The sequence below is a fragment of the Bartonella queenslandensis genome (assembly GCF_018155095.1).
In the GTDB taxonomy this organism is placed as follows: Bacteria; Pseudomonadota; Alphaproteobacteria; order Rhizobiales; family Rhizobiaceae; genus Bartonella; species Bartonella queenslandensis_B.
In genome coordinates this window covers 230,686-288,356 of record NZ_NAAI01000002.1, presented here as the reverse complement: position 1 = coordinate 288,356, position 57,671 = coordinate 230,686, and the positions used below count along the sequence as shown (strand labels likewise).

Below are 57,671 nucleotides of genomic sequence, written 5' to 3'. Positions count from 1 at the left end.
CTCACGCTGGCCATTAGATGAAAAAGCCGCGCCCTTGATCGGAATGGGACGCCGTGGGACAAAAGCATAAGAAAATTAATTTTCCTCACCTTTCAAAGAACAAAGATTTTCACTCAATCCGGTCTGTAATCATCCAAATGGTTATTGGATCAATTTTCCACCTACAAACGATTTTATTTGCTTCTCATTTCACACGATTCACTTAACTCAAAGTGCGATAGGCAAACTTAAATATTCATCATATATTTTAAAAACACTTCATGTTTCAAGGAAACTTGCCTTATATCACCACACCTCAAATGACAATTTTTATGGCACCATAAAACGCACCCTACCCCACAAAGTATAATATCAAACTATTCTTTGACACCATAACCTTTGACCATTTATTTTGTTTCACAACCATTGTAGTAATTCTTCAAAACTAATTTTCTTGCTAAATTTTTTCTAATGTCGTGCACCTTTAGTGACTGCGTTTCAAACTATAGCCGAAAAGATAGTCAAGCCTCCACATAGCTGAGCAATTTTAAGTCTATTTTTTATGATACATTTTTCTGCTAAAAAATAAGCAAAATACAACTTAATTGGAGTCTACTCCTACAAATTATTTTGAAACAAAAAACAAATAACTCCCGCTCTTTACTCCATTTTAAAAATCATTATTGATGATATTACAAAGGTGCTTATAAAAAATTGGACATGATGAATGCATAACAATCTATGAAAAAGGTAAATACATGGCTTATTGGCTTTTTAAATCTGAACCTCATAAATGGTCATGGGAGATGCAAAAGAAAAAAGGAGCGGATGGCGAACAATGGGATGGTGTCCGCAATTATCAAGCCCGTAATAATATGCGTGCCATGAAATATGGCGATAAAGGCTTTTTTTATCACTCAAATAAAGGTTTAGAAATTGTAGGCATTGTCGAAATATGTGCTGAAGCACACCCTGATTCTACAAGCTCTGATCCACGCTGGGAATGTGTGGATATCCGTGCACTTTGTGACATGCCAACACCTGTTTCATTAAAACAAATTAAAGCCAATCCCAAACTAGCAAATATGGTTCTGGTCAATGCCAGCCGCTTATCAGTACAACCGGTAACAGAAGATGAATGGAAAGAAGTGTGTTTAATGGGCAACCTTAAGAAGGAAATGCTTTGATCTTAAAACAATAATTTTTATTTATCTAATCATATGAAACAATACTTCATAGAACAAAAGAGCGAGCACAATGCATTCCTTTACGTGTTCTCATGCTAATATACTCTTCCTTGTTATATTTTTTATTCTACACTCTGTCTCAATACAGCCCGCTAAAATGGTACAAACACTCTGTTCATGATGCATCTTTTCAGCATGGCTCAAGGGCAGACTGACTCAACGATTATAATGAATAAAACGACGAGTACGACACCGACCATTTCGTATACAAATGCGACGAAAAAACAATAAAAATGACCGTGAAATTCTCCTAAACAGTGCTATGTGTGAGAATATTGCACAGTTCTTTTCACGCTTAAAAACGCATCATACTGATTTAAAAAGAGTATTCATTGTTTTGCATGTTGGAGATGAAAGTCCCTCATACCGCAGGATTTTTCTCATTCCAAACCCGTTCCATGTTGGATCGATCAAAATTATGTCTTTTGTACGTTAAAAACAGAAAAGCCTGCGTAGATTAAAAACATATCTTTTATAAAGAGTCTCAAATACCAAGAGTCTCAACATTGAAAAGCCCCAAGCATATGATGGTGCCGGCTTGTTTCTTTCTAATATAAGCGTAAAGATGGTCGTTCCCAATGGCAAAATACGGCTTAGCGTATAAAAAACAACGCTTCCAATCAATGTATAATATTCTGTATACAAGGATACATCTTCTTTTTGGCAAGTGACCATAAAATCATAAAAGTTCATTTTTTAGAGACTCTCTTTTTTAACTTTCCTCTTTTAATTTTTCTTGCATCAAATCTCATTTTTCATGAAACTACTCTTTACTAATCAGTGCATTAACATGCCTATAAGGAAAAACATGAACTATACTCTTTTAATTGTTGAAGATGATGATCTACGCCCCATTTTGGTAGAACAATTGCAAATGCATCAAGAGTTTGAAATTTTCCAAGCAAAAACAGCTGAAGGGGGAATAAAAATAGTTCAAGAAGAAAATATTGATCTCGCTATTTTGGGACTTGCACTTCCTGATCTTAATGGTCGTAAAGCCGTTAAACAATTACGCACCAAAGGATTTCGTGCCCCTATTATCATGATAACGAATGATGATACAGACTGCGAGACCATTTTAGATCTTGAAACAGGCGCCAATGATTATGTGAAAAAACCCTTTCGCTTTGCGGTGTTATTAGCGCGAATTCGAGCACAATTGCGCCAATATGAACAAAATGAAGATGCGACCTTTCATATTGGCCCCTATACTTTTAAACTAAGACAAAAACTCCTTCTTGATCAATGCAACAATAAAATCTATCTCACAGAAAAAGAAACCGCGATTCTCAAATGCCTCTATTATGCTAACGATAAAATTGTCAGCCGTGAAACATTGTTAGAACAAGTTTGGGGTTATAATGAAAACGTTATCACCCATATTTTAGAAACCCATATCTATCGTTTACGACAAAAAATCGAAAATGATCCCTCCAATGCACAAATTCTCATGACAGATCAGAATGGTTATCGTTTAAATCTCTAATTTGATATTAACCGTTGCAAAAATAATTTTAATATCTTCAATCTTTCTTTGCATTAAAACAAAAACGAGACTGAAAAAAACGCTTACATGCAATTTGAGTGCTACCGTATAGAACTTCCCTTATCAGCGCTCTTATAACAAAAGACAGTTTTCTCTTATGAAAATATTCCAATACGAGAACGCGCAACAGAAATGCTTTCCAACCTCACAATATACTTGGCAATTTCTGCTTTATATGTTTTTTCTCTCTTTAAAATTTTAAATATATTTCGCATACAAATAATCGTAATATCTTTTAGCAATATTTTTTATCATAACCATTTTCTTTAGCATATTGATATTTATGATTATTTTTTTAATATACCGCCTCACACACTGCTTTACCTCATATTTACTCGCCTAAATTGAGAGATATTTTTTCTCCAATCATTGACTTACCTCCTCTTAAGAAACAGGATAATGAGTTATATGATATGTTTATCCGAACGATAAAGAAAGCCATTGAGCACTACCATCTTTATGCTGAATAAAAAGGATAAGCGAGCACCATCACATACTCAGGCGAGCTCTAAAATGTTACGACAATCCTACAACTCTTGGGATAAGTCCATAAGAAGTATATGTTCTTTCTGATCCAATTTTTACCTCCATGGCCCCCACTTGGGACATACAAGCAAATGATTTTGTTTGATTCAATATAAGAGAATCTTACGATATTCAGAAAGCTAATTCAAGTTGAATAATAAATAATTATTATAAATCAATATATTACACAATAAACCCCCATTAAAAAACATGGTGTATTTTCAAAAATACCTCTCTCATAATTGAAAAATTATTTAATATTATAAACAAAACTTTTATCTTATCCAAAGTGCGTTAAAGTCCTACACACCATAGAGATAAAGCGGCTATTTTTATAAAACCTTTTGATTTTTCATATCATAAGGCGATAGAAAACCATTGAAAAAATATTCTTTCCTTTAAAGAAACATTTCATCTTTCTGCCAAATCTATTTCACGTTATTTGTTCATAAACCATAATGCAAAAATCCTATCGGACACTCGCCATTTTGACACTTAACAAAATGCTCAGCATTTTTCTCACCTAGAATATTTGCTACGATTCATTAAAGATGATTTGCTATCTTGATACTTAAGATTTTATATTCACTGATTTATTCCACGTATAATGTGCAAACAAATATTTTTTTATTGTTAATATGAAAGTTTGAAAGAAGCTTCATAAATTTGCGATTCTTATGCTAATGGCAAAATAATTAATGATTTTTATAAATTAAAATATTTCTTGTCTGTGGGGATAAAGCAGGAATAAAAACACGTCGCGACTGACGACGCTGTACGAGCAACCCCTGATAAACACGTTTTTGTGCCTGACAGATTAAGAGTCCACCAAAATAAGGAAAAAGATGGCGTGCAAATGGCTCATAAAAAAATGAGAACAATCGCGAAACATGACCTGTATAGGGCATATAATGGACAATTTCTTGGATTGCTTCAGAAACAAAATTTGTTTTTTCAAACAAACGCGTAATCTGTTGCCGAGTATAGGGTTCGCCATAACCAAAAGGTGTCGTCGTATTGCGTGCCCAAAAACCAGAGCGATTAGGAACAATGACAATCAAACGACCATTGGGTGCTAAAACACGCCATATTTCATTCAACGTTTCAAATGAATTCTCTGTATATTCTAATGCATGGACCAATAAAATACAATCAACTGATGCATCAGAAAGCGGTAAGTCTTCTTCAAAAACAAGCGCTGTAGCAACCTGCTCAACACAAGGCCAAGGCGAAGCTCCTTGCCTAGCTGGCATAAAAGCAAAACATTGTTGGGTACGTTTACGTAATGCAGAAAGATAAGGAAGTGTATACCCCAACCCCATAACCCGTTTATCCGTAAGATTAGGCCACCATAAATTCAATTGGTCACACAGCACCTTTTGTACACGCAGTCCAAGTGCAGAAGCATAAAAATCTTTCAGTGTGACAATATCCAATTCAACATACCATGTAGAAACAAATTTCAAATATTATAAGATCTTCATATACTAAACCTATATGGACTTCTACTCTTTATCCGCAATAGCGAACATTTCAATATTTCACATTCTAAACTTAAATGATCAAAAAAAGCAGAACAAAAGGATGATGATTGCATGATAAGCACTTCAATCATTTTCTTTTGAGATGAATTCCATAGAGGTTTCTCCTATGCTGCTTCTGACATTAATTAAGAAAAAAGCCAACAATTGGTTAATTAAAATGAAGCAACCTTTCAAGATAGTTTTTTTCCACTTCTGGAATATGTTCCCTACCAAGGCGTTTGCGAATTTCATCCAAAATTTGCCGCGTACGCATTTGATCACTTTCTTGTGGAAGGGCTTCACCTTCTTGTCCTTCATCTGTTTTTGAAGAAAGTGGACGCCCTAACGGATCTTTCGGACTAGAATCAGCATTTTGATCATTCCCTGTTTCTTTGAGTGTTTCACGCATTTTTTTCAAAACACTTTGGGCACCTTGCCGCAAAGATTCTAAAGCATCAGACTGATTTTGTATAGATTCCTGATGATTTCCATGATCAAGAGCATCTTCTGCGGAATTCATTTTTTCTTCCGCCTTTTTCAAGGCATCACCTGTTTCAAATCCTTGTTCTAATAATTCTTTTTCTAATGTTGATAATTCAGACTGCAATTCAGCCTGACGTTTTTTTAAAGATTTTTTTTGTTTTTCCGGTATATGTTCCCCACGTTTTTGTCCCATCTCTAACTGATGTGTTTCATTGAGAATTTCTTGCTGACGACGCATTAAATCTCCAAGTTGGTCCATCTTTTCTTTCATGTGTGTAGATTGACTTTTTTCTCCCTCATTTTGATTGCCTTTTTGTACCTGCAAATGGTCAAGCGTTTGTTCAATTTCCGCCAAGAGTTGTTCCGCTGCTAAAGAAGAGCCAGTTTTAGCCATTTCCTCAATGAGATTCAGTTTTTCTTGTAATGTATCTTCAGAAAGATTAGGGCTTTTTGAGCTTTTAGAATTTTTAGAAACTTGACTATCTGGTGCTTTTTCAGCCAAAGCTTGAATATACGCCTCCATGGCTTGACGTAAATCTGCCATAAGCCGTTCAATTTCTTCTGCTGGAGCACCATACCGTAGTGCATCCCGTAAAGCAGCTTGTGCTTGTTTTAAATTTTTCTGCACGGATTCAAGCTGATTGCCTTCAATCCCTAAAGCAATCTGCCATAAATAATCCACCACATCGTACAAGTCCTCTTCTGTTTGTGCCAAAGAAAGCCTTGTCCACGCACTTTGTAGAACGAGAAAATGCGCTGCATTTTGAAGCCCCTTTTCTGGACGCACCAGCAAAGCAGAAAGCATATCCAATACATGCTCTTTCGCAGACACATCAAGAGCAAGTAAACGACGTAATTCACTCACAGAACGTGCAACAGGATTTGAAAAAACACGCTGTGGTAATATCATAACAAAAGTTTTGCTACGCCCTTTCTGCCCCGCACCATCTTCTGCTACCAAAGTAATTTTAACCTGCGAACCCGCCCATGGATGCGCTGATACATCATGTACTGTCCGCATTTTACCCTTTCCACCCCGTGGAAGCAGAAGCTCTATTTCCGGAGCCTTATAAAGAGAAGGAGCATTTTTATTCTGAGGAAAAAAAGGCTCTATTTCAACAAAAGCCTTTGTCACACCATAATCATCATCCAATTCATACCGTAGCTCTAACGACCCTGTTAAAATCCGCCCTGGTTTCTCTAGCCAACGAATTGTTGGAAAAGCATCTTTAATCATCTGCAAATGCCACTGCTGTTTTTTACGACGTGATGATACAAACAAATCCATTGAATGCTTCAAATGTGTTTCAAAATGAATAATTGGGGCATTCAAGGCTGTTTTTTCATTTTTCTCTGAAAACGAAATTTCTTGTCCCTCATCTACAGACTTTGCTTTTACCCTAATACCAGCGCCATTGACAACACGTACAACCACATCACTCCCTTCAGGAATTTCCAGTTGTGTCTTCTCATCTTTTGTCAAATAAATAGGTGCAACACCGGTATAAGCAGGGGGTGTTACCCAAGCATCAATCCGCATGAATTTTTCATGAACAACAGGACGAAAATCAAAAGCATCAGCTAAACGCCCCCCTCGTGAACCAAAAGAAAAACTAAAAGCACACACAAAAAGGAGAACACATAAAGCCCTCAAAGCCAAAGGATCATAAGCCGCACTATTAAGCGAGATAAATCCAATTTTTAAATGGACTAATTGTTCTGCCATTCGGCGTTGATGTTCACGCCAAATAACAGCACTAAAATCTTCCTCATTTTCAGAACATACATGATCTGTTTGAATATTCAAAGGCTGGTGTTTAAGATCATTAACCTGTTCAAGACGGTGATCCACTTCCCGCATTGTGGGAAACCGAAAACCAATAAGAAAAAATAAACTCGCTCCAGCACAAACCAGCATCCCCCCAAGTAAAAGCCAATGGGACCAATATCCTAAAATACCAAAAAGTCCCAACCAACTAAACGAACAAAAGAGGCTGAGAACAACGAAAAACGGCCACAATCGTACCCATATCCGTTCAAATGAAAGAATCCCCCACATCAAAATGCGCACACACAAAAGCTTCATTGCAAAGCTCTTGATGTTTTTATTTTTTATAAACAAGCATTTTTCCCCTTTTACCGTGATGTATTAAGATCATAAAAGCCATACAAGACAATTCCCAGAAAATAAATTGTTTCATCAAAGTTTAGTAAAAATAAGACCAAACACATTTAAGAATGCTCAATCCAATCAGGAATATGATCACATTTCATCAATTGCGCATAATCAAGACGCGGACGAATAACCGCATAACGCGTATCTTGAACGAGAACTTCAGGGATCAAAAGTCGACTATTATAAGTACTTGCCATCACAGCACCATAAGCTCCAGCTTGCGTAATTGCCAAAAGATCACCAGGTGCCAAAATTGGCAAGCAACGATCTAATGCTAAATAATCACCAGTCTCACAAACGGAACCCACAATATCTGCACAAATAAGGGAAGCGTCTTTTGCTGCTTGTTTCACAAGGACGACATTCTGCCAAGCATCATAAAGCGTTGGACGCATCAGATCATTCATCGCCGCATCCACAATAACAAAATTCCGCCCCTGCCCCTTTTTTAAATAGAGGACAGAGGTTACCAACACACCAGCTTGACCTACAATGCTCCGCCCCGGCTCCACAACAATATTCATCCCTAAAGGAGCAATATGCTTCTTTACCAGTGCGGCATAATCAAAAGGGGAGGGTACAGTATGTTGTTCACAACCATAGGCAATACCAAGCCCGCCGCCAATATCTATATGCGTTATTGCATAACCATCACGCCACAATTGACGCACCAAATCTGCGATAATAATAAACGCCTCCTCAAACGGCTTTAAATCACAAATTTGACTGCCAATATGCATATCGATACCGCAAACCTGCAATCCAGGTAAAGAGATCGCCTTTTTGTAAGCTTCTCTTGCCAACAACAATGGAATACCAAACTTATTCTCAGATTTTCCTGTTGTAATTTTCTTATGAGTCTTTGCATCAACATCTGGATTAATGCGTAATGAAACACGTGCTGTTTTTGACAACGCAACAGCACGTTGTGACAACTGTTCAAGTTCCGGCTCTGATTCAACATTGAAACAATAAATATTCTGAGAAAGAGCAAAATCTATCTCTCTCACAGTTTTACCAACACCAGAATAAACAATACGATGCGCTGGAATACCAACCGCCAAGGCACGCCGTAATTCGCCTTCTGAAACCACATCAGCTCCTGCCCCATTTGCTGATAAAAGCCGTAAAACCGCTTGATTAGAATTCGCTTTAACCGCATAAGCAATCAGACTGGGCATTCCTTGAAATGCCTTTTGATAATCCTTAAAACGTGTGACTAATGCATGAGCTGAATAACAATAAAAAGGAGTCCCCACCTCCTGCGCAAGAATAGCAAGTGAACAACCCTCAGCATGAAGCATACCGTGATGATAGGAGAAAAAACTCACACTTTCCTCCTACTTTATCAAACGATCAAGAATAAAAGGTTGATCATCCTTACTTTTAGCAACAGATGTGTCCAACATAGATTTTTCCACACTTGTAAGAGGCGCCTCCAATGACCCTTTACGCCCACACCCAACGATACCCAAGCTCCCCAAAAGGACAATCATCAACCCCTTTACTATAATTTTCATCTGTCCTCTTTCTTCATCTTGATCTCTTTTTTACCTTTAAAATATAATCACTTAAACACTCACAAGATGCTTTTTCCAATACGCAATTTGCCGAAGAACTTCTGAAGAGGCTGTTCCTCCAAAGCTTTTACGACTTTCAACAGATTTTTCAACGGTCAAAACATCAAAAAGTGTTGCATTGATATCAGGATAAATTGCTTGAAGTTCATCTAATGATAAATCCTGAAGGCGACACTGTTTTTTTTCTGCCAATGCTACAGCACGCCCCGTTATGTGATGCGCTTCACGAAAAGGAATCCCTAATTCGCGTACAAGCCAATCAGCAAAATCGGTTGCTGTTGTATACTCTAAATTTGCCGCTTGTTTCATGACTTTTTTATTCACTTTCAAATCAGCAATCATTCCTGTCATTGCTGCTAATGATAATTCCAAACTCAAAGCCCCATCAAACACATACCCTTTATCTTCTTGCATATCCTTTGCATAAGCAAGCGGTAATCCTTTCATCACCGTTAACAATCCCATAAGCGCCCCATTCAATCGGCCTGCTTTCGCCCGTATTAACTCTGCCGCATCAGGATTTCTCTTTTGTGGCATAATAGACACCCCCGTTGAAAAAGCATCGGATAAATAAATAAAATGAAACTGCTCACTTGACCACAGAATGATTTCTTCTGCTAAACGCGAAAGATGCATGGCACAAAGAGCACCAGCACTTAAAAACTCCAATGCAAAATCACGATCAGAAACACTATCAATTGAATTGCGTGTAGGTTCCCGAAAACCTAGCTCTCGTGCTGTCATAAAGCGATCAATCGGAAAACTTGTTCCTGCCAAAGCCGCAGCCCCTAGAGGTGATTCATTCATTCGTTTAAAAGCATCATGCATCCGCGATAAATCTCGACCAAATATTTCAACATAAGCCATCATATAATGGCCCAATGTTATGGGTTGAGCTAATTGTAAATGTGTAAAGCTTGGCATATAGGTCTTGACATGTTGTTCTGCAAGAACAAGCAGTTGCTTTATCAATTCTTTTAAAGCTTGTGCTATTTTCTGCAATGCCTCACGTACCCACAACCGAAAATCAATAGCCACCTGATCATTGCGTGAACGCGCCGTATGCAAACGCCCAGCAACAGAACCAATCAACGCACTCAATCGCGCTTCAATATTCATATGAATATTTTCAAGCTTTCGTGAAAAAACAAATTTATCCTCTTCAATTTCTTGTAAAATAATTTTTAAACCATAAGAAATTTTTTCATAATCAGACTGTAAAATAATTTTGGTTTGCGCTAACATCGCAGCATGAGAGAGCAAACTTTTAATATCTTGGCGATAGAGTTTCTGATCAACATCAATTGAGGCGTTAATTTCTTCCATAACTGCAGCAGGTCCTTCGATAAACCGCCCTCCCCACATTTGGTTTTTTACCTTCTCATTTGTCATAGTCTAAAAATACCCATAAAAAGGATAAAAGTCATGATTCATCAAAGTCTTAATAGCTCAAAGAAGAAAAACAAAAAGTGGAAAGTTTTCATAACATTCTTTTTTGTTGCCATTATCGTAGTTGGTATCAGTTTATACGCAATAAAAAATCATCATGACAAGAGTGCCCCTTTTTCTACCAACTTTATTTCAAAAGAAAATACTAAAAAAATACAAGACAAAAAAATGATGGCCCTTCAAAAAGCCGCGACAGGTTTTTTTGCTCACATGCGATTTATTGATACACCCTTAGATATGAATATTCTCTCTTTTAAGGATATTAAAGGAAAAGACCATAAACTCGCTGAATTTAACGGAAAACTGACACTCATCAATCTATGGGCTATCTGGTGCGTTCCCTGCCGCACAGAAATGCCCGAACTAGCGCAATTAAAACGTGAATTGGGTGGAGAAAACTTCGATGTCATAGCGATTAATATTGATAAAACCGCTTCTCCTGAAAAAATTCAGCAATTTTTGCAAGATATTCACGCTGATAATTTAGTCTACTATCGCGATGAAACCATGAATATCTTCAACGACATGAGAAAACAAGGACTTGCTTTAGGATTACCGGTCACACTTCTCATTGATAAAAATGGTTATCTCATTGCTTCCTATAATGGTGCAGCGCCATGGGCCAATGACGATGCCAAAACACTTATAAAAGCTGTCATAAAAGAAGCACAATAACCTAATATCCGCCCCTTTTTAAACGTTGGATTGTTAAATCCAATGCTGACAAAAAAGCAGAGCGATCTTTACCACAAAAAGGGCGTGGTCCTCCTGTGACGTGCCCTTGCTCTCGCAAGTTTTCCATCAAATTGCGCATGACTAAAGCTTGACCTATTGAATTGGCATCAAAAATACGCCCCGTTGGCGAAAGACAAAACCCCCCAGACCGTACAACTCGTACTGCTAAAAGAATATCACTGGTAATAACGATACTGGCCTCATGCACATGTTCTACAATCCAATCATCAGCACTATCAAGCCCACCAGAAACAACGATTCTTTCAATGAGTTCTTCGTGGGGAAGAGAAAGAAAACGGTTCGCGACAATAAATGTCTTAAGCTGATAACGATTCATCACACGATAAATTTCATCTTTAACAGGACAGGCATCCGCATCAACCAACAAAGTAATGGCTGGTCTTATTCCTTGCCCTATCTTGTGGCTTTCATACGATCTACAGTTTTTTTCATTCATCTAGGAGCGTGCTCATAATTGCGATAAAACATTATTGCAGCGTTTATTTCACCCCCCAAAATAAAAATTGCGCTTAATATGTAAAGAAAAATAATGGCGACCATAATAGATGCTAACCCCGCATAAGTTGAAATATAGTCAAACATCGTTAAATATTGCGCAAAAGCAAGAGAAGCCATAAACCATACAAACATTGTCACCACGATTCCTGGTAAAATATCTATAAATTTCCGCTGCCCTGCTGGAAGCCATTTATGAACAATCAAAAGACTGATAAACAAAATAACGACCGCAATTGTATAACGCCATAAACGAATGACTCCAATATGTTCAGTCATAAAAAAAGGATGATTTTGCATAATTTTGATCAGCAAAGGCGCTAAAATCAATAAAAAGCTCATCACCACAAGACCAAAAGCGCCAAGGATCACAAAAAACAAACTTTGAAAACGACAAAACAACAAACTCCGTCGATCAGTAACACGGTAAGCTTTATTCAAGGCCGTACGCAAAGCTTCTATTCCATTAGAAGCAAAATAAGCCGTTCCAATGACAGAAAGCGTCAACACACCTCCTTGATGAAAGGTTAAAACATTGACAATTTCCTGAGATAAAGGCTCCGCAATGACATCGGGCAATAACTGTACCAACGCTTTAATTTTTTGCGGTGTATAGGTAAAAGCCCCGAGAAAACGAGCAAAAGATGTCCCAAAAATAAAAAAAGGGAAAAATGCTAAAAGCCCCGATAGCGCAACATGGCTTGCAAAAGCACTCCCATTATCACGCCAATAATGACTTATTGCATCACCAAAAATACGATAGCTATACCAAAAGATATTTTTCAACAAACCTCAATACTTTCTGGTAATATCCTTTTTTCAGTTATCTCACGCTTAAAAAAACCATCAAGACTTTAAAAACGAACATTTTTCAATATAAAGGGCAGTAATCCATGTGGTCAAGTCTCCCCCTCTCCAAAAACTGAAAAGCCAACAAATTTCACCAATCAAGTGTATTCTGTTGAAACGTTCCATTTTACATGAGAGCCCCACTCTATTAAAGAGTGCAAAAGAATAAAATATGAAGCAAAGATATTTTTATGAATGTTTTTTCACGTTTTAATGCTTGAATTAAAATAGAATAGATGGAAATGAGCTCCTACCTTTCCTTCTTTTATATTGTTCTCAAATAAAGTTGTTTTATCGCTTCAAAAGATCAATCAAACAGAGAAAATATTCCCACCCCAAACTAGCACAAAAAAGCTAAAAAAAGTGAACACACTGAATCATCTTAATATTTTTCTCAAACATGTTTCTGCATGTGCTTTGAATATTAATTTACAATCGACAACAATTGTAGAAACTTTATGAAAAAATCACATCATAAAATGAAAAATATACCAGCTACTGATTGGAAAATACCTTCCTGTTTTTATAAAACACTTTGCGAGACAACACTCATAATACACCTATCTTTGTATTGATTTACAGGAACTCATCCCCCCCTCTCCTTGAAAAACCCTTCGCAAATCTCTCAGGTTATATGCATGAAAATCAATTTGATGAGAATATAATTCTCGGCTTGATAACGTGAAGAGTAATACTATAGAAGAGTATTATAGGTCTTTACCATTAGCAATACGAAAGATTATTGAACAAAGTCTTTATCTTTCAAAAAAATGCTTTCATTCTTTTTACAGTCGTGATCCATTTAATAAAAATTGCATATCCATTGATAGTGAAATAAGTTAAACTTGAGCTATGTCTCTTTTCGCTCTCATTTATGCGCAATTTGCTAACCAAACCAACAAACGCCTCTCATAAAGGTACAAAAGCTATCTTAGAGCACAGAATATGAGAGATAAAATTAAGCAGCACCATTTATCGTCGTACAAATGACTGAGAACATCGCCGTATCTTTATCACAAGGCACGATTTAAAAGAACAGATATCTGAAAAGGCATGATAAGAATAAGCAAAATAACAGCGCAAAATTCAAAAGTCTCTTATTTTACATCCCCTCTTTAGAAACGTTATGACGCCCAAAATCAGGGGCATCAATTTCCTGTCCCACCGCAATGATATTACGACGCACAGCACGCGTACGGGTAAAAAAATTAAACAATGTTTCACCATCACCCAAACGAATTGCCTGTTCTAAAAAAGCAAGCCCTTCGCTAAAACGACCCAACATCTCTAAAATAGCCTCTTTATTATGCAAACAAATATCGCGCCACATAACAGGATCAGAAGATGCCAAACGTGTAAAATCACGAAAACCAGAAGCGGAATAAGCAATCACTTCCGAATTTGTTACTTTTTCTAAGTCACTTGCTGTTCCAACAGTATTATAGGCAATCAAATGCGGTAAATGCGAAACAATTGCCAAAACAAGATCATGATGCTTAGGCTCCATTTTTTCGACACGTGCACCACAAGCTTCCCAAAACGCTGTCAATCGTGCTACAGCCGCCGCATCACTCTCCGCAAAAGGCGTTAAAATACACCAGCGATTGATAAACAAATCAGCAAAACCAGCATCGGGCCCTGAATATTCTGTTCCAGCAATAGGATGCCCCGGAATAAAATGAACCGTTTTGGGCAATAAAGGCGCCATTTCTTTAATAACCAATTCTTTTGTAGAGCCAACATCACTCACAATCGCCCCCTGCTTTAAATGATCATGAATGTTTTTTGCCACCTCTGCACTCGCCCCAACAGGAACAGAGATAATAACGAGATCTGCGTCTACAACAGCCTCTGCATTATCCGTTGTATAAAAATCTCCAAGTTCCAATTCACGCGCTCTTTCCAGTGTTTCTTGACGACGCGTTGCAATAGAAATCTGAGCTGAAAGTTTTTTCTTCTTTATCACTCTTGCTAAAGAAGATCCAATCAGACCGATCCCGATGAGCGCTATTCTTTCAAATTGAATATGGGACATCTCTTACCTTTAAAGATTTTTTGCAAATGGCAACAAAGACAATTGTAAAAATCATCATTTTCCTGTTTGTTTGTTCAAGAGTTATGCGCAAAATATTAAAAAACGACTACTAGAGAATAAAGAATAACGCAGTTTATCAATCCTCACTCACGCAAACAAATAACAGATCATTTTTACCTAAAAAATGAAAAAAATACGTAACAAAAAATGCAACATCAAACTTCTAAATTCTCACTTCATGGCTTAACCGCATACAACGCATTGATCCGTAAAGATAATGACATTATTTTACATATTAATAAGATCTCCTAATACCGAAGAATTATTTTAAGTCTTCTTATGTTGTTCTGTCTTTTGCATCTCACAAGAGAGATAGCATATAGATAAAAACACTTAGAAAGAAGAAACAAAAAACCTCACCCTATCTAATTGCCAAGCATTATCGCAACATCAGAAACGAGCAAAGTATGTAATGAGTGCCAGTTTACATTTTTGTTAAGCATTAAAGCGGGAGTGCTCAATGAATTGTATTTACGAAAAGCTTTACCATTGTACCATTTAAGCACCGTTACGAAATAGGTACAGCCGTCATTGAAAAATGTTTTTAAGAAAGCGCATCATTTTTTAAAACAAATGCATTCTGTCACGTTCTTTTTTGTACGAAGAGCACTATGCCTTTAAAACTCTGTGAGCAAGCTTAATACTCCCCCTGTATTCTCATAAAAAATACCGAATACGTAAAATTTTATTTGACCCTTTATATCGCTAATCACTCATGTGATTTACTTCACTAAAGATTCTATGAACAAGCCTTGCTCTAAATAGAAAACACATTTGAGAAATCACCTTAAAAGGTGATTTTTCTTCAGACTTTACCCGATAACGCAACAACTGTAATTTCTTAAAATACCTTTTTTGCTGCACTTAAACAAAAATCATTATATTTTTAAATATGTTAAGCTGCCATTTGGCGTCGTGCGATAATTGTGAGTCCTAACAAAGCTTGACGAATGATAGCTTCACCCAAAAGCGGATTTTTACGGCTTTCTAAAACAGCACTCTGAATTCTTTCCATAGCGTAAGAAATCTGTTCTAACTTCCAATATTTTAAAGCTTGTTCAACGGTCTTTTTCCGTTGAAAAAAAATGGGAGGACGCGCTTGAGAAACCACTGTAACAGGTGATTTTCCTTCAACCTCTACCTGATAACGCAAGAGCTGTAATTGCTGAAAATGCCTTTGTGCTACACTTAAAATAAAAAAAAGCGCCCCCTGTAATGCTGCATGTCGGTTAAAATGCGCTTCAAAGCCTGATATATCGCCCAATAAGAGAGCATCAATGACTTCATCTTGAGAAAGAGCACTTACATCGCTTACAACAGCTTTCACATCTTCAAGAGTAATATGAACATTTGAAGCATAAAGACAAAGCTTCTCCAATTCACCGCGTGATACAAGACGATCTACCCCTAAGCTTTCATGCAACCATCTCCGTGCATCCAAAGAAAGAGTCTTCTTAAACTGGCCTAAAACCTCATCAATCAAACTGTCAAGAGAACGAATATCATCGGCAAAACAAGGCAAAGCCATTGCATTTGCTGCCGTTTCAATAGCATTACGCAACCCCGTTCCTTTTTTTAAATCCCCTGCCTCAATGAGAATAAAACTTTTTTCTGGTGGTTTCTCAATTAAAAGCTTCAAAGCTGCAAGAAACCCTTTTTGGTTAGCAGCATTAGAAATCCATATCAAACGGTCTCCCCCAAAAAGCGAAAAAGTACGCGCTTCATTTTCCAAACATGCGGGATCTTTATCAATTTCAGCAGCTTCCAAACGAATTGTTGAAAATGGATCTTCTATTGCAACCTTTGTAAGCTTCGCAAAACGTTGAGCACGTTCACAAATAAGACCACGATCTGGCCCATAAATGAGAACAATAGGAAAAGCACGTGAGAAGCGCGTTAGAAACTGATCAACCTCATGTGCTTTTTTCTGAGCCACACTATTAATCCATTAACAGTTCATCATCATCAAGAACTTCCCCGCGCACTTTCTGAAACATACCAATTAAATCATTAACATCCAAGCCCTTACGCTCTTCATGACAGACATCCAAAATCACTTTTCCACCATGCAACATCAATGTGCGATCGCCATAATCAAGAGCCTGACGCATAGAATGGGTTACCATAATAGTCGTTAATTTTTTCTCTTCAACGATTTTTTCAGTCAACCGCATTACAAAATCAGCCATTCCAGGATCAAGTGCTGAAGTATGTTCATCAAGTAATAAAACATCCGCATGAGCTAACGTTGCCATAACAAGACAAACGGCTTGGCGTTGTCCACCGGACAAACTATCCATAGGATTGTGAATATATGCTTCAAGACCAATGCCTAATTGAGCAATTTTCTCCCGAAAAAATTGTCTTTTTTCATGGTTTAAAGCTGAACGCAAACTACGACGATTTCCCCGAAGAGCAGCAAGAGCCAAATTTTCTTCAATTGTTAAAGAACCACAACTTCCCTTTAACGAATCTTGAAAAACACATGCAACCTTTCCAGCACGTTCGCTGACTGATTGCCTAGAAACATTTTGTCCATTGATAACCACTTTTCCTGTCGAGGGAAGCGTTGCGCCTGCTAAAACACTGAGCAATGTTGATTTACCCGCACCATTTGAACCGATAACCGTAACAAAACTCCCCTGATTAATTTTGAGGTTAATATCAATTAAAGCCTGTTTTTCCAAAGGCGTTTGCGGTTTAAATGTAACCCCAACATGAAAAAACTCAATCACGTTTACGCCTCCTCCAATAGCGTGGCACAATAAGAGTTAACACAACTAACAATGAAGTAATCAACTGAAGATCTGTCGATGTATCAATACCAATGCCATTTGCTTCAAAGGCAAATTGCACCGCCACACGATAAAGTACAGACCCCACAATACAGCTAATTATAATCCAAAAAATATTGCGCGTACGAAAGAGAGTTTCACCGATAATCACAGCGGCCAACCCAAAAACAATTGTACCAATTCCACCAGTAATATCCGTTGCGATAGCAGTTTGAATATAAAGAGAACCACCAAGAGCAACACAGGCATTGGAAAGCCCCATACCAAAATAAATCAATGCTGATGTATGAACACCTTGGGCCGTCGCCATGTTTGGATTAGCACCCATTGCGCGCATAGCAAGACCAATTTCACTTTCCAAAAAGCGCCAAATAAAAAATGCCACAACCAGCAATACAGTACCAACGAAAAGAGGACGTACAAAAATATCAGACAAACCAAACAGATTATAAAAGGGTGTTAAGGCTGTATCAGCAAGCGCTAAATTAATATTAGACCCTCCCATAATCCCCATAATACGAAGGTTAACGGTATAAAGCGCTGACATTATTAAAATGGAAGCCAAAAGATTCAAAATGCCAAAACGCAAATTCAATAGAGCTGTTAGTAAACCAGCCGCCATACCTGCACAAAAAGCGCATGCCATAGCTGTCCATGGATTAAAACCTAAAAGAATCAAAACACCACAAACACAGGATCCAAGAAGAAACGAACCATCAACCGTTAAATCAGGAAAATCCAAAACGCGAAATGAGAGATAAACCCCTATAGCAACAAACGCGTAAATAAGGCCTAATTCTACAGCACCAGAAAACGCAAATATATTCATGTAAAGACAATCCCCATGAAAATTTAACGGTTTTTATTGTATCAACATCTTATCAACAAAAGTCATTGAATCACTTTTGTCGCACGATCAATAACCGCCTGCGGAATAACAATTCCCGCCTTTTCTGCTGCTTTCATATCAATTCGAATGTCATTATTAGCTGCCTGCACAATATCAATATCACCAGGTTTTTCACCCTTTAGAATACGCACGACCAATTTTCCAGCATCAACCCCTACATCATAGAAATTCACACCTTGCGTCATAAAAGGCCCACGTCCAATAGTATTAGCATCAACAGTAAATACAGGCATATTGGCTTCATCTGAAACCTTTATTGCACCTTCCAAAACAGAAAGAACTGTATTATCAGCAGGAATAAAAATAATATCAACCTTACCGATTAAAGCACGTGTTGCTGCCTGAACATCTGAAGGCTTTGGAGCCGACGAAGGAATAATTTCAATTCCAGCTTTTTTTGCTACATCCTTTAACGTTTTAAGTGTTGAAACAGAATTTGCTTCAGAAGCATTATAAAGATAACCAATTTTTTTCAAATCTGGTTTTACTTCTTGCAAAAGTCTGACACTTTCTGCAACATCTATACGATCAGAACTCCCTGTCATATTACCACCAGGTTTCGTCAGAGAAGAAACGATTTTAGCTCCGATAGGATCAGAAATTGCTGCAAAGACGATAGGAATTGTTTTTGTTGCCGCAAGCATCGTTTGTGCTGAAGGCGTGGTAATTGCTACAATCACATCGGGTTTATCACCAACAAATTTACGTGCAATTTGCGTTGCTGTTGAAATATTACCCTGCGCCGATAAAAAGGTAAGTTGAAAATTTTCACCTTGCTTATAACCATTTTCTGCAAGAACATCTTCCACACCTTTACGAACAGCATCCGCAGCAGGATGGACCATAATTTGCGTTATTGCAACTTTAACGTGTTTAACTTGATCATCTGATTTTGCAACACTGTTCATCATAAAAACGGCAGCAATGACAATCCCTAATATATTTATTCTCTTCAACATTATATTCCACCCCTCTCCATGCAAAAATTAAAAAAAGAATAATTTATCGCTGAAGAATTTTATAAAATCAATCTTTATTTTATCGAAACATAGACAAAATAAATCAAACTGAAATGATATTTTTTTGTTGCAATTCGTAGAAGCCTACGCCATACAGGCAGAGTATATATCGAATCGGTGAGCGGGTGTAGCTCAGGGGTAGAGCACAACCTTGCCAAGGTTGGGGTCGTGGGTTCGAATCCCATCGCCCGCTCCATTGAATTTTGTATTTATTTGTTCCTGCGTTGTAGGTTGTATGTAGCTTGTCATCGGGTTTTGCAAAATTTGACAGTAGGTTTTGCATCAATTTATTTTTTTCAAACGATTTTCAGAGACAGTTTTCTGAGCTTTAAAAGGTTTTTTTAAAATCCCCGAAGGGTTTTCAAAGTCTTCTCTCATTTTTACTGTAAAATTTCGATTTTGATAGTTTTTCACTCTTTTGGGCAATTTGAGGTTTCAAAATCTATTTTAACAAAACACGCTTTTAATGTTAAATTTTATCCATAAAAACAGCAAATTATCACGTATTCGTAACCAATCACACCTCTTCCCACTTAATGCAAAACCTCTTGTAAAATTACATTTTGTATATTTTACAGCAGCTTTTGTACCAATTTATTTTGTTTCAAACGATTTTAAATAGTTCTCAAAGACATTTCAAAGAATTTTCAAAATTTTTTTAATTCATAATTTCTTGTGAAACGTCTAGACTTAGATCACCAGATAACAATTTTTAGCTTAGACAATTTTTCTGGGAAGTTATCGTTGTCTATGAGATTATTAAAGCGTGTAAAATAAGCTTGAAGAATAAGATGAACACTTTCCATTGGGTTCATAGCATTTTTAACAACGATAACTTTAGCTTTGCCAGTAGCATTTTTCCAAAGGTATTGATCCCAAAAGGTATTGATCATTGTCTCTTGCCATTCTGATTCGAGGATAATTTTTCTAGTATTGACGGCAGATCTTTTGCAATTTTGTAGGTTATAGAAGCTCATGTAAAAGAATTTTGAATAACCTTTGAGCTAAAAAATCAATTTAAAATGATGAGCAATGACAAGAAAAACAAATGTTAAACAAATCAAAACTTAACTTATCGTGAGAGAATAATTTTTTTCAAAGATACATTTACCGAAATTTTGCCCCCAAATAAAGGTTATTGATTTTTCAAATGAAGTAGCTCTGCTAATTCAACATTTACTTCAGACACACCCAATACTATCTCGCTAAAAATTGACAAGATAACTGTAGACGAAGCAAAATCTATAATAATCAATTTCTTTTACGAGCTTTAGCTTGGTGGGTTAAACCTCATTCATCTCATTATAAAGTTAATGAAGTTCTCTTAAATCACTGGCTTAAAACATGTTGAAACAGAAGTAAGAATGGCGGCTTTAACGCAAGATATAGACTCACATGTTACTTCTATGCCTGATAATTTTAAAACCAAAGCAGTTGAATCACTTCAAGGTTTTATAGATTACGGAAATTTTATAGCGTCAGTCTTCGAACCTGTTGATGAAGAGACAGTCATATTTTATGAAACAATCGGTCGTTGTTATAAAAAAGACCATAACGTAGATATGCTTGTGGGTTATATAAATAACAATCCTGTAGCAATATGTTTTTGTATTAAAACGGATAGATTCGTTGGCGTGTATGATATTGTCACCAATCCATATTTTCAAAAAAGAGGGTTTGGAACATTCATGACAGAAATTGCTATTGAACATTTAAAATGTCATGTTATTGGTATGCAAGCATCACACGAGGCTATCAACATTTATAAAAAATTGGGTTTTATAAACTTTCGTGAATTCAAAATTTATTCCAATAAACACATGATCATTTAGCCACAAACTTTTTTGATACATCAATCAAAGAGGATTTATTATTTTCAGCAGAACTTAAATAGAGCCAACCAATCTATACAATCGAGGAAATTTGGCAAATCTTCCTTAATGCTGATAGTGAAAAACTTGAAAGAAACTATTTAAAATCACAATTTCGTTATAGTTTATTAGGCAATTTCTCTATTCGTCAATTGATAGAAAAAACTCCGCTTTATAAGATAACCAAAAGAGCTTAAAAGACCTTTCAAAGCGCATTTAAAAATCCCTTAGTTTCTTATTTAACCTCTAAAATTGCCTCTGAAACAAACAGGATACATTAATTGTAAAAATATATAAAAGAAACAAATTATAAAATTTTTTCTCTCATTCTTCTCAAGTACAAAATAACAGTGCGCTAACATTTATCAGTCATAAGTCCAAAATAGCAATATAATGACGAAACAAATTCATAGAATGAAGATTTTTATAATCAATTATTTGTATCAATCTTTCCACAACGCATAAAAATGGTGAAGCGGTCCTCGCCCTTTCCCTACTTTTAAATCATTTGAGGCAGTTAAAGCGCCATGTAAATAATCTTTTGCTTGCTTAACGGCACGATCCAAAGGTTGTGTAGGTAACAGAGCTGCGATGGCAGCAGAAATGGTACAGCCTGTCCCGTGATCATGAGTGGTTGGAAGACGAGAAGCTTCAAGCATAACAAGATTTTCACAATCACAATAAAGATCTGGACTAGAACAATGATAATTTTCTGTACTATTTCTGGTAAGCGTATTTAAATGTCCCCCCTTTAATAAAACGGCATGACACCCTAGCGCTAGGAGTCGTGGAGCATATTGATACATAGTCTCTAAAGACCATTGCACTTCACAACCCAATAACAGTGCAGCTTCAGGCAAATTTGGCGTGATCAAAGTTGACATCGGAACAAGAACATCACGCATAATTTCAATGGTATCAGGCTTTAAAAGAACATCACCACTTTTTGCAACCATAACCGGATCAAAAACAATGAAACGCGCTTTATGATAAGCGAGACGTTCTGCAATAGCCTGTGCAATCTGAGCATTTGCAACCATACCAATTTTAACGGCATCAACATGGATGTCCTCAAAAACAGAATCAATTTGATCTGCAACAAAAGAAGCATCTAATGCCTGAAAAGAACGTACACCCTGAGTGTTTTGTGCAACAACAGCTGTCACCACACTCATGCCATAAGTTTTCATAGCTGAAAAAACTTTCAAATCCGCTTGCATTCCAGCACCACCAGAAGGATCTGTTCCCGCAATAGATAAAATCCGTGGAATAAAAAGTTTATCTTTTTGTGATTCCATTAACCTCTTTCCTTCTTTATTTTAAATACTGGAAACTGAGTCACCCAAAAAATAGATACCTGAAAAAACATAAAGAAGATGTTTTCTCATCTGAATTATATTATATACAAAATCTTCTTATTATAGATATAAAATGGAAAATATAGTGCTTATCCTTCGTTCTATTCTTTTTACGTTCGCTTTTTATACAACAACTTTCATACAGATGATTCTTTACGCTCCGGTTTATTTTTTAATGCCCCGAAAAAAGGCATGGATCGTCCCTAAGACATGGGCGCGCGTTACACTCTTTTTGCAAAAATACATCGCGGGCACACGTTATGAAATTGAAGGATTAGAAAATCTCCCCAAAGGAGCCTATATTATTGCTCCAAAGCATCAATCTGCATGGGAAACCTTCAGTCTTGTTCCCTATTTTGATGATCCCACTCTCATTTTAAAACGTGAATTGATGTGGATTCCATTGTTTGGCTGGTATATGGCAAAAACACAAATTATCCCCATTAACCGCACAACGCCCATAAAAGCCTTAAAAATGGTTATACAAAAAGCAAAAGAGAAAGTAAAACAAGGACGCCAAATCTTAATTTTTCCGGAAGGAACACGCCGACAACCGGGTCAAGAACCAGATTATAAGTCAGGAATTGTCGCACTCTATAATGAATTGGGACTTCAAGTTGTCCCTATTGCACACAATGCAGGTTTATATTGGCCACGCAATAATTTCCGCCGCTATCCCGGAACAATTCGTGTTCGTATTCTTCCTCCAATAGAAGCTGGTTTAAGCAAACGTGACTTTCTGGATCAACTTGTCCAAAAAACTGAAGAAGCGTGCGATGAACTGCTTCTCTTAGCAGCTCAAGATCCTACCCCTCCTCCTATGCCACCACAAGCTGCTCAAAAGCTTCAAAAACTAAAATATCATGAAGCACAATCTTGATTAGTAAAAAACAGCACTTTGTATATTAAATGAAGCAGATGAAACAGAAATATAAGGGAAATATTTCAAATTTTCTCATTCAAAATTATAAAACACATGGATATTATAAAAAATGATCAATATATGAATTTTTTTGAGAAAAAATTCTTCCTCTCTTTAAAATCGTTTAAATAGCATACAGTATATTAGTGATATTTTATGTTAAACAATAACATCCAATAGAATAAAATTACTTTTTTCTTATATTGAATCAATTATCTGCCGTCACAAATGAAATTAATGTATAGGCAAAAATTGTTAAAGCAAAATATATAAACACCTCTCATAGCCCCTCTTAATATAAGGGTTATTTTAAAGAGGCATCTTGGCACCCCACCCCATTTCATAACATTGGCTACGAATGGGATAATGGTAAATCTGTTGAGCATTCCATCTTTACGCTTGTAAAGCAGCAAGCCTGAACCCTCACCCCCTTTACCAATGCCCAAATTGCGATAGCCTTTACTTAAGACAGTTCATAAGAGGTATTTTTCTTATATGGTTCTAAACAGCTCTTTCCCGCTTGTAACGTACAAGCGGATAGTTTTGATTTATTCAAACCTTGGAACATATGTGGAATGAAAGAAACTGACGATATTCAAGGGTCTCATTAAACATGTAAAACAGTAAACGATTATCATAAACCAAATATATTAAATAATAGAATAACAAACAAAATGTATAATTAAACGAGCTTTTCTCTTTCTGAAAAATAATAATATCTTCAAAAAAATTAAATCTTGTATAATCTTTATTATTTAAAAAGTATTTTTTGAGATATTTAAGCCATCAAACCAAATTCAAGGGGAAAATAAATATGAGTGTTGGTTTTTATTCCTAATACATAACTCAATACAGCAATTAACTATCTGTCCTCTCTATCCTGGACTTAACAGCTTTGTATTCTACATTAAAACAATTCTAAATAATGAATAAAAAGGAACTGGGTTTAAATTAATGCGACGCCTCTTTTATAATTTATTTTTTTCTTTCATCTTGAGTTTGTCGAGCACTTTTTCTTTAGCGCAGCCTTTTATTTCTGTTGATGTTACAACGGGACATATCTTAAAACATAATCAAGCTTTTGAGCGTTGGTATCCAGCTTCCTTAACAAAATTAATGACTGCTTATGTTATTTTTCGCGCCATGAGTCGAGGGGAAATTTCACCCAACAAACCTATCACCATCAGCGAATATGCCGCAAAAGCTCCTTCGTATCGTTCAGGTTATAAAGCTGGTTCTGTCCTCACACTTGATACAGCCTTAAGTATCACCATGGTTAAATCTACCAATGATTTGGCCATTGCCATGAGTGAAGCCATTGCTGGTTCACAAAAAGCTTTTGTACGCAAAATGAATAGCGAAGCTAAACGTTTAGGCATGTTTGGCACCCATTTTGCGAACGCAAGTGGTTTACCAGACCCTCAAAACTATTCCACCGCACGCGATATTGCTCTTTTAGCCGTCCAAATACGTCGTGAATTTCCACAGTATTCCCATTATTTTTCTATTCCAGCCATTGATTTTGGTAATAACCGAAAAATCCAGCATAACTCAAACAACCTGATTGGCCGTTTTTATGGAATAGACGGTATGAAAACAGGGTTTATTTGCGCCTCTGGTTTTAATCTTGTTGCCTCAGCTACTCGCAATAAACGTACAATTATTGCTGTCATTCTAGGCGCCAATAACATAAGTGAAAGGGAAGAAAAAGCGGCACAACTTCTTGAAATAGGATTTTTGCATCAAGGAAGCCCTCAATTAACACTAGCAACATTAAAGCCTTATGGAAGTAACATAACACAAGCCAATGATATGAGACAACAAACATGCACGCCTGAAGCCATAAAAATGCACGCCAATTCATATGATGATCAAGGAAATATTATTCTCATCTCACCTTTTATCACGGCTCCACCTTCTTTTTCTGATCCTTTAGTCGTACACCTCATTCGTACGCCACAGACACCCAAAATGACCGTAAAACCACTAAGAAAACCCCATAGTCTGTCTAAAAGAAGTGCAAACTATTCTATAAAAAAGCCGTAAGCCATAATCTATAAGTTAATTATAATAAGTTGATTTATAATGATAATTTATGCACCTTATATCAGAAGAACAAATATCGTAAGGTCTTCTCATTTCAAATCTGTATCTATCGAATCAATTAAAATCTGTCTCTTACACATCACGAGATGGATGAATATAGAGATAAAATAATCAAAGCAGGAAATTAAAATTCCTCCTACAAAGCTTTTCAAGTGCCCAAAATTACCATAACATTGGCACTGAAAAAGGTGTATGATGGTGTCCACACTTGCCTTTATAAGCGTAAAAATAATGATAAAACCGATTTCATAGGGTATTGACCCGTATATCTCTCACGGGCACCATTATAAATAGCGTTGAACGTCGTAAGATATGTTTTTTTAAAATAAAACCACGGTTGATGATAAAAATGAAAATAAAGCGCATTCCCCTCACGCTTATTACTGGTTTTTTAGGCTCTGGCAAAACAACTTTGCTCAACCGGATGCTACAAGACCCTCTTTTAACGGAATGTGCTGTTATCATCAATGAATTCGGTGAAATCAGTATTGACCACCTTCTGGTTGAAAAGGCAACAGAAGGAATTATTGAGCTTGCCAATGGTTGTTTATGCTGTAATTTACGCAGTGATCTCATCGATACATTAATTGATTTAATCAATCGCGTCCAAACAGGACAGATCAAACAACTCAATCATATTATCATTGAAACAACAGGGATAGCTGATCCTGCTCCTATTTTACAAATACTTTTAAGCCACCCGTCGTTTATTCAAACATTGTCCATAAATGCTGTTCTTGCAACATTTGATACATTAAGCACACTTTCCATATGTGAGCGCTATCCCGAAATATATAAACAATTAATCTTTGCTGATAAAATTATTCTCACCAAAACAGATCTTATGGATCCCCAAGTGCTTTCAAATACGCTCCTTAACACACTTAAAAGAATGAATCCCACAGCACAAATCATTGATGCCCATTCTGAAGATTTCTGCTCAAATCTATTAATAAATCGCACATTATGGAATGAGAAAGCAGAAAATACACAACTTAAGCAGAATCTTATGACGACTCCACACGATCATTTTCCCCATAAAACCATTCGTACCTTTTCACTAGAATGTGAGGATCTTGTTGATTACGCTACAATTGAATCTTTTTTAGATCTCCTACAAGACCGTTATGGTACAAAATTACTCCGTCTTAAAGCGATTATCGCATTGCGTGATGATCCTTATCGTCCCCTTATATTACATGGTGTACAAACATTTTTCCATCCACCTATAAGACTACCAGCATGGCCAAAAGGAATAAAACAAACACGTTTTGTCATCATTGCCAATGGTGTTGAAAAAGAAGCAATACAAAAACTTCTCAATGCTTTTTTTAATAAGCCGGCAATAGATACCGCAGATAAAACAGCTCTCTTGGAAAACCCTCTCATCATTCCAGGAATGAAATTTTAATTTTCCTCTTCAATGGACATAATGTAAAGCCCATTGAGCCACGCCCTTTTATGCTTTTAAAGAAGCAAAAAAGCTTTCCACCATAGACCTTGCCAGCCCCAATCTTGTGGTAGCTCTTAACACTTGAAACAATTTATTAGAGGCATTTTTACCGTACAGTTCTATCCATGCAGCACTTTCCATTTGTAAGGTGCAAGCGAATGATCTTGATTGATGCATCATAAATAGATTTTAAGATAACAGAATTTTATGATATTCAGCTCCTTATTCAAATCGAAAAAATGATAAATTATCATTGTAAATCAAATTATTATATAAAAATTTTTACTATTCGTTAATCAATAATCAGGTGATTTTCTCTCGCAATGCGCTTTATCTGCAAACAATCTCACGGGAGCATTTCACAAACCTATTGGACAAATTCTTGATTTTAAAGCATTTCTCTCAACTCTATTTCTCCAGCATATTGAAACAAAATCCTCTTAAGTTTAGGCAAAAAACTAAAATCAAACAGAGGCAATATCATATTTTATATGTATGCATGTATCTTATAGATCAACACCATAAGACAACATTTGACAGCATGAAATAATTAAAACCCTTTGAAATTAAAAATAAAGGTGCATTTATACTCTTCACTAAAAAACAAAGATTGCCTTCCACCGGTCTGCAAACAATATAACTTTTCTGAACAAGTCTCTCTTGGCTTCCCTCACTTCATCTGATTTACTTACATCAGGCTCTATGAAAAATTCCGTGCTTTAAAATATGACTATTCACTTAAAACACTTCATGCGTACAGTTTTTCCATTCCTGTATCACCATCGTAAATAACAGTGTTTTACGGTGTAGCAGAATAAAATAACAATCACTGCATTAGGGAAACTGAAGTTTTATCAATACCGCGATTAAAAATGTAACGTTTTCCATAAACTTCAACAATTGGAGGTTGACGATTTTCTTCAAAAAAATCATACCCTTTCTTAAGCATAACCCAAAATTGATAATGGGGATCATTGCTATGACGTAACATATTATCCTCGGTCATGCGAAAAGGAAAAGCCTGCAACTGAAATGCTCTTTGTCCTCCTTTAAAAGCATCCCGTGCAAAGGCATAAATTTGGGCCATATTTTTATCACTCATAGAATAGCAACCGGCGGAAAAGCAAGAACCATGCACCATAAGATTGCTTCCTGTACGACCATTTTCCTGATCATAAAGGTTAGGATATCCTATATTAAAAGAAAGATAATATTTTGAATAAGGATTCATTTGATTTGCAGTAATCGTATAAAATCCTTCTGGTGTTTGAAAATCCCCTTCTTTATATTTAGGTCCAAGTTTACCAGACCATTTGCAAATTCCATAGCGAGCAACCAAAATAAAAGGACCTGAACGAGATTGCTTCCAAATTTCGGCAACATTTTCCTCCTTGAAAAATCGCATCACAATTGGTGCATAGGGATCAATATCGTACAAAGCCATTCTATTCTGGATTTCTTGCGGAAGAGGCTGTTCAACTTTAGCACGTATAGAAGCTGGTAATCTTCCTTCACAGGCCGTCAATATTCCTATTACAAACAACACACACACAGAAAGGAATCTGTTCAATGTCATCGCAAAAAACTCCAATCCAATACCCCTCACAAAAAAGATTTACGCTAATGAGCGACCGATTTGAAGATATTTTTCCCTTCGCTCTTGTTTGAGAACTTCACCATCTTTTCCAACCATAGTTTTTAAAGCTTCTGAAATAATCTCACCCGTTGCATCAATGGCAATCTCTTTATCACGATGCGCTCCTCCTAAAGGCTCTGAAATAATGCCATCAATAATCTTTAAGCGATATAAATCCTGAGCGGTAATACGCATATTCATTGCAGCATCTTTTGCACGGGCTGGATCACGCCATAAAATAGAAGCTGCTCCTTCTGGAGAAATAACAGAGTAAATTGCATGTTCCAACATATAAACTTTATTTGCAGCCGCAATTGCTATCGCCCCCCCCGAACCGCCTTCTCCAATAACAACGGAGACAACAGGAACCTTTAGGCGCAAAGTTGCAGCTGTTGATTGAGCAATTGCTTCCGCTTGCCCACGTTCTTCAGCGCTTACTCCAGGATAAGCACCCGCTGTATCAATAAAAGTGAGCAGTGGCAAACCAAAGCGATCAGCCATTTCCATAATACGCACCGCTTTACGATATCCTTCTGGACGTGCAGAACCAAAATTATAGCGCAAACGTGTTTGGGTATCGTGACCTTTCTCTTGACCAATGTAAGCAACTGCTTCCCCCTTAAAGCGAGCAAAACCAGCTTGAATAGCTTCATCTTCGGCAAATTTTCGATCTCCTGCCAAAGGTGTAACATCACTCAATAAGCGTTTAGAATAGTCCATAAAATGCGGACGATCAGGATGACGAGCGACTTGTGTTTTCTGCCACGGTGTCAATTTTTTATAAATATCGTTCAATGCTGTTTGGGAACGTTTTTCAAGACGTGCAATCTCATCGCTCATATCAAGACTGCCTTTTTCCTGAGAAATTTTTTTTAATTCAAGAATTTTCCCATCGAGATCAGCAACTGGTTTTTCAAAATCAAGATAATTATACATTTATACCAACTCATTCAGTGTAACTTATACACTCATAATTTTCTTTATAAAGTATTTTTCAAAAACATCACCTTTTCTTTAACGAGCCTTTTGCTCATCGGCAAGAGGATGATGCTCATTGACTAAACGATAAAGCCCCTCTTCCAACACATGGGTATAAATCTGAGTGGTAGAAATATCAGAATGGCCTAACAAATGTTGCACGGCACGCAAATCAGCACCATTTTGCAAAAGATGACTGGCAAAAGCATGGCGCAACACATGGGGAGAAAAGCTTTCAGTTTTTATTCCAGCCCTTTTAGCAAGATTTTTTAATTCCCGTGCAACAACTTGACGCGCAATATGCCCTGTTTCTGAATGCGCCGGAAAAAGATAAAGACTTTTCGCATCTTTTCCTTGATCACGCAAATTCAACCACAACAAAAGAACTTGATAGGCTTTTTTTGATAACAGCACCATTCGTTCTTTTTTTCCCTTACCACGAACCAAAAGACTGTATTCTTTCCCCCGTACAGCCTGCACAGGTAGACTCACCAACTCACTAATACGCAATCCTGTTGCATAAAGCATTTCGCTCAACAGCTGAAGACGCAATGCGCGCAGATAATCCTTAGATCCATAAACGGCTTGATTAACTTCCAACTGCGCCAAATCAAGAAATTTTGTCACCATATCTTCACTGATAATTTTGGGCAAAGGACGCCCTTGACGAGGCGCCTCAATATCATGGGAAGGATCATCTGCTCTTAATCCTTCTGCGTAAAGAAACTGGTAAAATTGACGCAACGTCGATAAACGTCGCGCTTGTGAAGTTGCAGCAAAACCAAATGTATGCATAAGCGACAAAAGACCAATTAAATCTTCCTTTTGTGCAGAAAAAAGCGAAACCGAATGCGAAGACAATTCATCTTGCGCCCACTGTAAATCATGCTGATAAGCCGCAAGTGTATGGGCAGAAGCGCCTCGCTCAGCGCTCATCATTTCAAGAAAACGCTCTATTACAATGTTACTTTTCATTGATTCATTCTCAAAGAAAGAGTCAGCGAATCCAAAGGGACATCAACAGACATATCCACAGTTATGGGTTCAACAAAAACGACAAGAATGACCATTATACTAAAAAGAATAGCAATAAAAATGAAAAGAATCATCAAAAGTCTGGTTAATGTTGGCATAAAATAATAAACTTTTCCAAAATACTTTATCTTTTATCCTACCATATAAAGATTAACAGGAATTGACTTTAAAGCAGATAAATGCCGAAATAAGCTATGAAAAGTAGTCGCCCCCAACATCCCTCTATATCACAAATAAAAAGACAAATCTTATCTTCTCTCGATAACCAAGCTCTTGTGTTTGTTGGTCTTATGGGAGCAGGGAAATCCGTCATCGGAAAACGTGTTGCCACCATGCTTGATTTACCCTTTTATGATTCTGATCAAGAAATCGAAAAAGCAGCGCAAATGTCTATCACAGAAATCTTTAAAATCTATGGTGAAGGAGAATTTCGTTCCCTTGAACAGCGTATTATTTTCAACCTCATAAAAAAAACCCCTCTTGTCTTAGCAACGGGTGGCGGTGCTTACATAAATCAAGAGATACGAAAAACGATTCATCAAAATGGAATATCTATCTGGCTCAAAGCAGATCTTGATATTCTTATGCAACGTGTTTCCAAGCGTCCAACAAGACCGCTTCTTCAAACAGCAAATCCTGGAGAAACGATGCAAAAACTCATGGAACAGCGTTATCCTCTCTATGCAAAAGCAAACGTAACCATTCATAGTCATAAAGAAAGCCCCCACAGTGTAGCAAAAAATGTCATACGCTCTCTACAGCACTACCTTCATACAAAAAAATAACGATAGAAAGAACAAGCATGCAAGCCAAAACCGTCACCATTAAATTAGACAAGCACTGTTATGATATCATCATTGGTCCAAATCTTATTGCGCAAGCTGCTTTACAGATTAAACATTCTCTTAAGCAAAAAAATTTTCATCAAATGCGTTTGGCAATCATTACAGACACCAATGTTGCATCCCTCCATTTGAATGCATTACAAGCAGAGTTAACAAAAAATAAAATCCATACTGTCCCTATTATTGTAGAAGCAGGAGAACAATCAAAATCATTTTCAACCTTGCAAATTGTCACCGACAAAATTCTTTCTGCACGTTTAGAAAGAGGTGACTGTGTTATTGCTTTTGGTGGTGGTGTCATTGGTGATCTAGCAGGATTTTCGGCAAGTATGATACGCCGCGGAATGAACTTTATTCAGATGCCCACAACACTTCTTGCACAAATTGATTCCTCTGTTGGTGGAAAAACAGGAATCAACAGTCGACATGGTAAAAATCTTATTGGTGCTTTTTATCAACCACAATGCGTTATTGCTGATACCTCTGTTCTTGACACGCTACCCTTACGTGAATTTCGCGCAGGTTATGCGGAAATGGTCAAATATGGACTCATTAACCAGCCTGATTTTTTTGAATGGCTTGAAAAAAACGGACAAGAAATTTTTTCTAATGGCTCGATAAGAATAGAAGCCATTGTTCGCTCATGCCAATTTAAAGCTGCCATAATCGCACGTGACGAATATGAGACAGGAGAGCGTGCACTCTTAAATCTCGGTCATACCTTTGGACACATGCTTGAAACAGCAACCACTTATGATTCAAAACGTTTAATTCACGGTGAAGCTGTAGCCATTGGCATGATTCTCGCACATCAATTCTCCGCGCAACTCAATCTCGTAGCTCCCACACTCCCACACCGCATCGAAACACACCTTAAAGCTGTAGGTTTACCTACGCAATTAAAGGATATCCCAGGAGATCTACCAAATGCTGAAACATTAATGTCTCTCATTGCTCAAGATAAAAAAGTTTCACAAAATAATTTAACCTTTATTTTGACACGCGGACTTGGCCAATCATTTATTGCAAAAAATGTCCCACCAAATTTAGTTTTATCCTTTTTGGAACAAAAATTAACAGAAATTCGTTAATTCGTATTGAATATAATTGATTCGTTTTTATACTTCTATTAAAGGAATAGTTATGATGATGTCTGCGTAGCTCAGTAGGATAGAGCACAGGATTCCTAAAGAAATTGGGCGCTTTTAGGAGAAATCCTCAAAGTGGATCTGCTCAAATTCGGGGAAAGCTTCATGGGCAAAACGATATGCCAATCCCGAGCCAAGCCTCTCTTCACATGAGAGGAAGGTGTAGAGACTGAACGGGCAGCACCTAAAAGGCGCAAGCTTCAAGGTGAAGAGACAGTCCAGACCACAAACAGCTTGTAAAGCTGGCGGTGAAAACCGAAGTGGTATGAATCCTGGGGTCGCAGGTTCGAATCCTGCCGTAGACACCATCACGTAAGATAAATTACTTTTCATATAGGGAAGCATTATGAAAAAAACTCTACAAATTTTGGGATTTTTTTCCTCTTTATTATTTTTCAATGTTAGCAGTACCTTAGCTGCTGCTTTAGTCATTGAAGTGTCAGGCAATCCAGAAACGCAAACCATAACCTATCAATGTGATATGGGCGCAAATAAGGAACGCATTGAAGCAACCTATCATAACGCTGACGATATTTCATTGGTTGATTTCAAATGGAAAGGCGATCGTATTATCGCTGCGAATGTTATTGCTGCTTCTGGAGCAAAATATGTAGGGGAGCAATATATTTGGTGGGAGAAAAATAAAGAAGTAACACTTTATGATCTTATTCAAGACCCAGAAGAAAAAAAACCCATCATCTGTAAGGATGAATCACTGTTATTATTTTAAATAACTGAGGAAATATCATGAAAAAAATTGCTTTTATTGTAGGATTTTTTGCTGCTTTAAGCCTACCGCTATTCGGTTCACTCAATGCTTTTGCTGGCTCTTTAGTTATTGAGGTTCCAGATGATCCGGAACCAACAACAGAAGTTGCTACTTATCAGTGCGATACAGGTACAGGTAAAGAACATGTTGAAGTAACCTATCTCAATGCTGGTAACATTTCACTTGTTGATTTCAAATGGCAAGGAAAGCGCATTCTCGCTTCCCGCAGCATAAGTGCTTCTGGAGCAAAATATATGGGAGGACCCTATATATGGTGGACAAAAGGAAACGAAGCCATGCTTTCTGATCTCATTAATGATCCAGAAGAAAAAAATCTTATTCAATGTGTAGAAGAACAGAAAACAGAATAAAAAAGCTTATTGTCTCTTAAAAATCGCTTTGGCTCGTATCACATGATATTTCATCAGAAGTAGATATTTTCTCTTCCGTTTGACGTGATAAAAGAGCCAGCGGTTTTTCTAATCTATTTTCTGAATAGTGCCGATAAGCCGCTGCTTGTGATACCAGCATAGAAGCGACCGGTATTGTTACAAATAAAAAAATCATCAACAAAAATTCATGAAAAACGAAATGATGATCTACAAAAGTTGAATAAAGAAATGACGCAATAAGAATACTGCCAGCACCCCAACTTGTACTCAACGAAAGCATATGTAAACGCTTATAAAAAGTGGGAAGACGCACCAACCCTATTGTTCCAATCAACGTGAGACCAGATCCTAATATCAAAAAAAATGTCACAGTAATAGCAACAACAAGCGATACATCTTTCATTCAATAATCTCTCCTCTCATGAGAAATTTTGCCAACGCAATACTTGATACAGGACCCAACAAGCCAATAATAAGCGCTGCAACAAAATAAATGGTTGTTCCTGAACGGATATCGAATGTAAGAAACAAAAGAATAGTGATTATATAAAGAGCATCCAACCCGACAATCCGATCTTGCGCCCGCGGTCCACGAATCAACCGAAACAAGGCGAAAATCATTGATAAACTTAAAAAAAACTGCGAGAGATAAAGCCCCCAATAAAGGATCACCATACTCATTAAAAAATCTCCAAAAGTAATTGCTCATAGCGTTTTTTGATCAATTTTTGGTAATCATATCCATTTTGTAAATTTAAGACATGAAGCAAAAGTTCACTATTCCTTCTATTATAGGCAATCCAAACAGTCCCTGGAGTTGCTGAAAGAATACATGCCAAAACAGCTAAAGCAGTGCGACTTTCAAGTAAAAGAGGCACCACAATAAAACCAGACTGCTGTTTTCGAGCTCTTTTAGTTAAAACGAAGCAAGCCACAGCAATATTTGAAACAATAGAATCAATAAACACACGAAAAAACAGCTGAAAAACAGCGCGCCAACTTTTAATCGTTATTTTTTCCGGCTCAAGAAGCCGCATCATCCACCCCCCAAACAAAGCAATGATAACGCCTAAAAGCAATTGACCGAAACTAAAGCCATTTAAGATCAGCCACATAAAAATAATTGCCATGCTGGAAAAAGGGAAAAAATAACAATGTTTCACTGATGAATCCCCTTATTTTCAAGAGAAAAATCATCTAAAACACTGCCAATATAATTTTGAGTTTCATACAAAGTTTTAGCTGTTTCAAACATATAACGACTAACGGGACCAGCGACAATTGTCATCAGAAAACACAATGCAAGGAGAACAGCAACGGGAGCAAATTCAATCACCTGCACCCGTGGAATCCTTCCTTCAAGAGAAACCCAAAAAGTTCGAATGCCCGTTCGTGTCATCGCAATCAAAGCAGCAAAACCAGATAGAGTGACAAAAATCATAAAAAGCCAATCATGATAAACAGGTAGAGAGGTAGAAATATTTTCTCTACTATGGTTTAAAAGTGCCACAAACATCATAAATTTAGCAACAAAACCAGAAAAAGGGGGCAGACCAATAATTAAAAGTGCACAAAGACCAAAACAGGCCCCAAGAATTGCTAAAGTTACCGGTAAATAAGTCCCTACTTCATCTTCCTCCTCCTCTTCATCGTCACCATAAACTTCCATTGTAACCGTCAAAACATTGGCTGCTGCATCTTGACAACGTTCAACCAACTCCACCACAAGAAAAAAAGCACCGAGCGCCAAAGTTGAAGAAACAATATAAAAGAGTGCACCTGCGATCAGTGCTGTATTGCCGATCCCGATAGCTGTCAACAATGTCCCAGAAGAGACCAAAACACTATAAGCAGCCAAACGCACCAAGACTTGACTTGCCAACACCCCAATAAAACCAAAAGCCATAGTAGCAAGCCCACCGTAAAACAAAACCGTTTGACCAAAATGGCTAAAATGTCCACTTTCTGGTCCAAACCATAACAACGTTAAACGTAAAATAATATAAATACCAACTTTGCTTAAAAGTGCAAAAGAAGCTCCAACAGGCGCTACTGCTGTGCTATAGGTTGGCATCAACCAAAAGTTCAACGGCCACACCCCTGCTTTAATTAAGAAAGCAATTCCCAAAAGCGCAGCCCCTATTTCAAATAAAGTTATATCACTAGAGGCTATATATTGTATTTTTACAGACAAATCAGCCATATTGAGTGTGCCCACGATTCCATAAATGAGTGCTGCCCCAACGAGAAAAAACAACGAAGCAACCAGATTAACCACGACATAATGCAACCCAGCACGCACACGTAAAGGACCAGAGCCATGCAACGCAAGGCCATAAGAAGCGGTCAACATCACTTCAAAAAATACAAATAAATTAAATAAATCACCTGTTAAAAAAGCACCATTTATTCCAACCATGAAAAATTGCATCAATGACTGAAAATGAGGCCCCACTTTATACCAATGTGCCCTTGCAAAAACCAACGCCGCGCTGATCAACAAGCTAGAAAGCAAAAGCATCATAGCACTTAATCGATCAAGCACCAAAACAATACCAAAAGGAGAAGGCCAATTACCAAGCCGATAAACATCTGCAGCTGGTGCAACTTCAAGAGCACGCTTTACCAGTAAAACAGCCACAACAACGAACAATGCAGCAGAAAAAATACTTATGAGTGATTTTAGTTTTGAACGGCGTTCATCATAAAAAAGAAGAAGGGCTCCGGTACTTAACGGCAAAAGAATCGGCAAAATAAGAAGATGACGCATGCAAGCTTCCATCATTGTACCTCACGTCCATCAACGTGGTCTGAACCTGTTAAACCGCGTGAAACCAACAAGATAACTAAAAATAAAGCTGTCGTTGCAAAACCGATCACAATCGCAGTTAAAACTAAAGCCTGTGGAAGAGGATCAACATAATTTGCTGGATTAATAACCATCGTCGGATCAACAATTGGCGCAGCATTACTGCGTGGTCTACTCATTGCAAATATGAAAAGATTGACACCATAGGATATCAAAGACAAACCAAGAATGACTTGAAAAGTTCGGGGACGCAAAATGAGCCAAATTCCAGACCCAACAAGAATACCAATGGCTAAAGAAAGAATAATTTCCATTAATTTTCCTTCTCTTTTAAAATAGGTTTTTTACCGATTCGGTAACTCCGTATTGATTGATGTGCAAGCGCAATTAAAATGAGGATTGTTGCTCCCAACACAAGAGAAAACACTCCAAAATCAAACAAAAAAGCAGACGCGATAGGTACCTTTCCAATCAATGGCAAATGAATATATTGGAAAAATGATGTTAAAAAAGGAAAGCCAACAAACAAAGCCCCTACTCCTGTTATAACCGATAGCAATAAACCAAACCCCATCCAGCGTAAGGGCAAAACTCTCAAATGACTTTCTACCCAACGAATATCCCTTGCAAGATATTGCAAAATAAAACCTATTGCTAAAGTCACTCCACCGACAAATCCCCCTCCAGGAAGATCATGTCCTCGCACAAATAAATAAAAAGAAAAAGCAATAATAACAGAAAAGAGCCACCCCATAATAACAGAAGGAATAGCGAGATAATTCAAAACTGTATCCCCTACATCTCGATTAGGCTGTGCTTTATCGAAAGCTTCCTGAACACGTTGTTGAAATGGCGGCTCAATACTTTCAGGAGCAGGACGAAATCGACGCAAAAGAGCAAAGACAGTCAAAGAAACAGCCCCCAAAACCACAACTTCTCCCATTGTATCAAAACCACGGAAATCAACCAACAATACATTCACAACATTGCGACCACCAGCACCAGAATAAGCATTTTTCAGAAAAAAATGAGAAACTGTTGTTCCTTGAGGACGTGTCATCATCGCAAAAGAGAGCCATGCAATACCAGCGCCTCCCATAGTTGCTATAATGAAATCACGAGCACGACGTAAACGCACTCCAAAATGAACAGACGTTGGAGCAGGATTATGCACACGCTTAGGCAACCAACGCAAACCAAGCAATAATAAGACAGCTGTTACAACTTCAACAACCAATTGCGTTATTGCCAAATCGGGCGCAGAAAGCCATAAAAAGGTTGCACACGTCATCAAACCAGCACCCCCCAAAAGCATGAGTGATGCAAGACGATGAAACTTTGCTTGCCAAGCAACCAAAAGCGCGCACAATCCACCAACTAACCAAAGAGCGAGAAAAGGAATATCAAGTGGGAAAAGCGGTAGCCCTCCTAACGCAATGAAACCATCACGCCAAAGCAAAAGACCAGAAAAAATAAAACACACAGCAAAAATCCAATGCAACTGTATTTGCAAACGGCGGGTTGACAAAATAGATTCGACCGCACGGGCCCATTTCCAAGAAATAACCACAAGAATGCGTTCAAAAATACGCGGTCCTTTCAAATGACGAAAAAAGGGAGCGCCATCATCACAAGATAAAAAATAACGCCGCCCAACAACATAGAGCAAACCACCCCCTAATAAAGCCACCAAACTCATTATTAATGGCGTATTAATCCCATGCCAAACAGCCAAGCTATAAGAAATCGTCATCGGTCCTAAAACAGACACAACAGCATTATCTAAAATAGACCCGATTGTTAAATTAGGAAAAATACCAACCGCTAAACAAATAAACACCAAAAATTCCATGGGTAAACGCATAAAATGCGGTGGTTCATGGGGAATTTTGGATAATTTGTCTGATTTTGGTCCCCAAAAGACACCATGAATAAAACGGATAGAATAGGTTACACTAAACAAGCTCGCAAGCGTTGCTACATAAGGAGCAATCCAATCAAGCCATGATTCCATATGCGTTTCAACGGCCTCAGCAAAAAACATTTCTTTCGATAAAAAACCATTGAGTAAAGGAACACCCGCCATCGCCGCACTTGCTACTAAAGCAAGAGTCGCTGTAATCGGCATAGAGCGATAAAGACCTGTTAGCTTGCGCATATCACGTGTTCCGGTTTCGTGATCAATAATGCCAGCAGCCATAAATAAAGACGCTTTAAAAGTAGCATGATTGGCCATATGAAAAATCGCGGCAACACATGCAAGGGGACTCCCAAGACTTAAAAGTGTCGTAATCAATCCAAGATGACTAATCGTTGAGTAAGCAAGAAGTCCCTTTAAATCTTGCTGAAACATAGAAAAATAAGCCCCAAGAAGAAGTGTCGAGAGTCCTGAAAAACCAACCAGCCAAAACCAAGACTCTGTTCCAGAGAGCACGGGCCATAAACGAACCAGCAAAAATAACCCAGCCTTTACCATCGTAGCCGAATGCAGATAAGCGGATACAGGTGTTGGGGCTGCCATCGCATTGGGCAACCAAAAATGAAAAGGAAATTGTGCGCTTTTTGTTAATCCGCCCAATAAAATACAAATAAGGGCAGGGATATAAAGCGAACTTGATCGGATCACATCTCCAGACTGCAAAATTTTATCCAGATCAAAACTACCAACGATATACCCAATCAGTAAAACCCCAATAAAAAGGGCAAAACCACCAAAACCCGTAATCGTTAAAGCCATACGCGCCCCTTCGCGCGCACTCGCGTTATGATACCAATAACCAATCAACAAAAAAGAAAAAATACTGGTGAGTTCCCAGAAAACAACCAAAAACACGAGATTACCAGATAAAACAATCCCTGTCATTGAGCCCATAAAGGCGAGAAAAAAAGAAAAAAATCGTGGTACAGAGTCCGCAGGATCCATATAATAACGCGCATAAACAACAACAAGCAGCCCAATTCCTGTAATGAGCAAGCAAAAAAGCCACGATAGACCATCCATCCGGAGGATCAAATCAGCCCCCCATTCTGGAAGCCAAGAAATATTTAAACGTATAATGTGATTGCCACGAATTGCCGGATAAAGCATGATTGTAAAAAGCAGACTAAAAAGAGCAACGCCCCCAGCAAACCACGCTTCATTATTTTTTGCTGTCGAACGAAAAAAGCCAATAACAGCACTTCCACAAAAGGGAAGCAAAATGAGCAATATCAACATTGCTTCCCGTGTTGTCATTCTTTCAGCTCCATCCTGCCCTTAATATTTTGTCATTGACAAAATAAAATTTCACATTTTCCCCCCATTCCACACTTAATGATAATAAGATTGAATAAAACTTAAAAATATTTAAATTTTTCAAAAAACAACGCACTCTTGCATGAAATGCTGCACACCACACAAGTTTTCCTTTTATTGTAAGAACAATAATGCTCACGACAAGAAGCAATTAAAATTTTATTTAATTCATCTATCCTTTAAAAAAGCGTGATAAACACTGTTTACGAGGCCCATGAAAAGGCTGAAAACTATTATCATTTTTATTATAAGAGCGATAACGTGCACGACAAGATTCAATATGCTGTTTAAGCACCCATGGCTCTTTTTTTTCTAGCTTTTCTGAGGAAGACGTTAAAAACACTCTTTTAGCATCTGATACAAATTTTAATGATGCGTCTTTTGTGCTTAAGTGCGATGATGTCACAAATGCCGCTTCAGGATACCACCAATTATCTTTATATTTAACATAACCACGCCGATAATGATGATAACCCTTAAAACCATTCAGTTCTCTACGACCCGTAAAAATCAAAGGCACCGAACTCTCTTGGATAGATGTCTGAGCAACCAGTTTAGCTTTAGCATCACTCCTATTTTGCCCCCAATTAACAAAAGTGGTTATTATAATGAAAAAACTACTAACAAATATAAAAGCTAAAGCATAATATAATTTTTTTTTCATACGCATAACGCAAAACTCAAAATAATAAATAACAGCAGTTACAGAAAGCTTTTCTATTACTAGACAGAAACAGATTCTTTTCTTAAGATTCTTTTTTCTTGAGACATTCTGTTAGTCTTTGTACTAAACGTTTATCTTGACCATAAGATCCTTCAAAAAAGAATGAATAAATGATGATAAAAACCCCCTATTATCTTATAGACAAATCGAAACTCATCAAAAATATGCAAACGATTTCTCGTTTACGGGAAATGTCCGGAGCAAAAGTTTTGCTTGCTCTGAAATGTTTTGCCACATGGAGTGTTTTTGATTTAATGTCTGAATTCATGGATGGAACCACATCATCATCTCTTTATGAACTGCGTTTAGGAAGAGAAAAATTTGGCAAAGAAACCCATGCCTACTCGGTAGCTTGGGCTGATCAGGAGATTGATGAGGCCTGTGGTTATGCAGATAAAATTATTTTTAACTCAATCCAACAACTTCAACGCTTTTCTGATGCAACAAAAACCATTCAACGAGGTTTAAGATTAAACCCAGGAATAAGCGCATCAAATTTTGATCTTGCTAATCCCTCCCGCCCTTTTAGTCGCTTAGGAGAAACAAACCAAAGCGCTATTAAAGAAGTTTTGCCTCTCATAAACGGCTTGATGATCCATAACAATTGTGAAAATGCTGACTTTAATCTTTTTAACCAAATGCTTGGAACTATGGAAGAAAAGTTTTCAGAACTTTTTTCTGCTGTTGACTGGATAAGCCTTGGCGGCGGAATCCATTTTACAGCTGAAAATTATCCTCTAGACGCTTTTGCAGAACGCTTAAAACTCTTTTCCAAAACCCATGGTGTCACTCTTTTTCTAGAACCAGGAGAAGCTGCTATCACAAAAAGCACCACCCTAGAAGTCAGTGTTCTTGACACATTGTACAATGAAAAGAATCTTGCCATCGTTGATAGCTCAATCGAAGCACATATGCTTGATCTTCTCATTTATCGTGAAAATGCCAAATTAGCACCCAATCAAGGAGAGCACGAAATTATGATCTGCGGGAAATCCTGCCTTGCTGGCGATATTTTTGGAACATTTCGGTTTCCAACCCCCCTTAAAATAGGGGATAGACTGTCTTTTCAAGATGCAGCAGGATATACAATGGTCAAGAAAAACTGGTTTAATGGTGTAACAATGCCTGCTATTGTTCTCAAAGAATGCGATGGTACATTAACATTGCAACGCCAATTCAGCTATAACGACTATCTAGAAAGCCTTTCATAAAGATAATCATAAAAAACGTCATACAACAGTATTAAAAAGGAGATAAACCTACAATGAAGAAAAATGTTCTTATCATTGGTGCTGGAGGTGTTGCACAAGTTGTTGCACACAAATGTGCTCAAAACAACGATATTTTTGGTGAAATTCATATTGCTTCACGAACACTCAAAAAATGTGAAGCCATCATTGCTTCTATTAAAGAAAAAAACACCATGAAAGAACAAGGGGTTCTCGAAGGCCATTCACTCAATGCCATGAATGTAGAAGAAACTGTAAAGCTCATCCAAAAGACCAAATGCGAAATTGTCATTAATGTTGGTTCAGCATTTCTTAATATGTCCGTTCTTTCAGCTTGTATCGAAACTAAGTGTGCTTATATCGATACTGCCATCCACGAAGACCCTCTTAAAATTTGTGAAACTCCTCCTTGGTATGGCAATTATGAATGGCCACGGCGTCAAGAATGTGAACAAGCGGGTATTACTGCTATTTTGGGTGCGGGCTTTGATCCCGGTGTCGTTAATGCTTACGCAGCATTAGCCCATAAATGTTATTTTGATAAAATCACAGACATCGATATTATCGATATTAATGCTGGAAGCCATGAACGTTGGTTTGCTACAAATTTTGATCCAGAAATTAACTTCCGTGAATTTACAGGACAAGTATGGTCATGGCAAAATAAAAAGTGGACCTCCAATAAAATGTTTGAAGTCAGCCGCGAATGGGATCTCCCCATTGTTGGAAAACAAAAAGCTTATATGACAGGACATGATGAAATTCATTCTCTTTCCAAAAATCTTGATGTCCAAAATATCCGCTTCTGGATGGGGTTTAGTGATCGTTATATCACTGTTTTTACCGTTTTAAAAAATCTAGGTCTCTTATCCGAACAACCCATTAAAACAGCAGAAGGACAAGAAGTTGTTCCTTTAAAAGTTGTAAAAGCTGTCTTACCTGATCCTTCCTCTCTCGCCCCAGAATACACAGGAAAAACCTGCATCGGAGATCTCATTAAAGGCGAAAAAGATGGAAGCCTGAGAGAAATTTTTATCTATAACATAGCCGATCACAAACAAGCTTTTCATGAAACTGGAGCACAAGGCATTTCTTATACAGCTGGTGTACCAGCAGCCGCAACCGCCCTTCTTATTGCCACAGGCGAATGGGATGTTAAAACAATGGTCAACATAGAAGAATTACCACCCCACTCTTTCCTCAAATATCTTGATCATATGGGGCTTTCCACCTTTATAAGAGAACAAGAAGAGGATAAAAAATTACAATTTTAAATTTATCCCTATAGAGGGCATAGGCTTAATTTCTTAAGTTATCACAAAGCTGCCAAATGAAAATAAATTTAATATTCTTATGAATTATGTTTTTTTAAAATTTTAATTATGGGTTATATTTTGGCAACATTGGAATTTTTTAAAAACCTTAAAGAAGATACAGATCATCTTTTTAAGAATGATCAAAAAAAACAGAGAGGCAAAAACTGTTTTAATCAGACTGTATGATCTGCTATTGTCATCAAAAAGAGAGTCTCTCAACAAAAAATATAAAAATACCACTCCTTTAAAAAGAGTGGTATTTTGTAGAAATGTATGACATCCTCTTGACCTTAAAGAATGAAATTTTTTAATCCGCACCAATCGTTAAACAGTCCTATTTTTTTTGAGAAAATTCCTTTTGGCTTCTCTCCTCATGTAATTCACGCTATATATAACCTATTGATTTATAGTAATTAAACATCGTTTCTATAAACAATAGTCTGTAAATAATTCAGCTTCTTCCCGAAAACCTTCCGCTTGGCTTTCCACTTCATCCAACCCTATAAGCAAATTTTGCTCTGAATATACAACAAACTGTAAGTATAACTTATTGTTTTGCACCTTAAATGAAAGCTCCTAATACCGTAGGATTCTCTCATTACAAATCTGTTTATACTGAATTAATCAAAACTTTTTCTTTTACATATCACAAGCAGGAGGAGTCGGTTTCGCGGGTTTGTTTTAAAGAAACACCTCTTAAGGCACCCAAGCCTATTTCACAGCAGCGCCCGTGAAGGATATAATGGTAAATCCATTGAGCACCTCCATCTTTACGCTTATGGAGAAACAATCCGGCACCATCACACTATTTGCCAGCCCGTGGGTGTTGCAACAGATCATTGCATTAAGACGATTCATAAGAACCATTTTTACTCCTTTCTTCTATAGTTTTTATCCACACACTCATCCCACTTATGACGTGCAAAGGAATGGTTTTGATTGATTCAAGATAAGCAGCTTTGAAATGAAAAAATCTTACGATATTCAGAATGCTCACTCAACATACAAAACAGTGAATTATCATTATAAATCAATATCTTGTTGTTTTAATAAAAGGAGAAGTAAGAAAAAAATACCTCTTATAAAAGCTCTCAAATAACCCAAAAGTATATAAAAGGTTCGTAAATATAACTTAGCATCCCAACTTATAGCTTTTATTAAGCACAAAAATGATGGTGTATAATGAGTTTATATACGTCACAAAGAATTTTATAGTGATACTCTTCACGAACACACCGTAGCGAAATAGGTTTGAGCTTTTTGAGAGATGTTTTCTTAAAACAAAACTCGCAAACAAGCTGAGAATCCTATCCTGAATATTTTATAACAGTATAAAAATCCCTCCTATGTAAAACGTCACATAGATTAAATACGACTAAACACCACCGCTCTAAACGATAATACAAGATAATCAATCAAAACTGCACAACGAAGATCTAAAACAACAATTATTGAAAAGCACACAACAAATTAAGTGGAATATCTCATACTATTGTTTTATTCTTTCTAAAATGTTGTTGCATGCATCACAAATATTCACGGCCCCTTGTGTTTTTTTTAATATACTTTTTAAAAGCTTTTTAAATATGAAGTGGTTTAGCAAATGTTGCTAAAGCTGCTTCACGAACTGCTTCTGATAAGGTAGGATGCGCATGACAACAGCGACCTAGATCTTCTGATGAACCACCAAATTCCATTAACACGGCAATTTCGTGGATCATTTCACCAGCAGCAAATCCAAGAATATGCCCCCCCAAAACCCGATCTGTTTTTTTATCAGAAAGGATTTTAACAAATCCATCACTCTTTTGCATCGCGCGTGCCCGACCATTAGCCATAAAAGGAAATTTGCCAACATTATATTCAATACCGGCCGCCTTCAGTTCTTCTTCTGTCTTTCCTACACTCGCAATTTCTGGCTGTGTATAAACAACACTAGGAATAACATCAAAATTAACATGCCCTTTTTGACCTGCCAAAATTTCTGCTACAGCAACGCCTTCTTCCTCTGCTTTATGCGCTAACATTGGTCCTTTTACAACATCACCAATCGCATAAATTCCTGGAACATTCGTCTGCCAATGGGCATTAATCGCAATAAAGCCGCGTTCATCTAACTGAACACCAACCTCACTCAAGCCAAGTCCCTCTGTATAAGGAGAACGCCCAGTCGCAATAAGCACAACATCAGCCTCTAAGGTTTCAGATTCACCACCTTTGACAGATTCAAAGCTCACCTGAGCCATTGAACCGGATTGTTTAATAGCGGTTACCTTTGTGCCCGTTTTATATTCAATCCCCTGTTTTTCCATTAATTTCTGGAATTGCCGTGAAACTTCACCATCCATTGAGCCCAAAACCTTATTAAGATACTCAATAATGGTCACTTTAGCCCCTAAACGGCTCCAAACCGACCCAAGTTCTGAACCAATGACACCAGCACCCACCACAATCATATGTGCTGGTACTTTTTCAAGTGAAAGAGCTCCCGTAGAAGAAACAATAGTCTTTTCATCAATTTCAACATTCACCCCTGGAATGCCTGAACTTTGTGAGCCCGTAGCAATAATAATATTTTTTGTTTCAATTGTTTGTTTATTACCATCTCTGGCAACAACTTCTACATGACCCGCACTCAAAATTTTGGCTTCCCCAAAAAAAGTATCAACTTTATTTTTTTTCATCAAAAAAGAAACGCCACTTGTATTGGCTGTCACCACAGCTTTCTTATGAACCATCATTTGTTCAAGATTAAGTTTAGATTTGCCAATAGAAATCCCAAGTGTTTCAAAACCATGCTGGGTTTCAGCAAACACTTCTGAAGCGTGCAACAACGCTTTAGAAGGTATACAACCAACATTGAGACATGTTCCCCCTAATGTTGTACGCTTTTCAATAATCGCTACTTTAAGCCCTAGTTGTGCGGCCTTTATTGCTGCTACATAACCACCTGGACCCGCTCCGATCACAGCCACATCATAAGACATCCGTTTCTCCTTTCATCCTGAAAACTGTATTTTACAAATCAAGAACAAGGCGTTCCGGATCTTCTAAGCTTTCCTTAACACGCACAAGGAAAGTTACAGCTTCTTGCCCATCCACAATACGGTGATCATAAGAAAGCGCTAAATACATCATGGGGCGGATTACCACTTGCCCCTCCACAACCATCGCTCGCTCTTTAATCGCATGCATTCCCAAAATACCAGATTGTGGTGCATTCAAAATTGGTGTTGACATCAACGACCCATACACACCACCATTGGTAATGGTAAAAGTTCCACCTTGCATATCAGAAACGGCTAATTTTCCATCACGCGCAAGACGTCCCAAACGGCCAATCTCCTTTTCAATCTCTGCTAATGACATTTGATCTGCATCACGCACCACAGGAACGACAAGCCCTTTATCCGTTCCAACAGCAATCCCAACATTGACATAGTTTTTGTAAACAATATCTGTTCCATCAATTTCGGCATTAACAGCAGGAAGTTCTTTTAATGCATGACAAACAGCTTTGGTAAAAAATCCCATAAAACCAAGTTTAACACCATGTTTCTTTTCAAAAAGATCCTTATAACGCTTGCGCAAATCCATCACTGCGGACATATCAACCTCATTAAATGTGGTTAACATTGCTGCTACATTTTGCGCATCTTTAAGACGACGAGCAATTGTTTGACGTAATTTCGTCATACGAACCCGCTCTTCACGCGTTTCTGATACAGAAGCCACAGAAGAGCTCGTTGCAGAGGAAGAAGGTGTAGGAACATTTGTTCTTTGTTCTAACCCACCAAGAACATCTCCTTTAAGAATTTGTCCACGCTTTCCAGAACCTGAAATATCACTTTTCGTAACATTATTTTCAGCCATCAATTTTGCCGCTGAGGGTGAAGGAGGCATGGTACTGCTCGAAGCTGGCTTCTCCGATTCAGATGAAGCTACTGGAACAGGCGTAGCAGCAGGTGAAAAAGATTGGGAGACAACGGCTTCACCAGCTTCCACTGCTCCTAAAAGAGCATTTACTTCAACCGTATCGCCTTCTTTTGCGATGATTTCAGATAATCTCCCCGCAACAGGAGAAGGAACTTCAACTGTTACCTTATCAGTTTCTAATTCAACCAAAGGCTCATCCATAGCGACAGCTTCGCCAAGTTTTTTAAACCATTTGCCAACTGTTGCTTCGGTAACCGATTCACCCAAAGTAGGAACACGGATTTCAGTAGTCATAATATTTTTCCATACATCAGAGTAGTAACAAATTAAGAACCTAACGCGTCTTTAAGAAACGCAGTCAGTTGTTCAAGGTGTTTCACCATTAACCCAGAGGCCGGTGATGCACTCGCAGGACGCCCTGCATAACGAGCACGCGAATATTGCGCATTAATATGCGTCAAAACCCATTCCAAATAAGGCTCAATAAATGACCAAGCCCCCATGTTTTTTGGTTCTTCTTGGCACCAAAAAACTTCTGCCTGCAAAAAGCGCGATAACACATTCACCAAAACTTTTGCAGGGAAAGGATACAACTGTTCAACACGAAGGAGATAAACATCATCGATCCCCTTTTTTTCACGTTCTTCATAAAGGTCGTAATAAACCTTACCGGTACAAAGAACGACACGGCGAATTTTATTATCTTTTTGCAATTTCACCACAGAATCTTTGAGACATTCTGCATCATCAAGCAACACACGATGGAAACTCGTTTCTGGTCCCATTTCATTGAGAAGAGAAACGGCCCGCTTATGACGCAAAAGTGATTTAGGAGTCATCAAAATTAAAGGCTTACGGAAATCACGCTTAATCTGTCGACGTAAAATATGAAAATAATTTGCAGGAGTTGTACAGTTAGCAACCTGCATATTATCTTCCGCACAAAGTTGAAGAAATCGTTCTAAACGTGCAGAAGAATGTTCCGGTCCTTGCCCTTCAAAACCATGAGGCAACAAACACACAAGACCAGACATACGGAGCCATTTACGCTCTGCAGATGAAATAAATTGGTCAAAAATGACCTGTGCACCATTAGAAAAGTCACCAAATTGTGCTTCCCAAAGTGTTAATCCTCGTGGTTCAGCAAGAGAATATCCATATTCAAACCCAAGAACAGCTTCTTCAGAAAGCATAGAATTAACAACTTCATAAAGCGCTTGCCCCTTTTGTAAATGATTCAAAGGAATATAACGCGCTTCATTTTCCTGGTCATAAAGCACTGAATGACGTTGTGAAAAAGTCCCCCGTTCAACATCCTCACCAGAAAGACGAATCGGCGCTCCTTCTAAACAAAGTGAACCAAAAGCTAAAGCTTCAGCGGTTGCCCAATCAACGCCCTCACCTGTTTCAAAAATTTTAGCACGATTATTTAAAAAACGCTGTATCGTTTTATGAACATTAAAATCTGCTGGGATTTTGACAAGTTTCTGGCCAATTTCCTTCAAAGTTTTTAATTCAACACCCGTTGTTTTAGAATGTTGCTCATCAGAATTACTAAAAACTTTAATGCCCGTCCAGCTTCCATCAAGCCAATCAGCCTTATTGGGCTTATAAGAAGCGCTTGCTTCCAATTCACCTTCAAGTTTATCACGCCACAACTTTTTTTGTTGCTCAATTTCTTCTGAAGAAACCATTCCTTCTGCGATCAATTGATCACTATAAAGCTGAAGAGTTGTTTTATGATTACGAATTGCTTTATACATAAGCGGTTGCGTAAAGGAAGGTTCATCACCTTCATTATGTCCGTAACGGCGATAACAAAACATATCAATGACCACCGGTTTATGGAAAATTTGACGAAATTCCATTGCTATTTTTGCAACAAAAACAACAGCTTCAGGATCATCCCCATTCACATGAAAAATGGGAGCATCAATCATTTTTGCAACATCAGATGGATAAGGCGAAGAACGTGAAAAACGTGGTGCTGTTGTAAAACCAATCTGATTATTGATAATAACATGAAGTGAGCCTGCAACACGATAGCCTTTAAGACCTGAAAGACCAAAAGTTTCTTGGATAACGCCCTGTCCTGCAAAAGCAGCATCACCATGAATAAGCAATGGCAACACTTTTGAACGCTCACTTAATGGGAGTGAATCCGTGTGTGTAGGTCCCACAAGTTGATCTTGTTTAGCGCGTGCTTTTCCCATAACAACCGGATCAACAATCTCAAGATGAGAGGGATTAGGCAAAAGTGATAAATGAACTTTATTCCCATCAAAGTCCAAATCTGCAGTCGTGCCTAAATGATATTTAACATCACCGGATCCCTCTACATCATCCGGCTTATAAGATCCCCCTTTGAATTCATGAAAGATCGCTCTATGGGGCTTGGCGAGCACTTGTGAAAGAACATTTAAACGCCCACGATGGGCCATTCCTAAAATAACCTCCTGCACCCCTAAAGCACTACCACATTTAATAATTTGTTCAAGAGCAGGAATCAGCGCTTCACCACCATCAAGTCCAAAACGTTTTGTACCTTTATATTTAGTATCTAAAAACTGTTCAAATCCTTCTGCTTGAATAAGCTTATTCAGGATAGCTTTCTTATCTTGCTGAGTGAAAGCAATTCTTTTATCTCGCCCTTCAATACGCTCTTGAAGCCATGCTTTCTGGATTGGATCAGAAACATGCATATATTCCACACCGATTGTTGAGCAATAGGCACGATTGAGAATTTCAAGCATTTGTGGAATGGTTGCATATTCCAATCCTAAAACATTATCAATAAAAATGGGACGCTCATAATCAGCAGGAGTAAAACCGTAAGCTTCTGGAGAAAGTTCTCTATAATCCTCCAGTTTTTCTGACAATTGAAGAGGGTCAAGCTTTGCACGAAGATGTCCCCGTGCTCGAAACGCACGAATCATCATAATGGCATGAACAGAATCGCGCGTTGCGCGAACAATATCTTGTTCACTGGAAGTTTTTCCCTTTTTTGCAGCCCCTGTTGCTGCTTTTTCCTTTAATTTATCACCAAGATATTTTTCAAGAGAAGACCAATCACCATCAAGAGCAGAAACCAATTCACCCTCTGGTTTCAACGGCCAATAATCACGCTGCCATGTTGGTCCTTCAGCATTTTTGAGAACATCTTCTTTGTTATCATGAAGGCCTTCAAAAAAAGCACGCCACTGTGAATCAACACTGGTAGGATCTTTCTCATATTGAGCATAAAGTTGATCTATATAATCCGCATTCCCACCATAAAGAAATGACGTCTGTGCAAAAAGACTATTTATCTCATCCTGCCTTGCCATATACCTCTCCGGAACATCTATTCCGTCTCCTTATATCTCTTTTCAACCTTTCAATGCTTACAAAGCAAGTGAGGCTTCAAACATTCAAAAAAGTTTTACTTTTTTATACTCAAGTTTTTTTCACCTGAATTTAAGAATATATTCTTAATTCAGGTGAAATTTTCTTTTACCCTTTCAAAACTGATATCAAAGTCTTACCTATCTGTGATGGCGAAGGCGAAACCCGAATCCCAGCGGATTCCATTGCTGCAATTTTATCTTCTGCTCCACCTTTACCACCAGAAATAACAGCGCCAGCATGTCCCATTGTACGTCCTGGAGGAGCCGTACGACCAGCAATAAAGCCAACAACTGGCTTTTTACGCCCTTTTCTTGCTTCATCTTGCAGAAACTGCGCTGCTTCTTCTTCAGCAGATCCCCCAATCTCACCAATCATAACAATAGACTGGGTTTCATCATCTGCTAAAAACATTTCCAACACATCAATAAATTCAGTACCCTTAACAGGATCACCACCAATTCCTATAGCCGTTGTTTGTCCCAGCCCTTCCTGACTCGTTTGAAAAACTGCTTCATAAGTCAAAGTTCCCGACCGTGAGACAACCCCCACAGAACCTTTTCTAAAAATAGAACCCGGCATAATACCAATTTTACATTCGTTTGGCGTGAGAATACCAGGACAATTCGGACCAATAAGACGAGATTTTGAGTTTTCTAATCGCGCCTTCACTTTAACCATATCCATAACGGGAATACCCTCCGTAATACAGATAATTAAACAAACTTCAGCTTCAATAGCCTCTATAATAGCTGCCGCAGCCCCTGCAGGAGGAACATAAATAACGGAAGCATCCGCGCCTGTTTTTTCTTTTGCTTCTACAACACTAGCAAAAATAGGAAGGGTTTCACCTTTTGAACCTTCCCATGTTTCTCCACCCTTTTTAGGATTAACACCGCCAACCATTTGCGTGCCATGATAAGCAAGCGCCTGTTCTGTGTGAAATGTTCCTGTTTTTCCTGTAAGTCCTTGAACGAGAACTTTTGTCTCTTTATTCACAAGAATTGACATCGCTTAAGCTCCCTTCACGGCTGCAACAATTTTTTGCGCAGCATCATCTAAATCATCAGCAGGAATAACATTCAAACCACTGTCATTGATAATCGCTTTACCCTGCTCAACATTTGTACCTTCAAGACGAACCACCAAGGGAACCTTTAAACCAACTTCACGAACAGCAGCGACCACACCTTCAGCAATGACATCGCAACGCATAATACCACCAAAAATATTAACCAAAATGCCTTTAACATTTGGATCAGCCGTAATAATTTTAAAAGCAGCTGTTACCTTTTCTTTTGATGCTCCACCACCAACATCCAAAAAATTCGCCGGCTCAGCTCCATAAAGCTTAATAATATCCATGGTTGCCATAGCAAGCCCCGCACCATTGACCATACAACCAATGGTACCCTCAAGAGCAACATAAGCCAAATCATGCTTTGAAGCTTCTATTTCTTTTGGATCTTCTTCTGAAAGATCGCGCAATTCTAAAATATCTGGATGACGAAACAAAGCATTATTATCAAAAGAAACTTTAGCATCAAGAACGCGCAAATGACCGTCTTTCATCACGATAAGCGGATTGATTTCTAAAAGGCTCATATCTTTTTCACAAAATGCCTTATAAAGAATTGGAAAAAGCTTTTCACCATCTTCCCGCGCACTATCGTGCAATTCTAATGCATCACAAAGTCTTGCACAATCAGCAGAGGTAACACCCTCTACGGAATCAATGGACAGTGTGAAAATTTTCTCTGGTGTTTCTTCAGCAACCGTTTCAATATCCATTCCCCCTTCTGTTGAAACAACAAAAGCAATCCGACCAACGCTACGATCAACCAAAAGTGAAAGATAAAGTTCACGCTCAATATCAGCACCATCTTCAATATAAAGACGATTGACTTGTTTACCCTCTGGACCAGTTTGTTTTGTTACCAAAGTTTTTCCAAGCATTTCTTGAACATTTGCAACAACTTCTTCAACAGATTGAGCAAGCCGGACACCACCCTTTGCATCAGGACCAAGTTCTTTAAACTTCCCCTTACCACGGCCACCAGCATGTATCTGACTTTTAACCACATAGAGAGGTCCGGGCAATTTTTTTGCCCATTTTTCAGCTTGCTCTACAGAATAAACAGCAACGCCATTGGCAATGGGTGCTCCATATTCATGAAGCAGACGTTTGGCCTGATACTCATGGATATTCATGCATTTGTCCTTTTCTTTTATGGATTATTATTAATCCTAAAGTTTTAATATTTTAAAATACTTTATTTTAATGAACGAAATTTTGTTTTATTACTTGAGACTAGGCACAAGAGCAATACAAGCTTCACAAAGCTTTTTAACCGCATTTACGGAATAATTAAAAGCATCTCTCTCCTCTTTATCAAGATCAATTTCAATGACTCTTTCAACACCCCCTGCACCAAGTACAACAGGAACACCAACGTATGTATCATTAACGCCATATTCCCCTGAAAGGTAGGCTGCAACAGGCACAACACGCTTAGTATCCTTTAAATAGGCTTCAGCCATAGAAACAGCAGAAGCTGCTGGTGCATAATAAGCAGAACCTGTTTTTAACAAACTAACAATTTCTGCACCACCATCACGGGTACGTTGGATAATTTGATCAATTTTTTCCTGCGTTGTCCAACCCATTTTAATAAGATCGGGCAAAGAAATACCACCAACTGTTGAATAACGCACCAAAGGCACCATTGAATCACCGTGCCCCCCTAAAACAAACGCTGTCACATCTTTGACAGAGACTTTAAATTCTTCAGATAAAAAATAACGAAAACGCGCTGAATCCAGAATACCAGCCATACCAACCACTTTATGCACCGGAAGACCTGAAAATTTCTGCAATGCCCACACCATTGCATCAAGAGGATTTGTGATACAAATAACAAAAGCTGAAGGTGCATATTTTTTAATTCCAGCACCAACTTGTTCCATGACTTTTAAATTAATACCCAAAAGATCGTCACGGCTCATGCCAGGTTTCCGTGCTACTCCTGCCGTTACAACAACAACATCAGATCCTTCAATTGCTTCATAAGCATTTGCACCTTTTAAATGAACATCAAAACCATCAACGGGAGAAGATGCAGCAATATCAAGAGCTTTACCCTGTGGCATACCTTCTGCGATATCAAATAAGACCACATCAGCAAGCTCTTTAAGCCCAATAATATGTGCTAAAGTACCCCCAATCATACCTGAACCAATGAGAGCTATCTTTTTTCGTGCCATTTTATTCTTTCCTAACTTTTAGATAATTCAGCGCACACTCATCAGCGCCCACATACTGAAATATTTTTAACTTCAACCATACTTAAACAATACCATAAAAAGGAGTAAAGAAACGAAATTTAAAAATTTCTCTCTTTATAAAAACAACAACCCTCCGCAGAAATAACTATTAGAAAATTATCATGATGTATCGATAAAGTGAATTTAAAAAAAATACAACAGAATTATTACATTTCTTTAATTTCAAAGAGTTATAGTTTTTACAGTTTACGTAAAGGTAAAAGTATAATCAATGCTTCTTCTTCAAAAGAAAATGTTCTTCCCAAAACTTCAAATAATCGTAGCTTTGCATTTCAAAAAGACGTGACTGTGTTCTTTGAAATTCAAATGTTTCCGCAGTCTGAGCATGTCCCTTATACAAATGCTCCACACCTGCTGCTGCCGACATAAATAACCGGATGTGGCGTTCATAAAGAATATCAATAAGCAAAATAAACCGTTTTGTTTCATTGCGACATGTATCATCCATGATCGGTACATTATCGATAAAAATCGTATGATAACGCTCGCCTAATACCAAATACTCAGCCGCTGCCAAAGGCTGTGCACACAAATCTCGATAATCAAAGCGTGCACATCCCGCACCAAAACGGGGAATAGGGATAAGGCGCCCTTTTATAGAAAGCTCATCAGATATTTCCTTATGTCCTTGCAACACAAGTTCCCACGCTTGATCCATACATCCATCTGCTTTTTTCCCTAATGGGGTTACATACACAGGCTGTAGATTTGACTTTTCAAGACGATAATCCGTTTTTGCATCAAGATTAACAACACGAACATAGGCTTTTAAAGTTTGGATAAAAGGCAAAAAGAGTTCACGATTTAAACCATTATAATAAAGGTTATTCGGCGCCACATTTGAAGTCGCAATAAAGAAAATTTCTTTATCAAACAAAGCAGAAATAAACCGCCCCAACACCATAGCATCAGCAATATCTGTTACACTGAATTCATCAAAACAAAGCACTTTTGCTTCTCGTGCAAGATCTTCAGCAACAGCTAAAATAGGATTATCTTGTTTAGATTTTTCACGCTCAGATGCTTGACGATAAAAATTAATACGCTCATGCACATCAGCCATAAAATCATTAAAATGAGCACGCTTTTTTTGGTTCTTAGGCAAACAAGAAAAGAACAAATCCATGAGCATGGTTTTACCCCGTCCTACTTCACCATAAATATACAATCCCTGAAAAGAGCCATTTTCATCCCCTTGTTTTGCAACACAAGAAACATTTTTTCTTTTCTTTTTAAATATTCTTTTTAAAAAAAAACAAAATATCGAAAACCAAGGACGAGAAACATTTTGTTCCGAAATTTTTTTTAATAAATGGTCAAAGTACTCTGTTACAGCTAATTGAGCTGGATCAAAACGGATTTTCCCTTCAGAAACCAGCTCCTTATAGCGCGTTGAAACGAGAACCATCCAAACAACCTTTTTCCAACCGTTTTCAATGAAAAATATCAATACTTTTCACGAATCTGCCCATATAGCTTATTTTTTTCATAAGCGGTCAAAAAATGATCTAACGTCTTAGAACAACGGGATGATCATCAAGTGTACGTCCCTCAAAACGATCAATATTTGAAGAATAAAGGGTGATAATAACACGCCCATAGTTATTATAAAAATATAATCTTTTTCCCTTAACAGCCCACGATCTCACTTGGGAAGCAATTCCTGGACAGTGTAAAGGACCAGCTCGGTACCCTTGTCCAAACTTTGTTTGTGGCGTTGCAATCCGACAAACTTTTCCCCCCATAGAAAGATTCCATACCCCAGCAATACTTGCAGGAAACAGATCAGTGGCATTGCTTGGCAATTCGAGACTAGCCATTCGTCCATCGCTCTGAGAATCCCCTTTTTCATACATCGAAGCATTTACATCTTCAGATATCGATGAAGAAGCATACGATGAATCTGTCACTTCCAATGTTGTCATTTGTTGATATGGATAAAAAACTTCTAATGCGTTATTATTATCATTATTATCAAACCGCGTTGTTGAACATCCCCCTAAAAGCATTACAGTTGACATTGCAACGAAAAACGAATTTTTTGAAAACGACATATCTGTACTCTCTCCCACGACAATAAATAGACCCACAAAAAAATTAAGTGAATATTCGTTATAATTACAAAGATAAATTAACAAATTAAAAAAACAGGATTAAAATTACTCATTTCAAACAAAATAATTTATGTACTTAGTTTTATGTTTATTAAATACTAGAAATTTATAAGGTTTTTAGTCATATATCCCTTGATAATTAATTATTAGAAATAGAGAAGTTTCATGAAAACGCCATTTAGCAAAATGGATGGTCTTGGAAATCAAATTATTGTTGCTGATATGCGCGAAAGCACACAAGCTCTCACAGTACAAGCAATCCTTGCTTTATCGGCAGATCCCGAAATGCATTTTGATCAAATCATGGCTATCCAGACACCAACCCAGAAAGAAGCCGACTTCCGAATCGAAATATGGAATGCTGATGGTTCAAAAGCTAAAGCTTGTGGTAATGGTACCCGCTGTATCGTTGCATGGCTCACAGACCACAATTTTGGTGAAAGTTTTCGTTTAGAAACCCCTGCTGGAATTGTTGAAGGAAAACGCCAGACTGGCAATCTCATCTCTGTTGATATGGGATGCCCAAGTTTCAATGCAAAAGAGATGCCTGTTTCACGTGAAATAGTTGATACCAATCACGTAGAAATTACGGCTGGTCCCTTAAAAGATGCTTGCCTTATATCCATTGGCAATCTCCATGCTATCTTTTTTATTGAAAATGATATTCAATATATTCCATTAGAAAAATATGGACCAAAACTTGAACATGATCCCCTGTTTCCAGAACGGTGTAATATTTCCATTGCTTGCATAACATCAAAGAAAAGTCTAAATTTACGCACATGGGAACGAGGAGCAGGATTAACACAAGCATGTGGGAGTGCTGCTTGTGCCAGTGCAGTGGCAGCTTATCGACGTGGTCTGACACAGCGCCATATCGATGTAACCTTACCAGGGGGAACACTTAATATTTTTTATCGAGAAGATGATCACATTATCATGACGGGACCAATAAAATATCACTTTAGTGGTTTTTTAAACCCTTTAACAGGGTGCTACAAAAAGGATCACTCTTGATGGCAATAGAAATTGTAACTTTTGGTTGTCGACTCAATAGCTACGAATCGGAAATCATTCGCAAAGAAAGTACCTCTTCAGGGCTAGACCAGCTCAAAGATGGTGCGATTATCTTTAACACCTGTGCTGTCACTGCCGAAGCCGTACGACAAGCAAAACAAGCTATCCGCAAAGCGCGACGTGAAAATCCTCATGCACGTATCATTGTAACAGGGTGTGCTGCCCAAACAGAAGCACAAAATTTTGCCTCAATGACAGAAGTAGATCTCGTTTTAGGAAACGAAGATAAACTTCACGCCCATTCTTATCGTCAACTTCCTGATTTTGGTATTAACCATTCCGAAAAGGTCCGTATCAATGATATCATGGAAGTAAAAAAAATTGCACCACATATGGTAAGCGCAATGCAAGAACGTACCCGCGCTTTTGTACAGGTACAAAACGGATGTGATCATCGATGCACATTTTGCATTATTCCTTATGGACGTGGACCATCTCGTTCAGTTCCCATGGGGGCTGTCATAGAACAAATTAAAAAGCTGACAAATGTGGGTATTCAAGA

At 37.7% G+C, this 57,671-nt stretch carries 48 protein-coding genes, 1 tRNA gene and 2 pseudogenes (2 of these 51 only partly in view); 17 read left to right on the top strand and 34 right to left on the bottom strand.

Annotated features, from left to right (window positions below):
• From tsaD to B5V81_RS02410, 3 genes are all read left to right on the top strand, one after another.
• Positions 1-70: the final stretch of a tRNA (adenosine(37)-N6)-threonylcarbamoyltransferase complex transferase subunit TsaD gene (tsaD, locus tag B5V81_RS02420; RefSeq protein ID WP_212111833.1), read on the top strand. It extends 1,025 nt beyond the left edge of the window; 70 of the gene's 1,095 nt are visible here — the last part of the coding sequence; the start codon falls outside the window, past its left edge; it ends in the stop codon at positions 68-70.
• Positions 71-737: 667 nt separating this feature from the next.
• Complete coding sequence (locus tag B5V81_RS02415; protein ID WP_212111832.1) at positions 738-1,166, top strand: EVE domain-containing protein; 429 nt, start codon at positions 738-740, stop codon at positions 1,164-1,166.
• A gap of 868 nt (positions 1,167-2,034) precedes the next feature.
• Positions 2,035-2,712 (top strand): response regulator transcription factor, encoded by a 678-nt coding sequence (locus tag B5V81_RS02410; protein ID WP_212111831.1) that lies wholly within the window; start codon positions 2,035-2,037, stop codon positions 2,710-2,712.
• A gap of 1,280 nt (positions 2,713-3,992) precedes the next feature.
• Here B5V81_RS02410 and B5V81_RS02405 read toward each other — a convergent pair.
• From B5V81_RS02405 to argH, 5 genes are all read right to left on the bottom strand, one after another.
• Entirely contained in the window at positions 3,993-4,763 is a 771-nt protein-coding gene (locus tag B5V81_RS02405; RefSeq protein ID WP_212111830.1) for a class I SAM-dependent methyltransferase, read from the bottom strand.
• 226 nt (positions 4,764-4,989) lie between these two features.
• A complete protein-coding gene (locus tag B5V81_RS02400; protein WP_212111914.1) occupies positions 4,990-7,419 on the bottom strand; it encodes a TIGR02302 family protein in 2,430 nt (809 codons plus the stop codon).
• Positions 7,420-7,535: 116 nt separating this feature from the next.
• Positions 7,536-8,810, bottom strand: a complete 1,275-nt coding sequence (gene lysA / locus B5V81_RS02395; RefSeq protein WP_212111828.1) for a diaminopimelate decarboxylase — start codon at positions 8,808-8,810, stop codon at positions 7,536-7,538.
• Between the two features lie 9 nt (positions 8,811-8,819).
• The gene (locus tag B5V81_RS02390) at positions 8,820-8,999 is read right to left on the bottom strand and encodes a lipoprotein (protein ID WP_212111826.1); all 180 of its coding nucleotides are present in this window, start codon (positions 8,997-8,999) and stop codon (positions 8,820-8,822) included.
• 51 nt (positions 9,000-9,050) lie between these two features.
• The gene (gene argH, locus B5V81_RS02385) at positions 9,051-10,451 is read right to left on the bottom strand and encodes an argininosuccinate lyase (protein WP_212111825.1); all 1,401 of its coding nucleotides are present in this window, start codon (positions 10,449-10,451) and stop codon (positions 9,051-9,053) included.
• Between the two features lie 33 nt (positions 10,452-10,484).
• Between argH and B5V81_RS02380 the strand changes: the two genes are divergently transcribed.
• Positions 10,485-11,183, top strand: coding sequence for a TlpA family protein disulfide reductase (locus tag B5V81_RS02380; RefSeq protein ID WP_212111823.1), 699 nt, complete (start codon positions 10,485-10,487; stop codon positions 11,181-11,183).
• A gap of 1 nt (position 11,184) precedes the next feature.
• Here the strand turns inward: B5V81_RS02380 and B5V81_RS02375 are convergent, their stop codons facing one another.
• The 7 genes from B5V81_RS02375 to B5V81_RS02345 all read right to left on the bottom strand — a co-directional run bounded on the left by B5V81_RS02375 (position 11,185) and on the right by B5V81_RS02345 (position 19,367).
• On the bottom strand, positions 11,185-11,700 hold the full coding sequence (locus tag B5V81_RS02375) for a YaiI/YqxD family protein (RefSeq protein ID WP_212111821.1): 516 nt from the start codon (positions 11,698-11,700) through the stop codon (positions 11,185-11,187).
• Positions 11,697-12,548 (bottom strand): YihY/virulence factor BrkB family protein, encoded by an 852-nt coding sequence (locus tag B5V81_RS02370; protein ID WP_212111819.1) that lies wholly within the window; start codon positions 12,546-12,548, stop codon positions 11,697-11,699. The genes B5V81_RS02375 and B5V81_RS02370 overlap by 4 nt, the downstream gene beginning before the upstream one ends.
• A 1,162-nt stretch (positions 12,549-13,710) precedes the next feature.
• On the bottom strand, positions 13,711-14,643 hold the full coding sequence (locus B5V81_RS02365) for a prephenate/arogenate dehydrogenase family protein (RefSeq protein WP_212111818.1): 933 nt from the start codon (positions 14,641-14,643) through the stop codon (positions 13,711-13,713).
• 955 nt (positions 14,644-15,598) lie between these two features.
• Positions 15,599-16,639, bottom strand: a complete 1,041-nt coding sequence (gene holA / locus B5V81_RS02360; protein WP_212111816.1) for a DNA polymerase III subunit delta — start codon at positions 16,637-16,639, stop codon at positions 15,599-15,601.
• A gap of 4 nt (positions 16,640-16,643) precedes the next feature.
• Entirely contained in the window at positions 16,644-17,438 is a 795-nt protein-coding gene (locus tag B5V81_RS02355; protein WP_212111814.1) for an ABC transporter ATP-binding protein, read from the bottom strand.
• Positions 17,431-18,327: an ABC transporter permease gene (locus B5V81_RS02350; protein ID WP_212111813.1), complete on the bottom strand. Its 897-nt coding sequence runs from the start codon at positions 18,325-18,327 to the stop codon at positions 17,431-17,433. Before B5V81_RS02350 ends, B5V81_RS02355 begins: the two co-directional genes overlap by 8 nt.
• 62 nt (positions 18,328-18,389) lie before the next feature.
• Positions 18,390-19,367: an ABC transporter substrate-binding protein gene (locus tag B5V81_RS02345; RefSeq protein WP_212111811.1), complete on the bottom strand. Its 978-nt coding sequence runs from the start codon at positions 19,365-19,367 to the stop codon at positions 18,390-18,392.
• Positions 19,368-19,548: 181 nt separating this feature from the next.
• On the opposite strand from B5V81_RS02345, the gene B5V81_RS02340 reads away from it, so the two are divergent.
• Positions 19,549-19,623 (top strand) — tRNA-Gly (locus B5V81_RS02340).
• 499 nt (positions 19,624-20,122) lie between these two features.
• On the opposite strand, the gene B5V81_RS02335 is transcribed toward B5V81_RS02340, so the two are convergent.
• Positions 20,123-20,320 carry a hypothetical protein gene (locus tag B5V81_RS02335; RefSeq protein ID WP_212111809.1) on the bottom strand — a complete coding sequence of 66 codons (198 nt, stop codon included), beginning with the start codon at positions 20,318-20,320 and terminating at the stop codon, positions 20,123-20,125.
• Positions 20,321-20,791: 471 nt separating this feature from the next.
• Between B5V81_RS02335 and B5V81_RS08745 the strand changes: the two genes are divergently transcribed.
• Entirely contained in the window at positions 20,792-21,259 is a 468-nt protein-coding gene (locus B5V81_RS08745; protein ID WP_244979340.1) for a GNAT family N-acetyltransferase, read from the top strand.
• Between the two features lie 482 nt (positions 21,260-21,741).
• On the opposite strand, the gene thiD is transcribed toward B5V81_RS08745, so the two are convergent.
• Positions 21,742-22,596 carry a bifunctional hydroxymethylpyrimidine kinase/phosphomethylpyrimidine kinase gene (gene thiD, locus B5V81_RS02325; protein ID WP_212111807.1) on the bottom strand — a complete coding sequence of 285 codons (855 nt, stop codon included), beginning with the start codon at positions 22,594-22,596 and terminating at the stop codon, positions 21,742-21,744.
• A 133-nt stretch (positions 22,597-22,729) separates the two neighbouring features.
• On the opposite strand from thiD, the gene B5V81_RS02320 reads away from it, so the two are divergent.
• The 3 genes from B5V81_RS02320 (at position 22,730) to B5V81_RS02310 (ending at position 27,095) form a co-directional block, all read left to right on the top strand.
• Positions 22,730-23,536 (top strand): lysophospholipid acyltransferase family protein, encoded by an 807-nt coding sequence (locus tag B5V81_RS02320; protein WP_212111804.1) that lies wholly within the window; start codon positions 22,730-22,732, stop codon positions 23,534-23,536.
• Positions 23,537-24,532: 996 nt separating this feature from the next.
• Positions 24,533-25,624: a D-alanyl-D-alanine carboxypeptidase family protein gene (locus B5V81_RS02315; protein WP_212111803.1), complete on the top strand. Its 1,092-nt coding sequence runs from the start codon at positions 24,533-24,535 to the stop codon at positions 25,622-25,624.
• A 409-nt stretch (positions 25,625-26,033) separates the two neighbouring features.
• Complete coding sequence (locus B5V81_RS02310) at positions 26,034-27,095, top strand: CobW family GTP-binding protein (protein WP_212111801.1); 1,062 nt, start codon at positions 26,034-26,036, stop codon at positions 27,093-27,095.
• 868 nt (positions 27,096-27,963) lie between these two features.
• On the opposite strand, the gene B5V81_RS02305 is transcribed toward B5V81_RS02310, so the two are convergent.
• The 4 genes from B5V81_RS02305 to B5V81_RS02290 form a co-directional block, all read right to left on the bottom strand.
• Entirely contained in the window at positions 27,964-28,713 is a 750-nt protein-coding gene (locus B5V81_RS02305) for a L,D-transpeptidase family protein (protein WP_212111799.1), read from the bottom strand.
• Positions 28,714-28,752: 39 nt separating this feature from the next.
• Complete coding sequence (locus tag B5V81_RS02300) at positions 28,753-29,709, bottom strand: acetyl-CoA carboxylase carboxyltransferase subunit alpha (protein WP_212111797.1); 957 nt, start codon at positions 29,707-29,709, stop codon at positions 28,753-28,755.
• Positions 29,710-29,787: 78 nt separating this feature from the next.
• A complete protein-coding gene (locus B5V81_RS02295; RefSeq protein ID WP_212111795.1) occupies positions 29,788-30,726 on the bottom strand; it encodes a site-specific tyrosine recombinase XerD in 939 nt (312 codons plus the stop codon).
• On the bottom strand, positions 30,723-30,884 hold the full coding sequence (locus B5V81_RS02290; protein WP_212111793.1) for a hypothetical protein: 162 nt from the start codon (positions 30,882-30,884) through the stop codon (positions 30,723-30,725). The genes B5V81_RS02295 and B5V81_RS02290 overlap by 4 nt, the downstream gene beginning before the upstream one ends.
• 96 nt (positions 30,885-30,980) lie before the next feature.
• On the opposite strand from B5V81_RS02290, the pseudogene B5V81_RS02285 reads away from it, so the two are divergent.
• From B5V81_RS02285 to B5V81_RS02270, 4 genes and pseudogenes are all read left to right on the top strand, one after another.
• Positions 30,981-31,614 (top strand): annotated as a pseudogene (locus tag B5V81_RS02285) (shikimate kinase).
• Positions 31,589-32,722, top strand: coding sequence for a 3-dehydroquinate synthase (gene aroB / locus B5V81_RS02280; protein WP_212111789.1), 1,134 nt, complete (start codon positions 31,589-31,591; stop codon positions 32,720-32,722). The pseudogene B5V81_RS02285 and the gene aroB overlap by 26 nt, the downstream one beginning before the upstream one ends.
• A 403-nt stretch (positions 32,723-33,125) precedes the next feature.
• The gene (locus B5V81_RS02275; protein WP_212111787.1) at positions 33,126-33,509 is read left to right on the top strand and encodes an MliC family protein; all 384 of its coding nucleotides are present in this window, start codon (positions 33,126-33,128) and stop codon (positions 33,507-33,509) included.
• A 17-nt stretch (positions 33,510-33,526) separates the two neighbouring features.
• On the top strand, positions 33,527-33,919 hold the full coding sequence (locus B5V81_RS02270; protein ID WP_212111786.1) for an MliC family protein: 393 nt from the start codon (positions 33,527-33,529) through the stop codon (positions 33,917-33,919).
• Between the two features lie 16 nt (positions 33,920-33,935).
• Here B5V81_RS02270 and mnhG read toward each other — a convergent pair whose 3' ends face one another.
• The 7 genes from mnhG to B5V81_RS02235 form a co-directional block, all read right to left on the bottom strand.
• Positions 33,936-34,343, bottom strand: a complete 408-nt coding sequence (mnhG, locus tag B5V81_RS02265) for a monovalent cation/H(+) antiporter subunit G (protein WP_212111784.1) — start codon at positions 34,341-34,343, stop codon at positions 33,936-33,938.
• On the bottom strand, positions 34,340-34,621 hold the full coding sequence (locus tag B5V81_RS02260) for a K+/H+ antiporter subunit F (RefSeq protein ID WP_212111782.1): 282 nt from the start codon (positions 34,619-34,621) through the stop codon (positions 34,340-34,342). Before B5V81_RS02260 ends, mnhG begins: the two co-directional genes overlap by 4 nt.
• Positions 34,621-35,103 carry a Na+/H+ antiporter subunit E gene (locus tag B5V81_RS02255; RefSeq protein ID WP_212111775.1) on the bottom strand — a complete coding sequence of 161 codons (483 nt, stop codon included), beginning with the start codon at positions 35,101-35,103 and terminating at the stop codon, positions 34,621-34,623. The genes B5V81_RS02260 and B5V81_RS02255 overlap by 1 nt, the downstream gene beginning before the upstream one ends.
• Entirely contained in the window at positions 35,100-36,722 is a 1,623-nt protein-coding gene (locus B5V81_RS02250; protein ID WP_212111773.1) for a monovalent cation/H+ antiporter subunit D, read from the bottom strand. Before B5V81_RS02250 ends, B5V81_RS02255 begins: the two co-directional genes overlap by 4 nt.
• Positions 36,722-37,063 carry a Na+/H+ antiporter subunit C gene (locus tag B5V81_RS02245; RefSeq protein WP_212111770.1) on the bottom strand — a complete coding sequence of 114 codons (342 nt, stop codon included), beginning with the start codon at positions 37,061-37,063 and terminating at the stop codon, positions 36,722-36,724. Before B5V81_RS02245 ends, B5V81_RS02250 begins: the two co-directional genes overlap by 1 nt.
• Positions 37,063-39,984 carry a monovalent cation/H+ antiporter subunit A gene (locus B5V81_RS02240; protein ID WP_212111769.1) on the bottom strand — a complete coding sequence of 974 codons (2,922 nt, stop codon included), beginning with the start codon at positions 39,982-39,984 and terminating at the stop codon, positions 37,063-37,065. The genes B5V81_RS02245 and B5V81_RS02240 overlap by 1 nt, the downstream gene beginning before the upstream one ends.
• 232 nt (positions 39,985-40,216) lie before the next feature.
• Positions 40,217-40,714 (bottom strand): BA14K family protein, encoded by a 498-nt coding sequence (locus B5V81_RS02235; RefSeq protein WP_212111768.1) that lies wholly within the window; start codon positions 40,712-40,714, stop codon positions 40,217-40,219.
• Between the two features lie 167 nt (positions 40,715-40,881).
• Between B5V81_RS02235 and B5V81_RS02230 the strand changes: the two genes are divergently transcribed.
• Positions 40,882-41,979, top strand: a complete 1,098-nt coding sequence (locus tag B5V81_RS02230) for a carboxynorspermidine decarboxylase (RefSeq protein ID WP_212111913.1) — start codon at positions 40,882-40,884, stop codon at positions 41,977-41,979.
• Between the two features lie 53 nt (positions 41,980-42,032).
• A complete protein-coding gene (locus tag B5V81_RS02225) occupies positions 42,033-43,271 on the top strand; it encodes a saccharopine dehydrogenase family protein (RefSeq protein WP_212111767.1) in 1,239 nt (412 codons plus the stop codon).
• A gap of 709 nt (positions 43,272-43,980) precedes the next feature.
• Here B5V81_RS02225 and B5V81_RS09085 read toward each other — a convergent pair.
• The 9 genes and pseudogenes from B5V81_RS09085 to B5V81_RS02185 all read right to left on the bottom strand — a co-directional run.
• A pseudogene (locus B5V81_RS09085) lies at positions 43,981-44,180 on the bottom strand (Arm DNA-binding domain-containing protein); the annotation flags it as partial.
• Between the two features lie 713 nt (positions 44,181-44,893).
• Entirely contained in the window at positions 44,894-46,300 is a 1,407-nt protein-coding gene (lpdA, locus tag B5V81_RS02220) for a dihydrolipoyl dehydrogenase (RefSeq protein WP_212111766.1), read from the bottom strand.
• A 31-nt stretch (positions 46,301-46,331) separates the two neighbouring features.
• A complete protein-coding gene (gene odhB / locus B5V81_RS02215) occupies positions 46,332-47,543 on the bottom strand; it encodes a 2-oxoglutarate dehydrogenase complex dihydrolipoyllysine-residue succinyltransferase (RefSeq protein ID WP_212111764.1) in 1,212 nt (403 codons plus the stop codon).
• Between the two features lie 32 nt (positions 47,544-47,575).
• Positions 47,576-50,575: a 2-oxoglutarate dehydrogenase E1 component gene (locus B5V81_RS02210; RefSeq protein WP_212111762.1), complete on the bottom strand. Its 3,000-nt coding sequence runs from the start codon at positions 50,573-50,575 to the stop codon at positions 47,576-47,578.
• A gap of 166 nt (positions 50,576-50,741) precedes the next feature.
• Complete coding sequence (gene sucD, locus B5V81_RS02205) at positions 50,742-51,644, bottom strand: succinate--CoA ligase subunit alpha (RefSeq protein WP_212111760.1); 903 nt, start codon at positions 51,642-51,644, stop codon at positions 50,742-50,744.
• A 3-nt stretch (positions 51,645-51,647) separates the two neighbouring features.
• Positions 51,648-52,844, bottom strand: coding sequence for an ADP-forming succinate--CoA ligase subunit beta (gene sucC, locus B5V81_RS02200; protein WP_212111759.1), 1,197 nt, complete (start codon positions 52,842-52,844; stop codon positions 51,648-51,650).
• A 90-nt stretch (positions 52,845-52,934) separates the two neighbouring features.
• On the bottom strand, positions 52,935-53,897 hold the full coding sequence (gene mdh, locus B5V81_RS02195) for a malate dehydrogenase (RefSeq protein WP_212111757.1): 963 nt from the start codon (positions 53,895-53,897) through the stop codon (positions 52,935-52,937).
• 289 nt (positions 53,898-54,186) lie between these two features.
• Complete coding sequence (gene zapE / locus B5V81_RS02190) at positions 54,187-55,386, bottom strand: cell division protein ZapE (RefSeq protein WP_212111755.1); 1,200 nt, start codon at positions 55,384-55,386, stop codon at positions 54,187-54,189.
• Positions 55,387-55,486: 100 nt separating this feature from the next.
• Positions 55,487-56,032, bottom strand: a complete 546-nt coding sequence (locus tag B5V81_RS02185) for an AprI/Inh family metalloprotease inhibitor (protein WP_212111753.1) — start codon at positions 56,030-56,032, stop codon at positions 55,487-55,489.
• Between the two features lie 225 nt (positions 56,033-56,257).
• On the opposite strand from B5V81_RS02185, the gene dapF reads away from it, so the two are divergent.
• On the top strand, positions 56,258-57,109 hold the full coding sequence (gene dapF / locus B5V81_RS02180) for a diaminopimelate epimerase (protein WP_212111751.1): 852 nt from the start codon (positions 56,258-56,260) through the stop codon (positions 57,107-57,109).
• On the top strand, positions 57,109-57,671 hold the 5' end (the start) of the coding sequence (gene mtaB, locus B5V81_RS02175) for a tRNA (N(6)-L-threonylcarbamoyladenosine(37)-C(2))-methylthiotransferase MtaB (RefSeq protein WP_212111749.1). It continues 721 nt past the right edge of the window; only the first 563 of its 1,284 coding nucleotides appear in the window; its start codon is at positions 57,109-57,111; its stop codon lies beyond the right edge, outside the window. The genes dapF and mtaB overlap by 1 nt, the downstream gene beginning before the upstream one ends.

Bases quoted from the DNA above. Each gene is read 5' to 3' on its own strand.
- odhB (WP_212111764.1), bottom strand. From the start codon at position 47,543: ATGACTACTGAAATCCGTGTTCCTACTTTGGGTGAATCGGTTACCGAA.
- B5V81_RS02335 (WP_212111809.1), bottom strand. From the start codon at position 20,320: ATGATCAATACCTTTTGGGATCAATACCTTTGGAAAAATGCTACTGGC.
- dapF (WP_212111751.1), top strand. From the start codon at position 56,258: ATGAAAACGCCATTTAGCAAAATGGATGGTCTTGGAAATCAAATTATT.
- B5V81_RS02210 (WP_212111762.1), bottom strand. From the start codon at position 50,575: ATGGCAAGGCAGGATGAGATAAATAGTCTTTTTGCACAGACGTCATTT.
- mdh (WP_212111757.1), bottom strand. From the start codon at position 53,897: ATGGCACGAAAAAAGATAGCTCTCATTGGTTCAGGTATGATTGGGGGT.
- B5V81_RS02410 (WP_212111831.1), top strand. From the start codon at position 2,035: ATGAACTATACTCTTTTAATTGTTGAAGATGATGATCTACGCCCCATT.
- B5V81_RS02315 (WP_212111803.1), top strand. From the start codon at position 24,533: ATGCGACGCCTCTTTTATAATTTATTTTTTTCTTTCATCTTGAGTTTG.
- aroB (WP_212111789.1), top strand. From the start codon at position 31,589: ATGCAAGCCAAAACCGTCACCATTAAATTAGACAAGCACTGTTATGAT.
- B5V81_RS02415 (WP_212111832.1), top strand. From the start codon at position 738: ATGGCTTATTGGCTTTTTAAATCTGAACCTCATAAATGGTCATGGGAG.
- B5V81_RS02230 (WP_212111913.1), top strand. From the start codon at position 40,882: ATGATAAAAACCCCCTATTATCTTATAGACAAATCGAAACTCATCAAA.
- B5V81_RS02250 (WP_212111773.1), bottom strand. From the start codon at position 36,722: ATGGAAGCTTGCATGCGTCATCTTCTTATTTTGCCGATTCTTTTGCCG.
- B5V81_RS02300 (WP_212111797.1), bottom strand. From the start codon at position 29,709: ATGTATAATTATCTTGATTTTGAAAAACCAGTTGCTGATCTCGATGGG.
- thiD (WP_212111807.1), bottom strand. From the start codon at position 22,596: ATGGAATCACAAAAAGATAAACTTTTTATTCCACGGATTTTATCTATT.
- B5V81_RS02275 (WP_212111787.1), top strand. From the start codon at position 33,126: ATGAAAAAAACTCTACAAATTTTGGGATTTTTTTCCTCTTTATTATTT.
- B5V81_RS02270 (WP_212111786.1), top strand. From the start codon at position 33,527: ATGAAAAAAATTGCTTTTATTGTAGGATTTTTTGCTGCTTTAAGCCTA.
- B5V81_RS02345 (WP_212111811.1), bottom strand. From the start codon at position 19,367: ATGTTGAAGAGAATAAATATATTAGGGATTGTCATTGCTGCCGTTTTT.
- B5V81_RS02310 (WP_212111801.1), top strand. From the start codon at position 26,034: ATGAAAATAAAGCGCATTCCCCTCACGCTTATTACTGGTTTTTTAGGC.
- B5V81_RS02305 (WP_212111799.1), bottom strand. From the start codon at position 28,713: ATGACATTGAACAGATTCCTTTCTGTGTGTGTGTTGTTTGTAATAGGA.
- mnhG (WP_212111784.1), bottom strand. From the start codon at position 34,343: ATGAAAGATGTATCGCTTGTTGTTGCTATTACTGTGACATTTTTTTTG.
- B5V81_RS02240 (WP_212111769.1), bottom strand. From the start codon at position 39,984: ATGACAACACGGGAAGCAATGTTGATATTGCTCATTTTGCTTCCCTTT.
- sucC (WP_212111759.1), bottom strand. From the start codon at position 52,844: ATGAATATCCATGAGTATCAGGCCAAACGTCTGCTTCATGAATATGGA.
- B5V81_RS08745 (WP_244979340.1), top strand. From the start codon at position 20,792: ATGGCGGCTTTAACGCAAGATATAGACTCACATGTTACTTCTATGCCT.
- B5V81_RS02235 (WP_212111768.1), bottom strand. From the start codon at position 40,714: ATGCGTATGAAAAAAAAATTATATTATGCTTTAGCTTTTATATTTGTT.
- B5V81_RS02295 (WP_212111795.1), bottom strand. From the start codon at position 30,726: ATGAAAAGTAACATTGTAATAGAGCGTTTTCTTGAAATGATGAGCGCT.
- B5V81_RS02365 (WP_212111818.1), bottom strand. From the start codon at position 14,643: ATGTCCCATATTCAATTTGAAAGAATAGCGCTCATCGGGATCGGTCTG.
- B5V81_RS02225 (WP_212111767.1), top strand. From the start codon at position 42,033: ATGAAGAAAAATGTTCTTATCATTGGTGCTGGAGGTGTTGCACAAGTT.
- argH (WP_212111825.1), bottom strand. From the start codon at position 10,451: ATGACAAATGAGAAGGTAAAAAACCAAATGTGGGGAGGGCGGTTTATC.
- B5V81_RS02350 (WP_212111813.1), bottom strand. From the start codon at position 18,327: ATGAATATATTTGCGTTTTCTGGTGCTGTAGAATTAGGCCTTATTTAC.
- B5V81_RS02320 (WP_212111804.1), top strand. From the start codon at position 22,730: ATGGAAAATATAGTGCTTATCCTTCGTTCTATTCTTTTTACGTTCGCT.
- sucD (WP_212111760.1), bottom strand. From the start codon at position 51,644: ATGTCAATTCTTGTGAATAAAGAGACAAAAGTTCTCGTTCAAGGACTT.
- B5V81_RS02260 (WP_212111782.1), bottom strand. From the start codon at position 34,621: ATGAGTATGGTGATCCTTTATTGGGGGCTTTATCTCTCGCAGTTTTTT.
- B5V81_RS02185 (WP_212111753.1), bottom strand. From the start codon at position 56,032: ATGTCGTTTTCAAAAAATTCGTTTTTCGTTGCAATGTCAACTGTAATG.
- zapE (WP_212111755.1), bottom strand. From the start codon at position 55,386: ATGGTTCTCGTTTCAACGCGCTATAAGGAGCTGGTTTCTGAAGGGAAA.
- B5V81_RS02245 (WP_212111770.1), bottom strand. From the start codon at position 37,063: ATGGAAATTATTCTTTCTTTAGCCATTGGTATTCTTGTTGGGTCTGGA.
- B5V81_RS02390 (WP_212111826.1), bottom strand. From the start codon at position 8,999: ATGAAAATTATAGTAAAGGGGTTGATGATTGTCCTTTTGGGGAGCTTG.
- B5V81_RS02375 (WP_212111821.1), bottom strand. From the start codon at position 11,700: ATGAATGAAAAAAACTGTAGATCGTATGAAAGCCACAAGATAGGGCAA.
- B5V81_RS02380 (WP_212111823.1), top strand. From the start codon at position 10,485: ATGATTCATCAAAGTCTTAATAGCTCAAAGAAGAAAAACAAAAAGTGG.
- lpdA (WP_212111766.1), bottom strand. From the start codon at position 46,300: ATGTCTTATGATGTGGCTGTGATCGGAGCGGGTCCAGGTGGTTATGTA.
- B5V81_RS02290 (WP_212111793.1), bottom strand. From the start codon at position 30,884: ATGCCAACATTAACCAGACTTTTGATGATTCTTTTCATTTTTATTGCT.